Below are 57,671 nucleotides of genomic sequence, written 5' to 3'. Positions count from 1 at the left end.
TCCACTCCACGAGGCCGAGGTCCTGGTGGATGAAGGACATGCGGTGGGCGGCGTGGGTCCCGAGCGGGTGCCCGTCCACGGTGATCCGGCCCGAGTCGGCGTGGTGGACTCCGGCGAGGATCTTGATGAGGGTGGATTTCCCGGCTCCGTTGGGGCCGAGGAGCGCGAGGACGCTGCCCGCGTGGACGTCGAGGTCGACCCCGGCGAGTGCGAGGGTGCCGCCGAAGCGTTTCGTGAGGCCACGGACACGCACCAGCGGCTCCGCCCCGCCGGGCGGGGTCGGCTGCGCAGAGGTGTCGTGAGCGTCGTGCACGGACAGCTCCGGGGGTCGGCCTGGCGAGTTCTTCCGACTTCGACTTGCGCGAGCGATGCTAACTGCCCATTTCGCCTTATTCGCGCCTTTTACACCATTGGCGACATCTGGTGCCGTCGCCGACCCCGGCGGGGCGGAGGTCGGGCCGCCCCGACCGGTCGTGGATGCCGGGCCCTTCGCCTCAGGCGCTGTCGAGCCCGCATTCGGCCCAGATGACCTTGCCCTCCGCCGTGTAGCGCGTGCCCCAGCTCTGCGAGAGCTGGGCGACCAGGAACAGACCGCGTCCGCCCTCGTCGGTGGTGGCCGCCCGGCGCAGGTGCGGGGCGGTGCTGCTGGTGTCGGCGACCTCGCAGATCAGGGCACGGTCCCGGAGCAGCCGTACGCGGATGGGCCCGGCACCGTGCCGGATCGCGTTGGTGATCAGCTCGCTGAGCACCAGTTCGGCGGCGAACGCGGCGTCGTCCAGGCCCCAGTCGGCCAGTTGCCGCAGGGCCGCGGCGCGGACCTCGCTGACGCGGGCCGGGTCGGCGGGCAGCTCCCAGGTGGCGACGCGGCGCGGGTCGAAGGCGTGGGTGCGGGCGACGAGCAGGGCGATGTCGTCGCCGGGGTGGGGGGACGCGACGGTGTCCAGGACCATCCGACAGGTCTCTTCCGGGGTGTGCTCGGGGTGGGCGAGGGCCGCGCGCAGCTGGTCCAGGACCACGTCGACGTCGCGTTCGCGGTCCTCGATGAGGCCGTCGGTGTAGAGGACGAGGGTGCTGCCCTCGGGCAGATGGACGTCGACGGCTTCGAAGGGCAGTCCGCCGAGGCCGAGCGGGGGCCCGGCGGGCAGTTCGGGGAACGTCACGGTGCCGTCGGGACCTACCAGGGCGGGCGGCGGGTGGCCGGCGCGGGCCAGGCTGCACTGCTGCGAGGTCGGATCGTAGACGGCGTACAGGCAGGTCGCGCCGATGATGCCGCCGCCGTCGGAGACGGGGTCCTCCCGGTCCAGCCGTCCCACGAGGTTGTCCAGGTGGGTGAGGACCTCGTCGGGCGGGAAGTCGAGTTCGGCGAAGCTGCGGGCGGCCGTGCGGACGCGGCCCATCGTGGCGGCGGACAGCATGCCGTGGCCGACGACGTCACCGACGAAGAGGCCGATCCTGGTCCCGGAGAGCGGGATGACGTCGTACCAGTCGCCGCCGACGTCGGACTCGGCGGGCAGATACCGGTGGGCGACCTCCACGGAGTCCCGGTCGGGGAGCCCCTGCGGGAGGAGGCTGCGCTGCAGGGCCAGGACCATGGTGCGTTCGCGGGTGTAGCGCCGGGCGTTGTCGATGGACAGGGCGGCCCGGGTGGCGAGTTCCTGGGCCAGTGAGCGGTCGTCGTCGCCGAAGGGGGCGGGGTCCTGGGCACGGTAGAAAGAAGCGACGCCCAGGACGACGCCCCGGGCGACCAGGGGCACCACGATGAGGGAGTGGACGTGGCCGAGCAGCCGCTCGGTGTGTTCGGGGTCCTGCGCGAGCCAGCCCGCCGCCGCCCTCAGGTCCGGTTCCAGCACGGCCTCGCCGCTGGTCAGGCAGCGCAGCTGCGGCACGGCCGGGCCGTAGTCGACCTGCTTGCCGACCGGGCAGAAGGGGAGGTCGTCGCGGATGCCGTGGACCACCGCCCGCCGTAGATCACTGCGCGGGTCGGCGGCCTCCTCGCCCCGCAGCACGGGCTCGGCCAGGTCGATGGTGACGAAGTCGGCGACGCGCGGGACCGCCGTCTCGGCGAGTTCCTGGGCGGTGCGGCGCACGTCCAGCGTGGTGCCGATCCGGGCGCTGGCCTCGGACAGCAGCTCCAGCCGACGGCGCGCGGCCAGGGCGTAGCCACCGACGTGGGGCTCCCCCACCATCAGCAGACCGCGCTCCGACGCCGGGGGACCGGAACGGTCGCCGGGCAGGCCGTCGGCGGAAGGCGAGGGGACGGAGGTGTGCGGGGCCACGGGGTGTGCGGCAGGCCGTCGGCGGCAGGAGGTGGGCCCTCCGCGGTGAGCGGGGTGCCGGGGCGAGGGCTTCCGCGGGGGTGTCGGGGTGCGGCCCTCGGGTGTGCCGTCGATGCCCGTCGTGGCGGCGCCGGCGGGGGGTGGGACCTCGCGCAGCTGACCGGGGCCCGTGACGACGGTGAGTGCGCCGGAGGCCACGGCGAGCGGGACGTCACGGACGCGGAGGACGATCGAGGGGTCGACGGGCGCGAGCTGAGTGAGGGGGCTCGCGGGCCCGGTGGTGAGGCTCGGCACCGGCTCGACCCCGCGTGGGGAGGAGAGGGCCTCCGACGGGGAGGAGGCGTGCAGGACTGCCTCGACGGCGATGCCCTCCACCCCGGAGGTGCTGGTCATCGGGCGACTGACGAGCGTGACACGGCGGCCGTCCGTGAGGGAGACCTCGACGGCCGCCCGCTGCGCGCGCGAGATCAGCTCGGCGGCCTTCTCCAGGAGGGCCGCCCGGTCGACGGGGCGCAGCCCGAGGGCCAGTTCGTCGACGCCGACGACGCGGTGCGGGTCCGCGTCGGCCTCGACCCCCGCGTCCAGATACGCCCGCAGCAGGGAGCGTTCACGTGCGGAGCTCTGCCCGAGGAGCCGCCGCTCGATGGCGGCGGCCGCCTTGCGGATCACGGTGGTGAGCGCCGGGTTCTCGAAGTCGCGCGGATATCCGAAGCACAGGACGCCCTCGATCCGGCCGCTGAGCGGGTCGCGCACGGGAAGCGCTCGGCAGGCGCTGCCCTGGGAGCGATCGGCGAAGTGCTCGGCGCCGTAGACCCGGATGAGCCGCCGTTCCGCGAGGGCCAGCCCGATGCCGTTGGTGCCGGCGAACCGCTCGGCGAACACGAACCCCGGCACGGTCTGGATGTCCGGGAGCCCTCGGGCCAGGGACGCCTCGCCGAAGCGGCGTAGCAGCACCGTGCCGTCCGCGTCGGCGACGGAGATGTTCATGGCGCTGCCGGCGAACGTGGACTCCAGCCGGTCGAGGACGGGCGCGGCGGCACGGGCGACCGGGTCCTCGCGGTCGAAGTCGTCACGGAAGGGGAGGTCGGAGCGTTCCGGGGAGAGCCCCAGGGACCGGCAGCGCCGCCAGGAGTCGAGGATCGTGGCGCGCACACCCGACTCCAGCGGCTCCCCCTGCAGAAACCGCTCACGGAAAAGGGTGGGGCCCGTGCCGTCTGTCGCACGCCCTGTGGGTATCGGCTCGCCGTCGGACCGCACCACGCTGGCCTCACTCGCGCCCTGGACAATCCGCTTATCGGAAATATCTGGCATTGACGAGGATACGGGCATCAGCAACACGAGTCACGGTCCACCGACCTCGTCACGCTCGGTGATCGTCCCGGGCGTCACAGCACGGCGACCGGGTTGACCGGGGAACCCGTGCCGCCCGGGACGTTCAGCGGGGCCACGACGAGCAGGAACTCGTACCGTCCCGCCTCGGCGGTCGCGGCTGCGAGCGCCTCCAGGTCCAGGTTGTCCAGCAGCGGCACCCCCATCGCGGCCACCGCCAGGGCGTGCACCGGCGAGTGCACGCCCGCCACGGGCGACGGCCTGACATCGCTGTCCCCATCCCCGCCGAGCAGCGCGATGCCCCGTTCGGCCAGCAGGGGTACGGCGTCCACATGGAACCCCGCGCTCGCCGCACCGGGGTCCCAGGCGCCGAGCTCCGCGCGCCGACGCACGTGCCCGGAGCGCAGCAGCACCGCGTCCCCCTCGCCGATCGTCACGCCGAGCGCCTCCTCGGCGGCGAGGACGTCCCCGGCGCGCACCGCGTGCCCCGGCTCCAGCCAGGGGACGCCGAGCACGGCGGGGAGGTCCAGGAGGACCCCTCTGGTGACGAGGGGGCCGAGCGCCGACACCGCGCCGAAGCGGGCGCCCGCGGCGTCGACGTGCTCGCGGGCCGGCCTGCCGTCGTAGAGGAGTCCCGCGTAGGCGATGTGGCTCAGGGCGTCGAGATGGGTGACCGCCTTGCCGTGGTAGTCGGCAGCGACGAAGTCCTTGTGGGTCGTGGGCTCCGGGCCCTCCACGTCGCCGAGGTCGGTCATGTGGTGCAGGGCGGGCCTGAGGTTGTCCGGGCCCGACCGGGTGTTCCAGGGCAGTGCCATCGGGACGACCACGCCGGACCGCACTCCCGCCACGGCCCGCCGCACATGGTCCTCGGTCACCCGGTTCCACGCGCCACGGTCGGCCCGGTCCCAGCGACCCCAGGTACGGACCGCCGCGAAGAGTGCGTCGAAGTCCTCGCGGGAGACGGCGGGATGCGCGCTCATACGTCCACGTCCTCACGGCTCGGGGCGACACCGGACAGGGAGGGCGAGGACACGGCGCCCCGAAAGCACCCTATGGCGGTTTCGCGCGATCCGCGTCAGCTTCCTCCGCCCACCCCGGTGTCCACCCAGCCGAGCGGGCGCGGCTCGGCGTCGTCCGTCGCCGGGGCCACGGACTCCCCGCCCGCCGCGTTGAACACGGTCAACGCCTCGACCAGCGCCGCCCGTTGCGTCGGGGCGAGGCGCTCGACGACCGTGGCGAGTTCGGTGCGCCGTCGGGCCGTGACCTCCTCGACGGCACGCCGGCCCTCGTCGGTGAGCCGGAGCAGGGTCTCGCGGCGGTTGTCGGGGTTGGTCTGCCGGTCGGCGAGCCCGGCGGCGATCAGCCGGTCCACCATGCGCATCGCGGTGGACGGGGCGACCTGGAGCTGATCGGCGAGGACGACGAGCTTCGTGGCGCCCCGCACCGACAGCACCACCAGCATCCGGAACTGCGGCAGCGTCACCCGCTCCCCGACGGCGGTGAGCGACCGGGCGGAGATCGCGGCCAACAGCCGCGACGCGGTGAGCACCGCGCGCGTCACCTCGTCGACGTCGTCCACGCCACCCGCCGGGACATCGCGTTCGGCCCGGCGCTATTGAATGCTTGATTCAGCAGCTCTAGCCTCTTTCGATGGCTTCAATCACCTCTTTCCTCCCACGCCCCCGGCGTCTCCCCTGGGCGCTGTTGCTGGCCCTGAGCCTGAGCCTCCCGTCGTTCCCGGCGGACGCCGCCCCACCGTCCGCACCGTCCACGCCGTCCACGCCGTCTTCCGCGAAGCGCCCGTCGGTGCCCGAGGTGTGGCCGACGCCCCGTCACATCGAGGGCGACGGACGTCGACTCGCCGTTCCCGACCGGGTGGTGGCGGTGGTCGGGCCCCGCACCGACCCCTCCGCGCAGCGGACCGTCGAGACCGCGCTGCGGGCCGCCGGGGCCGACCGGATCGTCACCGTGCCGGCCGGGCAACGTCCGCCCTCCGCAGGGCTCACCGTCTACGTCGGCGGGCCCGACGAGAACCCGGCGACCGCGGGCGCGCTGCGCCGGCTCGGCGTCGGATCCCCGGCCGGGCTGCCCGCCGAGGGATACGTCCTGGCCTCCGGACGCGGCTCCGGCCGTACCCTGCTCGCCCTCTCCGGCGCCGACACCACCGGCACGTTCTACGCCGCCCAGACCCTCCGCCAACTTCTCACCGGCCGGCACCTGCCCGAGGTGACCGTCCGGGACTGGCCGACAGCCGCACTGCGCGGTGTCGTCGAGGGTTTCTACGGCACCCCCTGGTCCCACGCCGAACGGCTGAGCCAACTCGACTTCTACGGCCGCACCAAGCAGAACGTGTACGTCTACTCCCCCAAGGACGACCCGTATCTGCGGGAGCGGTGGCGCGACGAGTACCCGGCCGACCGACTCGCCCAGGTGCGCGAACTCGTCGATCGGGCCGCCGCCAACCACGTCCGCTTCACCTACGCCCTCTCGCCCGGCCTGTCGGTCTGCTACTCCTCGGACGGTGACATCACCGCCCTGGTCCGCAAGTTCGCCTCGCTGTACGACATCGGGGTGCGGTCCTTCGCGATCCCGCTGGACGACATCAGCTACACCAAGTGGAACTGCGCGGCGGACGAGGAACGTTTCGGCAGCGGGGGCGGCGCCGCCGGCGAGGCTCAGGCGCATCTGCTGAACCGGGTGTGGGAGGAGTTCTCCGCCGGGCGCACCGGACTCCACCCGCTGGAGATGGTCCCCACCGAGTACTCGGACCTCGCGGACACCCCGTACAAGAAGGCGCTGCGCGAGCGGTTGGACGCGGACGTGGTCGTGGAGTGGACCGGTGTCGGGGTGATCGCGCCGACGATCACCGCCGCGCAGCTGCGGCAGGCCCGTGCGGTCTACGGCCATCCGATCCTGGTCTGGGACAACTACCCGGTCAACGACTACGTCACCAGCCGCCTCCTGCTCGGCCCCTACACGGGCCGGGAGGCCGGGGTGGCGGGTGAGTCCGTCGGCGTCACCGCCAACCCGATGGTGCAGGCGGAGGCGAGCAAGCTCGCGCTGTTCACGTCGGCGGCCTATCTCTGGAACGCGGAGGCGTACGACCCCCGGGCCGCCTTCCTCGCCTCCGTGCGGGACCTGGCGGGGCCGGGCGCGGCGCCGTGGCTACGGATCTTCGCCGAGAACAGCCACTCCTCCCAGCTCGACGCCACCGAGGCCCCCACACTGGCCAGACTGCTCGCCGCGTTCCAGAAGGCGTACGAGGAGGGCAGGGGCCTCGACGAGGCGGCGGCCGCGCTGCGGTCGTACTTCACGGACATGGCCGCCACGCCCGCGAAGCTGCGCGCCCGTCTCGCCAACCCCGGCTTCCTGAAGGAGACTTCGCCCTGGCTGGACAAGCTCGGCTCCTACGGCACCGCCGGACTGACGGCCGTGGACCTGTTGCTGGCCGGTGAGCGGGGTGACGCGGACGCGGTGTCGAGATACTGGAACCGGCTGCGGAGCGAGCGCAAGGCGCTGGACGCGATACCGCAGCAGGTGTCGCCAGGGGTGATGGACCAGTTCCTGTACCAGGCGATGCTCCGGCACGCGCCGGACCCCGGCGTCGACGCCTCCTTCGCGCCGGGCTCGCTCTCCTTGAAGCCGGGGGCCTCCGGGTCGGTGGCCCTCCGTTTCTCCTCCGCGGCCGAGGCGCGGACGGTGACCTGGAAACTCGACGTACCGGACGGGGTGACGGCCACGCCCGCCGAGGGGACCGTGACCGTCCCGGCCGGGGGCGGTGCCTCGGCCGAGGTCACCCTCACCGGGGTCACCGAGGGCGTGCACTCCGTCGTCGTGTCCGGCTCGGGCGTCCTCGACCGGGCGATCCCGGTACGGGTCACCGACGGGGACGGGGCGTCGAGAGCTCTGACGGCCAACTTCAGCGGGGCCTCGGTCAGTTCCATCGACCTCTCGTCCGGGAAGAGCACGGACATCGCCGTGGGCGCGAACCCCGGTGAGGTGGTCGTGAGCGCCGACGGCCGGACCGCCTACGCCGCGAACCAGGGCTCGAACTCGGTCAGCGTCATCGACGTGGCGCGCGGCGAGGTCACCGCCACCGTGCGGGTGGGCCGTGTCCCCGCCGGGCTCGCGCTGACGCCGGACGGCGGCACCCTGTGGGTCGCCAACTACACCGACGGCACGGTGCAGCCGGTGGACACGGGCACGCTCCGGGCGGGCGCGACCGTCACGGTCGGGTCGGGACCGGAGAACATGGCGATCACCCCGGACGGACGGACGCTGTACGTGGCGAACATCCACGACAACACGGTCTCGCCGGTCGACCTGGGCACCGGGAGGGCCGGGGCGGCGATCCCGGTCGGTCCCCGCCCCTTCAACGTCGTGGCCGCGCCGGACGGGAAGACGGTGTACGTGTCCAACTCCGGTGGGTCGACGGTCACTCCGATCGACACCGCGAGCAACGACACCGAGCCGACGCTGCTCGTCTCCGGTCAGGCGTACGGGCTCGGGCTGTCACCGGACGGCCGGACGCTGTGGGTGAGCCCCAGCACCGGGGACCACGTCACACCGGTCGACACCGTGACGGGCGCACCTGGCAGGCGGATCACCGTCGGGAGGTCCGCGTTCGACGTCGGCCTGGACTGGGACGGCGGCACGGCCTACGTCACCACGGCCGACGGGAACAGGCTGGTGCCGGTCGACACCGCGACCGGCACCGCGGGGGCGCCGCTGACGACCGGCGCCTATCCACTGGCGGTCGCGCTGACGCCCGTGCCGGTGCCCTAGGCGTCCGCGAGTGATCAGCTGGCGGTGCGCCGGATGCGGCCGGCGTACCGCTGCTCCAGTCCCAGGTTGCTCTCGAAGCCGCCGGGCACGTTGGCGGAGACGTAGACCGGGGGGCGGTCGCCGGAGGCGAGGAGTTGGGCGGCGACCTCGGCGACGGTCATCTGGACGAGCATGACGCCGGTGAGGGTGGAGAGGGCGCAGATCGCACCGCCGCCCGGGAGTTCCAGCAGGGCGTCGCCGCGCGGGGCCGCGTTGTCGAGGACGACGTCGGCGAGGTCGGCGAGCTTCTTGCCGCTGGGGTGGGTGGCGGGCACGGAGTGGGTGTGGGCGAGGGAGGTGAGAGCGAGCAGGCGGTGGCCTCGCTCCTTGGCATGCAGGGCCATCTCGACGATGACGTTGTTGACGCCGGAGTTGGAGATGACGACGAAGAGGTCCTGCGGGCGTGGGGCCGCCAGTTCGTAGAGGCGGACCGCTATGCCGGGCTCGCGTTCGAGCAGCGGGTCGTCGAGGCCGCTGGGGTGGTCGCCGCCGAAGAGCACGAGGTCGGCCATCTGGATCCGGTTGGTGGGCACGAAGCCGCCGGCGCGGCCGGCGAGTTCGAGGACCATGGCCTGGGAGTGGCCGGTGCCGAAGGCATGGACGACGCCGTCCTCGCGGACGCAGTCGGCGATCAGCGTGGCGGCGGCGCTCACGTCGGCGCGCGCGGACTCGGTGAGACGGTGCAGGACGGCCAGGCCCTCGCGCGCGAAGCGGTCGGCGCTCACCGGCTCGGTCACGGACTCGTTGGCGGACTCGACGGACACCTGAGACTCCCCACTGGTGGATTGAACCACCCCATACACACCTATCAGTGAATCACTGAATCACAGGCGCGGCATCCGGTGCAATGGCGCAGTTCACCCCCGAGTGCGGCCGCGAAGGCCGGTCCTGGTATTCAGTCGATGCGCCAACGGGTGGCTGATACCTTCTCTGCATGCCCTCGACCGATGTCACCGCCCTGATCCGCACCGAGCTGCCCCGGCTGGCCGGCTCCCTGCGGAAGGTCGGCGAGCTGATCCTGGAGGATCCGGCCGCCGTCACCCACTGCTCGGCCGCGGAGCTGGGCCGGCGCACCGGCACCTCCCAGGCAACCGTGACCCGGTTCTGCCGGGCCATCGGCCTCGACTCCTATCAGCATCTGCTGATCGAGCTGGCCCAGGAGCGGGGCCGGGGCGAGTCCTCGGAGTGGGGCAGCGCCGAGATCGGCCCGGACATCTCCCCCGACGACAGCCTGGAGCGGGTCGTCCAGGTCGTCGGCACCGCCGATCTGCGGGCGATCCAGCAGACCATCGACCGGATCGACCTGGACTCCGTGGAGCGGGCCGCGCAGGCCGTGGCCCGCGCGCGGCGCACGGACGTGTACGGCGTCGGCGGCAGCGGCGCGGTCGCGCAGGAGACGGAGACCCGGCTGTTCCGCATCGGCTGCGCGGTGCGCGGCTGGACCGAGGTGCACGCGGCGACCACGTCGGCCGCCCTGCTGACCCCGGCGGACGTGGCGATCGGCATCTCCCACTCGGGCGCCACCCGGGAGGTGATCGAGCCGTTCGAGCTGGCCAGGGAGCGCGGTGCCACCACCATCGCCCTGACCGCCGATCCCCGCTCGCCGCTGGCCCGCGCCGCCGACATCCGGCTGATCGCGTCGTCGTCGGAGACCAGCTTCCGCACCGGCAGCATCGGCGCCCGCCACTCCGTGCTGATGCTCATCGACTGCCTCTACGTCCGCGTCGGCCAGCTCTCCTACCAGCGGGCGAGCGCCTCCCTGGCGCTGACCGACCACATCGCGGGCGCACACGCGGTGAAGTCCCGGCGCAGCCGCTGACCGGGGCACGGCGTGGCCGGGGCGGCGAGCGATTTTGCCTGGTTGAATCAACCAATATTCCGATGCATGGTTGATTGAACCACCCCACGCTGCCAGGATGGGGCTCCCCCGAGCACTCGTAGGAGCCCCATGCGCGTCATCTCTGTCGAGTCGACCGAGCTCTTCGTCGGGACGGAGGACCAGCCGCAGCAGGTGGTCGCCGTGGTCGTCGAGCACGACGCGGGCCGGCCGGCCCGGCTGAGCGTGGAAGGCCCTGGTGTACGCACGGCCGGGCAGTCCGTCGTCACCGTCGGCGAGGACGGCACCGTACGCGCCGAGATCCCCGTGGCCACGGACGGTCTCGCCGCCGGCGACCACCGGGAGATCACCGTCACGGCCGCCGACGGGGACCTGGTGGCCCGGCGGACCGCCGGCTTCACGGTCGCCGAGCCCGGCTGGACCATGTTCATGGTCAGCCACTTCCACTACGACCCCGTCTGGTGGAACACCCAGGCCGCCTACACCGAGACCTGGGACGTCGCCGACGACCCGGCCGTCACCGGCCTGCCCGCGCGGACCTTCGACTCGCGCGGCCAGTCCGGCATGAGTCTCGTCCGCGCCCACTGCGATCTGGCCCGGCGCGATCCGGCGTACACCTTCGTGCTCGCCGAGGTCGACTACCTCAAGCCGTACTGGGACGCCTTCCCCGAGGAGCGGGCCTTCCTCCGGCAGCTGATCCGCGCCGGCCGTGTCGAGATCATGGGCGGCACCTACAACGAGCCCAACACCAACCTCACCGGCGCCGAGGCGACCGTGCGCAACGCGCTGTACGGCGACGGCTTCCAGCGCGGGATCATGGGGGCCTCGCCGGAGACCGCCTGGCAGCTGGACGCCTTCGGGCACGACCCGCAGTTCCCGGGGCTGATGGCGGACGCGGGGGTCACGTCGAGTTCCTGGGCGCGCGGGCCCTTCCACCAGTGGGGGCCGACCCTGTCGGTGTTCGGGGAGGAGCCGCGCGATCCGCGGCGGATGCAGTTCCCGGCGGAGTTCAGCTGGATCGCCCCCTCCGGACGCGGCCTGCTGACCGCGTACATGGTCAACCACTACGGCGCCGGCTGGGCCATCGACAACGCGCCGACGCTCCCCGAGGCCGAGGCCGCCGCGCTCAAGCTCTTCCGGGGCCTGAAGAAGGTCGCGCTCACCCGGAACGTCCTGCTGCCGGTCGGCGGCGACTACGCGCCGCCCTGCCGCTGGGTGATGGGCATCCACCGGGACTGGAACGAGCGGTACGTCTGGCCCCGGTTCGTCAGCGGCGTCCCCCGGGACTTCTTCGCCGCCGTCCGCGCCGAGCTGGAGCGGGAGGGGCGCACGGCCTCCCCGCAGACCCGGGACATGAACCCGGTCTACACCGGCAAGGACGTCTCCTACATCGACACCAAGCAGGCCCAGCGGTACGGCGAGGCGCTCCTCGCCGACGCCGAGGCCTGGGCGACCCTCGCCTCCCTCACCACCGGGCACCCCTACCCGGACGCGGCCCTCGACAAGGCGTGGCGGCAGTTGATCTACGGCGCCCACCACGACGCCATCACCGGCTCCGAGTCGGACCAGGTGTACATCGATCTGCTCACCGGCTGGCGGGAGTTGTACGACCTGGCGCGGGAGGTGCACGCCGACGCCACCCAGGCGCTCGCCGACCGGGTCGCGCCGCTGCCGGGCGACGGGGCGGACCTGGTCGTCCTCAACTCCGCGACCTGGCGGCGCAGGGACGTGCTGACCGTTTCCGACCCGGGCCGGATCCCGCTGGACCACACCGGCCTGCCGCTGCCCGCCGTGTCCGAGGACGGCGAACTGAGCGTCGTCGTGCCGGACGTGCCCGGCATGGGCCTCAAGGCGCTCTCGCTGGCGGACGGTTCGGTGCCCGGCTGGACGTCCGGCGACGGGACGACGATCCGCAACGAGTTCTACGAGGTGACCGTCGACCCCGCACGGGGCGGCGGCGTCAGCAGCCTGCGCGCGCTCGCCGGAGCCGGGGGCGGCCGGGAGCTGCTGCGGCCCGGAGACATCGGCAACGAGCTGGTGGTGCAGGAGGAGTACCCGAGGCACCCGCGCTTCGGCGAGGGCCCCTGGCACCTCACCCCGACCGGCACCACGGCCGCCCGGAGCCGGGACGTGACCGCTGACATCGATGTCGAGCACTCGCCGGCCGGTTCCCGCATCACCGTCCGCGCCGACCTGGGCCTCTTCCGGTACACCCAGCGGCTCACCCTCTGGGCGGGCGTCGACCGGCTGGACGTGACGACGACCGTCGACGGCTACGACGGTGCCGACCGGCTGATCCGGGTGCGCTGGCCCTCGGACGTGCGCGGCGGGCTGCCGGTGCACGAGGTCGCGGACGCGGTCGTCGGACGCGGCTTCGGGTTCGTCGAGGTGGACAGCGAGCGGTTCCCGTGGACGCTCGACAACCCGGCCAACACCTGGTTCGGGCTCGGCTCCACGGCCCGCGTCGCCGTCCACGACGACACCGGCGCCCTGCTCGGCCACCGGTCCATCGGCGTCGCCGAACTGGTCTTCGGCGACTGGGACGCCGCCGGTGAACTGGGCTCGCCGCTCGCCGCGGCCCTGGTCCGCACCGGTGTCACGGCCACCTCGACGATCGCGGGCGGCCCCCGCTACGGCGATCTGGAGGTCGACTCCAACCTGCCGGACATCCGGATCGCCGTCGGCGGCCCCGAGCGCAACGCCCTGGTCGCCGAAGTCCTCGGCTGGGACCCGGCGGCGGCCCGCGAACTGCGCCGCCGGCTCGCCGAGGACGGTCTGGCGGCGGTGTGGGTGGCGCCCCGCGCCTCCCTGCGCGAGGAGTGGGTGCCCGGCGCCGACCTGCGGGACCTGGAACGGCTGCCGCTGCTCGTGGTGGCGGGCGCCCACCCCGAGGACGACGCGAAGGCCGTGGACGCGCTGATCGCCGACCTCGACGACGCGACCGTACGGGCCACCGCGGCCGGGGGCGGCGAGGCGCTGCCCCCGGGCGACGCGTGGGACGGGCGGGGCTTCGCGATCCTGAACCGGGGCACCCCGGGCTGTGTCGTCACCTCCGCCGGCGACCTCCACATGTCACTGATGCGCTCCTGCACCGGCTGGCCCTCCGGCATCTGGGTCGACCCGCCCCGCCGCACCGCGCCCGACGGCTCCGGCTTCCAGCTCCAGCGCTGGTCCCACACCTTCGGGTACGCGGTCGTCGCGGGCGAGGGCGACTGGCGCGAGCTGGGCTGGCCGCGTGCGGGCCACGCCTTCAACCATCCGCTCACGGGGCGGTTGCGCACGCCCGAACATCCGCTCACGGCACGGCTGCGGGAGCCCGCCCAGACGACGGCCGGTCTGCCGAGGACCGTGACCCTGCTGGCGCTGGAGCCCGAGGGCCGGGTCGTCCTGGACGCGTTGAAGCCGGCCGGGTCGCCGCTGGCCCGGGGCGGCACCACGCCCGTGGACCCAGCGCGCGAGGTCGTCGTACGGGCGCACGAGGTGGACGGGCGGCCGGTGCGGGCGCGGGTGACAGGGCCTGCGGCGTGGGCCGGAGGCCGACGGGCGGACGTCCTGGAGCGGCCCGGTGAGGCGCTGGCCCCCGGCCCGGACGGGGCGTTGGAGCTGGACCTCACCGGGTTCCAGGTGGCCACCGTGCTGGCCTCGCCGATGGCCACCGCGCCGCCCGTACGGGCCTGCGGGACCACCTCCGGCGTTCCCGGCGACGGGAGCCCCGCCGAGCAGCTTCCGTCCTCCTGCGCGCTCCCCGACGAAGGTGCCGGTGTCGCCGCGCACGAGCCCGCCCAGCCCGTGCACACCCGGTACTGGCTGCACAACTCCGGTCCGGCGCCCCGGGGCAACATGCCCGTGGCCCTCTACCTCTCGCCGGCCGCGCTGACCGCCGACGGCCCGGTCACGGCGACGGTGCGGATCTCCTCCGAGCTCACCGACGCGCCGGCATCGGGCACGGTCGCCCTGGAGGTGCCGCCCGGCTGGAGCGCCGAGCCCGCCGAACTGCCGTACGCCCTCGGCGCGGGCGGCTTCTCGCTCACCGAGGTCACCGTGACACCCCCGCCGGGGGCGGTGCCCGGCCGTTACGCGCTGGCGGCGCGGCTCACCCACGGCGGGCAGACGTTCGAGGACGTGGTCGCCCTGGACGTGCCCGGCGCGGCGGTCCGGGGCGAGCCGGACGGGCGGACCGGGCCGAGTCTGGTGATGGAGCTGGGCGTCGACCGGGTCGAGGTGCGCCGGGGCGAGCGGGCGCGTGTGCCGGTGCGCCTGCGGAACACCACCCGGGGGCCGGTGGGCGGAGCGCTCTGGGCGGTGTCCTCGTGGGGAACGTGGGCCGGCGTGGCACCGGGCCTCCAGGGCTTCGCCCTGGCCCCCGGGGAGAGCACGGAGTACGCGATCGAGATCGACGGCTCGGCGGTGCCCGTGGGGTCGTACTGGCTGATGGCGAAGGCCGGTTGGCACGGCTGCGTGGCCTACTCGGAAGCGGTCGCCCTGGAGGTGGGACCGTGAACGGACGGACGGCGGACGGCGTGCCCGCCGCGCTCGTCGGTGGTGAGCCGGTCGCCCGGGAGCGGGTGGACGTCGTGCTGGCGGTGGTGCCCGCGCGGGACCGGGAGGTCCGGCCGGAGGGGCAGGCGCGGGCGGAGCGACAGCGGCGGCGGTGGGCCACGCAGGTGGTCGTCGCCGACGAGTTGGCCCGGCGGGCGTGCGCCGCGCGCGGGCTCGCGCCACCGCCCCGCGAGGCACCGGCCCGCCCGCTGGCGGTGTCCGGCACCGAGGTCGCCGCCCTGGGCAGCATCATCGCGGTGACGCTCGCCCACTCCCCCGCCGCGCGCACCCTGCTGGCGGCGCTGGAGGCCGAGCAGAGGGTGCCGGAGGAGGCCGTACGGGACTACTACGACCGCAATCCGGACCGCTTCCTCACCCCGGAGGCGCTGCGGCGTGGCGTCGACCCGTACGGCGGGGCGGAGCCGGGCGACTTCCTGCCGTACGACGCGGTTCACGAGGACGTCGCGGCGGAGCTGCGGCGGGCCCTGGGCCGGCAGGCCTTCTTCGACTGGCTGGACCGGGCGCGGGCCGACGTGGAGTACACGCCGGGGCACGAGCACCCGGGCGACCCCTCGCACCCCGACCACGAGCACCGGCACTGAACACATCCACCGGCGCCGTACCCGTCGGAAACGCCCTGGAACCGAAAAGCAACACGGCCAGGCATTGACCTCCGATGAATTCTGGTCCACCTTTTCATCAATCACGGTCCAAGTTGGTGATTTGAACCAGCAACCCGACCCAGCGGCCCGACCCAGCAGCTGACTGATCGCAGGAGGCGACATGCGCGCGAGAAGACTGACCGGATGTGTGGTGGGTGTCATCGCCCTCACCCTGACCGCCGCGGGGTGCGGCCTGTCGGGCGGGGGATCCGACAGCGGGGACGCCACCGCCGGCGGCTGCAAGGTCGACCAGGGCAATGTCGGGTCCGGGAAGCTGACCGGAGACGTCAAGGGCACGATCACCTTCCAGACGACGAATCTGAAGAAGGACTTCGGCGGCTACTTCAACGGCGTCATCAAGGCCTTCGAGCAGGCCCACCCGGACACCACCGTGAAGTGGGTCGACGACCCGGGCGACGCCACCTTCACCCAGCGCCTGGTCGCGGACGCGCAGGGCTGCACCCTGCCGGACGTAGTGAACATCAACGTCAACACGGCGATCGCGCTCACCAAGACCGGCTATCTGCTCGACCTGGACAAGAAGGCCCCGGACGCCGGCGAGCCGTTCGTGCCCAACCTGTGGAAGTCGAGCATGTACGCCGACGCGTCCGGCACCAAGGTGCACAGCGTGCTCCCCTGGTACTCCGGCGGCATCGTGCAGACCTTCAACACCGATCTGATGAAGAAGGCGGGCCTCGATCCGGCCAAACCTCCGACGACCGTGCTCGGTCTGTTCGAGGACGCGCAGAAGATAGCCGAGGTCTCGGACGGCAAGTACTACGCCTTCCTCGCCAACCCGCAGCTGCGCATCCCCGCCGACTGGCAGCAGATGGACATCAAGGTCCTCTCCTCCGACGGCAAGAAGTTCACCTTCGCCGACGACCCGAAGACCGCGCAGTGGGTGGAGGCGATGACGAAGCTCTACAAGGCCGGCGGCATGCCGAGGGACTCGCTCTCCTCCACCCAGGACCCGGCCAACGTCTACGGCCAGGGCAAGCTGGTCTACGGCCCGACGAACCCCAACTTCCTGCGCTTCATCCAGCAGAACAACCCGAGCGTCTACAAGAAGACGGGTGTCGCCCGCTTCATGCTGGACGACCTCGGCCACACCGTCGGCGCCCCGCAGTACATCGGTGTCGCGTCCACCAGCAAGAACGCGGCGACCGCGCTGTCCTTCGCGCGGTTCCTGACCGACGCGAAGAACCAGCTGGAGTGGGCGAAGGACCCGAACGTCGTCATCTTCCCCTCCACCACGGCCTCCCTGGACGACCCGTTCTTCCAGTCGGTCAAGGGCGACGACCCGTTCGCCGAGGCCCGCAAGATCGTCGCGAGCGACCGCAAGACCTCCACGGCCGACGAGATCGCCCTGACCCCCGGTGAGCTGAACGCCATCACGGCCCAGATCCAGCTGGCCATGCAGGGCAAGAAGAGCGCCCAGGACGCCCTGGACGAGGCCCAGAAGAAGGCCAATGCGCTGATCGAGCAGGGCAGCTGAGTATGACCACCCTCTCTCCCCCCACCGAAGGAACGGGGGTCGCGGTCTCCTCCCGCGACCCCCGCGCCGGGGAACCGACCGGCCGGCGCCGCCTGTTGCGGGCCCTCAAACCGGGTCCCAGCGCCGACGCGGGCGGCGCCGCGCTGTACCGCCGCTGGTGGCTGCCGTGGCTGTGGATGTCCCCCGCGATCATCGGCATCAGCGTCTTCGGCCTCTACCCGTTCCTGAACACGCTCCTGCTGTCGTTCACCGACGCCAAACCGCTCGGCGGCGCCGCCTCGTTCGTGGGCCTGGACAACTACACCCGGATGCTGGGCGACTCCGACTTCTGGCTCGCCACCCGCAACAGCGTGCTGTACGCGCTGATCGTGGTCCCGCTGATGGTGCTGCTGCCGCTGATGCTGGCCGTGCTGGTGGAGAAGAACCTGCCCGGCATCGGCTTCTTCCGCTCCGCGTTCTACACCCCGGTCCTCGCCTCCAGCGTGGTCGTGGGCCTCAGCTGGCAGTGGCTGCTCAGCGACCAGGGCCTGGTCAACACCTGGCTGCAGAAGGCCCACATCATCCGGTCGGCGATCCCGTTCCTGTCGGACTCCTGGCTGATCCTGCTGTGCGCGATGGGGCTCACCCTGTGGAAGGGCCTCGGCTGGTACATGATCTTCTACCTGGCCGCACTGGGGAACGTGCCCAAGGAACTGCACGAGGCCGCCGCGGTGGACGGCGCGGGCGCGGTCCGCCGTTTCTGGCACGTCACCGTGCCGGGCGTGCGCACCTCGATGATGCTGGTCGGCACCCTCACCGGTATCGGCTCGCTGCGTGTGTTCACGGAGATCTACATGCTCGGCGGCGCGACCGGCGGCCCCGGCGGCGCCGACCGCACCCTCCCCTTCTACATCCGGGACGTCGCCCTCGACCCGCTCACCGGCAACGCCGGCTACGGCTCGGCGGTCAGCGTCGCCCTCTTCGTACTCACCCTGGGCCTCACGCTGCTCGCACAGCGACTGACGAAGGAGGACGAGTCGTGACCACCGCCGTGAAGGAGCCGCGGACGGCCACGGCCACGGCCCCCGTCGGGAAGCGGCGGCTGATGCCGCGCTGGAGGGACTACGGCCGCCCCCGCGAACTCGTCGTCCGCTACCTGCTGTTGCTGTTCGTCCTCGGCATCACCGTGGGCCCGCTGCTGTGGCAGCTGCTCTCGTCGCTGAAAGGCGTCGGCGAGGACGTGTTCGGCGAGAACGCCTCCCTCCTCCCGCACGATCCGACGCTGCGCGCCTACCGCGAGGTGTTCGCGCAGGTCCCGGTCTGGACGTACATCCGCAACAGCCTGGTGGTCGTGGCCCTGTCCGTCACCAGCCAGCTGGTCTTCTCCACGCTCGCCGGCTACATGCTCTCCAAGCCGAGCTGGAAGGGCCGCAAGCTGGTCTGGGTGCTGCTGATGGCGTCCATGATGTTCCCCTTCGAGTCGATCATGGTGTCGCTGTTCCTGAGCATCCGTGACCTCGGTCTGGTCGACAACCTGGCGGGCGTCTGGCTGCCCGGCTTCGTCGCCGCCATCAACGTCCTGATCATGCGGGCCGCGTTCCTCGCCGTGCCGCGCGAGGTGGAGGACGCTGCGATGCTGGACGGGGCGGGCGAGTGGAAGCGGTTCCGGTACCTCTATCTGCCGTCCGCGTGGGGCGCGATCCTGGTCGTCACCATCAACACCTTCATCAGCGCCTGGGACGACTTCCTGTGGCCACTGATCGTGCTGCGCACCGAGGACCACTTCACCCTGACACTCGGCCTGTCCCGCCTCACGTCCTCCTCCTTCGGCTACGACCAGCGGATGGTGATGGCGGGCTCGGTGATCTCCGTGATCCCGGTGCTGGTGCTGTTCGTCATCACCCAGCGGTGGTTCTACAAGGGCGTGTCCTCCGGGGCCGTCAAGCTCTGAGGTCCACCACGACGGGTGCCACGTCCAGCGCCTCCCGCGCGGACCGCGCGACCCGGAGCTCCACGGAGTCGGTCCCGGCGGGCACCTCGAACGCCAGGGAGACGGTACGGCTCTCGCCCGGCGCCAGGCCGACACCCTCGAACGCGCACAGTTCGAGGGTGCGCGGCCAGGTGCGGGTGATCAGCCTGCGCAGATACACCTGGACGACCGAACGCCCGTACCGGTTGCCGGTGTTGGTGACGTCCACCTCGACCGTGCGCCCGGACACCCGGGGCGCACCGTGGTCGAAGGTCGTGTACGACAGCCCGTGCCCGAAGGAGTACGCCGGCTCGGCGCTCCCGTCGACGTATCCGCCGTACTCGGTGTCCTTGTGGTTGTAGTGGACGGGGAGCCGGGCGGCCGAGCGGGGGACGGAGACCGGGAGCCGGCCTGCGGGCTCGGCGAGACCCAGGAGCACCTCGGCGACCGCCTCGCCGCCCCACGGGCCCGGGTACCAGGCGGTGAGCAGAGCCGCGGCCGGGGTGTCGGGCAGCACGTGCGGGCGGCCCTGCATCAGGACGACCGCGCTGGGCGTGCCCGTCGCCACGACGGCGTCCAGCAGGGCCTCCTGCGCCGCGCCGAGCCGTAGACCCGCGAGGTCGACGCCCTCGCCGCAGGTCATCTCCGACACCACGGTCCGCGCGGCACCGTTGGCGTCGAACTCCGTGTCGGGGGTGCGGGCGCTGCTGCCGCCCAGCACGAGCACGGCCAGGTCGGCCGCGGCGGCCTCGGCGATCGCGTCCGGGATTCCGGAACGGTCGGCGCCGGTCAGGGCCGCGCCCTCGGTGTGACGGACGTCGGTGCCGGGCGGGGCCAGGCGGCGCAGGGCGTCGAGGACGCTCGTGCCGGTGCCGGGACGCTGCGGGGCGGTGTAGTCGCCGAGGTGGTGACCGGTGGTGGCGGCGTGCGGGCCGAGCACGGCGATCCGGCGTGCCGAGGGGCCGACGGGCAGGGTGCCTTCCGGGTTGCGCAGGAGGGTGACGCAGGCGCGGGCGAGGTCGGTGCTGCGGGCGCGGCCGGTGTGCTCGGGGATCGACGCGCGGCGGGTGTAGGGGTTCTCGAACAGGCCGAGGCGGAACTTCAGGCGCAGCACGCGGGCGACGGCGGTGTCCAGGGCGGCCTCGTCGACCAGACCGCGCTCCACGGCCTCCTCCAGGTGCGTGAAGCCCTCGTCCCAGAGGCTGAGATCGACGCCCGCCTCCAGGGCGAGGGCGCCGGCGGAGACCTTGTCGCCGGTGATGCGGGCGAGGCGGTCGACGGCGAGGCCGTCGGCCATGACCAGGCCGTCGAAGCCCCAGTGTTCGCGGAGCAGCCCGGTGAGGAGGGCGCGGTTTCCGCAACAGGGCAGGCCGTCGACCTCGTTGTAGGCGGCCATGACGGCGGCGGCGCCCGCGCGGACCCCGGCACGGGCGGCCGGGAGGTGGATCTCGTGCAGTTCGCGGGGGCCGAGTTCGGACTCGGCGGAGTTCCTGCCGCCGACGGTGGCACCTTGGCCTGCGAAGTGCTTGAGGACGACGGGGGCACGGTCGGCGGCGAAGCGCTCCGGGACGCGCGCCGGGCTGGGCGCCGCGTGCGGGCCCGGGGGCGGTTGAGCGCCGGGGGTCTGCTGAGCGCCGGGGGCCGCCTGTGCACCCGGCGGTCCCTGCATGCCTCTGACCAGGGCCTCGGTCAGGCGGGCCGCGAGGTGGGGGTCCTCGGTGAAGCATTCCTCGGTGCGGCCCCAGCGCGGGTCCCTGGCGATGTCGAGCGCGGAGACGAGGGCCACGTGGCCGCCACGGGCGCGGAGTTCGGCGGCGGCGTGCGCGGCGGCCCGCTCGTGGAGGTCGGGGTCCCAGGTGGCGCCGACGGCCAGGTTGACGGGCAGGACCGTGCCGTCGAGGGCCATGTGGCCGTGCGGGACCTCCTCGACGAAGAGGGCGGGGATCCCGAGCCGGCTGCGCTCCAGGACATGCCGCTGGACCAGGTCGGCGAGGTCGGCGCTGTCCGCGGCACCGGGCCCGTCGCCGTGGCCGACGCCGGACCAGGCGTCGGCCCGCATCAGACCGTAGAGCGCGCCGAGCCCCGCGAAGCGCTCGGTCTCGGCGGACAGGGCCTCGGTGAGTTCGAAGTCCCCGGTCGGGGTGCGGCGGTACGCGTCCCAGCCGTACATCCGCTGGTTGAGCTGCCCGACCCTCTCGCGCCGGGTCATCCGGGAGAGGAGGTCGGCGACCCTCGCCTCGACGGGGGCGGACGGGTCGCGGTAAGGCGGCCGCGCGGGGGCGGCGGCCGAGGCGAGCGGCTGATCCTGTGCGGGCATGGGGTGGTCCTTGTCGGCGAGGGGCTTGGGGCCGAAGGAGGTGTGCGGCCCGGGGTGGGAACCCCGTGCGGGCCAGGGCGGGTGCCCGTCCGGTCAGTCGCTCCGGCCGTGGGCGAGGCGGGCGAGGGCGACGGCGCCGGGGAGCCGTCCGCGACCGGGGTGACGGTGAGTCCGAGGGGGCGAGGCGTTCGGTCAGCGGCGGCAGCAGAGGGCCGTCGGGGGCGAGCAGACCGCCGGTGGCGACGAGGGGCTCGCCGGGGCAGGGCGCCAGGGCGGCGACGGTGTCGGCCAGGCGGCTCGCGGCCTCCTGGAGGATCCCGACGGCCACGGCGTCCTTCTCCTCAGCGGTGCGCACCACCGCGGGCGCGTGGTCGGCGAGCCGGACGGGCGCTCGGTCCATGACGGTGGGCAGCAACCTGGCCCGGTAGGCGGTCCGCCGCTCGGCACTCCACACGGCGGCCCCGGTTCCCCCGTAGCCCTCCGGCGGAAGCATCTCCTCCGGCAGCCCCAGATCCCGGCCCAGGGCGAGGACGAGGGCGGTGGGCCGACCGCGGCCGTCGGCCGCGCGCAGGGCCGCCCGTACGGCCGCGCGGCCGATCCAGAAGCCGCCGCCGTCGTCCCCGAGGAGCCAGCCGTCGCCACCCGAGGTCGCGGTCGGCACCCGGCCTGTCATCCGGGCCGCGACCGCGCCCGTGCCGGCCACCAGGACCAGGCCGTCTGCGGGATGGCCGGGAGCCGCGGCGAACGTCGTCTCGATGTCGCTGTGGACGCCGACCGACGCGGCGGTGACACCGAGCCGGGCGAGCGCGGCCGACAGGGCGGCCCGGGCCCGCAGCCGGCCGGGCTCGTCGGCGCCCTGGCCCTGGTGGCCGGCCCCGGCGAACCCGCCCGCCACCGCCACCACCCGTCCGCGCAGTGCCTCCGGCACGGCCCGCGCGACGGCCTCGACGAGGTGGTCGGCGAGCAGCGGCCCGGGCACCGTCAACGAGTTGCCCGGCCCCGCCGCCCCTCCCGATCACCGCCCCACCGCCGAGCTCCGCCAGAACGGCACGCGTACGGGTACCGCCGGCGTCGATACCGACCACGTAGACGGGGGCGGGCGTGGCAGCGGGCGGGGCGGAGTGGTCGGTGGGGGTGGGGTGGCGCGGCGGCGCCTGGGGATCCGTGGACGGTCGGGGCGGGCGTGGCTGCCGGAGCCGCGTCGGCGGCGCGGGCCGTACCGGCAGTCGACCGCCCATCGGCAGCGGGTGCCGCATCCGTGGCCGGCCGCGCATGGGTGGTCAGCCGCGTATGGGTGGTCGGCCGCACATCGACCGCCGACCACCGATCTGGCGCCGATGATCCGTCGGGTACCGACCACGCGCCGGTGTCCGACCACGCGACGGGCGCCCACCGCTGATCCGCCACCGGTCCGGGGCCGGCCACCGACCGTGGCTCGCGTGCCGGGTGAGTCCCGGAGGCTTGGTCCCCGAAGGTCAGACTTCCGGAAGCTTGGTTCAAATCACTATTCATTGCTGTCCATGGTGGTTGATACATTCGCCGGAGACAAGGTCCATCTCTTGAGGAGGACGCCATCAGCACGCCACCCTCGCCCGCGCCCACACTCCGCTTCGGAGTGAACTACACCCCACGCAAGGGCTGGTTCCACGCCTGGCACGACTTCGACCCCGAGCTCGCGCGCGAGGACCTGGCCCAGATCGCCGGGCTGGGCCTGGACCACGTCCGGGTCTTCCACCTGTGGCCCCTGCTCCAGCCGAACCGCACCCTGGTCCGGGCCTCGGCCGTGGACCAGCTCGTCCGGCTGGTGGACCTGGCGGGCGAGTGCGGCCTCGACGTCCTCGTGGACGGCGTCCAGGGCCACCTGTCGAGCTTCGACTTCTACCCCGAGTGGACCCGCAGCTGGCACCACCGCGACGTCTTCACCGACCCCGAGGCGATCGAGGCCCAGGCACTGCTGCTGCGCACGCTCGGCCGCGCCCTCTCCGGCCACCCCCGCCTCATCGGCCTCCAGCTGGGCAACGAGCTCAACAACCTCGTCGAGCACAACCCGGTGACCGCGGCCGAGGTCGACCACTACCTCGACACCCTCCTCGGCGCCGCCCGGGACGGGCTCGGCGAGGCAGGGGGCCTGGTCACCCACTCGGCGTACGACGCCGCCTGGTACGGCGACGACCACCCGTTCACCCCCGAGGCCTCGGCCCGCAAGGGCGACCTCACCACGGTCCACCCCTGGGTCTTCTCCGCGGACTGCGCCCGGCGCTACGGCCCGCGCTCACCCGAGGTGCACCACCTCGCGGAGTACGGCACGGAGCTGGCCGCGGCCTACGCCACCGACCCGGCCCGCCCGGTCTGGGTCCAGGAGACCGGCGCCCCCGAGCCGCACATCCCGGCCGCCGACGCCCCCGACTTCGCCCGCGCGACCCTGCTGAACGCGGCGGGCTGCACCCACCTGTGGGGCGTCACCTGGTGGTGCTCCCACGACGTCGACCGCGCGTTGGCCGACTTCCCCGAACTGGAGTACACGCTCGGCCTGTTCGACTCCACCGGGCGTCCCAAACCGATCGCGGAGGCCCTGTCCACGACGGTGGCCGAGCTCCGCACCGCCTCCGCACCGCCCGCGCCCCGTACGATCGCCCTGGTCCTGGACTGCACCCCGTCCACCCGCTCCGTCTCCGGCCCGGGCGGCACGTTCTTCGACACCTGGATGCGTCTACGACAGGAGGGGGCCCGCCCGGCGGTGGTCCTTGCGGAGCATGCGGAGGACACCGGGTACCTGGCGGCACGGGGAATCACGGAGTTGATCGAGGGGAAGTGAGAGCGGCGGCCGGGCGCAGCGCCCGGCGCCGCCCACGGGACCGCCCACGCGGGCGGGATGGCAGGGCGGCCGAGGTAGGCATGCCGACGGGCCGGGGCCGAGCGTGCAAGCCCACAGGCGTAACCGTCGAGGGAACGGGGCGGCAGGCGTGCCGGACCCCGAGCCGACAGGAGAGCCGACGACCTGCGAACCGGCAAACCGACAAACCGGCGGGCCGACAGACCGGCGGGCAGGCGAGCCGGGGCAGGGCGGGGCGGGATGTCCGGACGCCGCACACCCGCTCACGCCCGCGCCGCGCGCACCCGCCCCGCCGCACCCCGCACCCCCGTCGGCCATCGATGCCCCGGAGGGACACCGCCCCTCAGAACGTCCGGCCCGTGATGATCTCGGCCGCCGCCCGCAGACTCACCCGTCCCCTGCCGTGCGCGGCCACCGCGTCATCCGCTTCCGGCAACCCGGTCGAGACCACGAGCGCGTCCGGCCGGGCGGTCAGCAACAGGTCGCGGAGGCGGACCTGCCAGGGGTACAGCTCGGCGTCGCACAGGGCGAGCACCAGCGGACGCGCCCCGGCGGCCCGCAGCGCCTCCCCCGCGACGGCCGCGAGATCGTCCGGCTCCCCGGCGACCGCCGCCCCCGTGGCGGTGGGGTCGAGCGCGCGGACCTCGGTCAGCAGATCCTCGCCGCCCCAGTTGAGGGCGGGGTGCGGAGGTGGGAAGCAGTCGACGACATGGGCGCCCGGCACCGGCCGGGGCAACGGGCCCCCGCTCCGTACGGCCCGCCGCGCCGTCGTCAGCCCGGCGTGCGCGTCCCACGCGGCCACGGCACCCGGCCGGTACGGCACCGCGTACCGCAGCGCGAGCCGTCGTACCCGCTCCGCGGCCTCGGTCACCCGCTCCTCCGCGAGGTCGCCCGCTCCGAGCGCGTCGAGCACGGCGTCCCGGCAGGCGAGGGTGACCTCCAGATCCGGCACGGCGACGATGACCTGGTCGGCTCCGGCCGCGAGCGCGAGACGGGCACCGGCCGCCTCGCCGTAGCGGTCGGCGATGGCCTTCATCTCCAGCGCGTCGCTGACGAGGACGCCGTCGAAGCCGAGTTCGCCACGCAGCAGGCCGGAGAGGATCCTCGGGCTGAGAGTGGCGGGCAGCTCCGGGTCGAGGGCCGGGAAGACCACATGGGCGCTCATCAGCATGGGCACGCCCGCGTGGACGGCGGCCCGGAAGGGCGCGAGGTCGAGTCGCTCGTACGGCCGCGGGTCCACCGCCAGTTCGTGGTGGCTGTCGGTGACGGTCCCGCCGTGGCCGGGGAAGTGCTTGGCGCAGGAGGCCACGCCGCGCGACTCGGTGGCCTCGATCCAGGCGCGCAGATGCCGGGAGACCAGCTCGGGGTCGCCGCCGAAGGCGCGGGTGCGCACGATCGGGTTCTCGGGCCGGCTCTGGACGTCGGCGACGGGGGCGTACGAGACGGTGATCCCGAGCGAGAGCAGGTGTCCGGCGAGGGCGTCGGCGCACGCGGCGGTCAGGCCGGCATCGTCGGCGGCACCGAGCGCCCATGAGCCGGGTACCTCGGGGGCGCCCGCGGCGACCAGGTGGCCGATGCCGCCGCCCTCGTTGTCGATGGCGATCAGCAGGTCCGGTCGCAACGTCCGCAGGGTGGCGGTGAGTTCGCGGACCTGGTCGGCGTCACGGATGTTGCGGGTGAACAGGATGACCCCGCCCAGGCCGCGGTCGATCAGCCGTTTCAGGGTGTCGGGGACGGTCGTCGTACCGTCGAAGCCCGCGACGAGGCAGCGGTGGGCTGCCTCGTCGAGGGCCGCGGGGAGAACCGGGCCGAGGGGCCCGGCGGCGGAGTGTGTCACCTCCGAAATCCTCTGGCTGATCAAGCCGAAAGTCAACAGTTCGATGGATGATTGATTCACCAAGGGCCGTCGAGGGCCCCGCCCAGGTCGGGTCAGGTCAGGTCGGTCACGTCCGGTCAGCTCAGGCTCAGGTCAGGTCAGGCGCTGCGGTGCGGTCGCGAGGGCGCTCTCGCGCGGGCGCGCACCCAGCCGAGCAGCACCACCGAGCACAGGGCCGCGAAAGCGCACCAGGTGGAGATGAACTCCAGCCGCCACAGGGCCCAGCAGACCACGGCTCCGACGCCCGCCAGGGCGCCGAGCACGACGAGCCGCCGGTCGCCGGAGAGGAGCAGGGAGCCGACGGTGGCGAGGAGGTAGCCGGCGACCAGGAGTGCCGGGTGGGCGAGGTCGATCGTGTAGCCCACGGTGCGGCCGCGGATCTCGGCGGTCACCGGGCCGGTGGCGAGGGCCCGGGCGAGCGGCACGGCGGTCGCGACGCCGACGGCGAGCGGGACGACAAGCCGGGGACGGGCCCGTGCCGGGGCCGCGCACCACACGCCCGCCGGCACCCACACGGCCAGCAGCGGCAGGGCGACGACGGCCCAGGCGACGGTCGCCGGCCCGCTGCCGCCGCCCGAGGACCAGACCACCGACTCCACGATCTGGTGGGCGCCGAGCAGCAACGGCAGCGCGGCGAGCGGCAGATCCCGCCGGTCGCGCGCCAGCACCACACCGGTCACCCCGACCGCGGCGACACCGGCACCCGCCATGAGGTCGGCCGTCGCACTCCAGCACATCCCGCCGCCTCCGGCTCGACCGTCACCCCGGTCGCCCACGCTACGTCGCCGACTGCGCCCGGCCAGGTGACGACACGGACCCGCCGCGCCCCACGCCTCTCGCCCCCGTACCCCTCCCCGAAGGCGTTCCGTGAGGTGTTCTTGATGGGTTTTCGCGCATTGAACGAGGGATTCGAGATCCTCAGACTGGCAGCAACACAAGGGCTGCGAAAGGAGCCGCGATGTCCCCCATCGCTGCGGTGTCACGGACCTGGCCGACCGAGGCGGACTGCGATCTCGACACGTTCCGGGCCGTCGTCGAGCGAGCCACCGACCCGGCCGACCACCCCTCGGCCGAGCGGGTCGAGCAGAACGTGCCGCTCTACGACAGCGACCGGCTCCGCGCCCTGACGGCCATTCCGCAAGGCCGCCGGGCCGTCCGGGCGGAGTTGGTCCGCACTCTCCTGGACGGCCCCGGAATCGTCGTGTTCAAGGGCGCGTTCCCCGACCCTGCCGTCGTGGACCGGGCGTCCGACGTCTTCCGCGAACTGATCGAGGAGGAGCGCGCCTCGGGTACGGCCCGGGGCGACCACTTCGCCAAGCCCGGCGCCAACGACCGGGTCTGGAGCGCCCTGGACAAGATGGCCGTACGCGCGCCGGACGTCTTCGCCGACTACTACGCCAACGACATGCTGGCCCTGCTCGCCGAGGCCTGGCTCGGCCCCGCCTACCAAGTCACCTCACAGGTGAATGTGGTCAACCCCGGTGGCGCCGCGCAGAGCCCGCACCGCGACTACCACCTCGGCTTCCTCTCCCAGCGGCAGGCCGCCGCCTACCCGGCGCACGTCCACCGGCTGTCCCCCGTCCTCACCCTGCAGGGCGCGGTCGCCCACTGCGACATGCCCGTGGAGTCGGGCCCCACCCTCTATCTGCCGCACTCGCAGAAGTACGAACCCGGCTACCTCGCCTGGCGACTGCCGGAGTTCGTCGCGTACTTCGACGCCCACCACGTCCAACTCCCCCTCGCCAAGGGGGACGCGGCCTTCTTCAACCCCGCCCTCTTCCACGCCGCCGGGCGCAACCGCTCCTCGGACATCCGGCGCATGGCGAACCTGCTGCAGATCTCCTCCGCGTTCGGCCGGGCCATGGAGACCGTGGACCGCGAGGCGATGGCGAACGCCGTGTTCCCCGTCCTGCTGCACCGCGTGTCCGAGGGCGCCACGGAGGAGTGGCTGCGCCGCGTCGTCGCCGCCACCGCCGAGGGTTACCCCTTCCCCACCGACCTGGACCGCGACCCGCCCGTCGACGGCCTGGCCCCGCCCTCCCAGGCCGACCTGCTCCGGCAGGCCGTCGACGAGGCGTGGGATCCGGATCGGCTGCGCCGTGCACTGGAGGCGGCCGGCCGGCGCCGGAGGCACCGGACCGTCCGGTGACACCGCTTCGCCAGGCGGGTGCGCGCCGTCGCCGACCGGCTGTGGGCGCGGCTCGCGGCCGCGGACGAGGACACCTACCGTGCCGTGGTCGCGGCCCTGGCCGACCTGCGGAGCAGCGCCCGCCGACGGGGCGTCGTGTCCTGCCTCGTCCCCAGCGAGACAACACCCACCTGGCGGGACTACCACTGCGCTGGTGACGCGACCTGAGGCGGGTACGGCGGGACTGCCGAGTGCGGCCGGGCTGCGGGTGCGGCCGGGCTCAGGCCGACACGGCCCGGCCCGGTCGCAGCGCGTCGAGCAGGCCCGTGTGGTGCAGGGTCGCGACGGGCGCGAGCAGGTCGGGGTGGCGCAGGAGCGCGGCGGGCGGTCCGACCGTGTGCGGGGATCCGTCGAGGGCGTCCACGGCGGCGTGGGCCAGCTCGGCATCGGCCAGGAGGCAGGCCGCCCAGCTGGCCACGACCTCGTCGACCCAGGTCCGCCAGGCGTACTCGTCGGGGGCCGGGGTCTCGTCGTGGCCCGTGATCCAGTCGAGCCGGGCGGAGCCGCCCGGTCCGGCCATGCCGACGAGGGCCGCGTCCATCGGTGTGGGATAGCGGAGCCAGGCGGCGACGGTGACGGCCTGCCGGGCCTGTGCCTCGCAGAGCGCGCCGTCCAGCGCGCCGCCGCCCGCCGGGTAGGCGCGCGTCAGCCACTGGGTGGTCGCCGCTATGAGAGGGGAGAGATCTGCGAGCACGCCGGGCCATCCGTGGGTACTGGGGAACGCGTGGCACAACGTAGTCGTGCGCCGGTCGCCCTGAAATGGCGCAGGCCACGGAATGGACGTGTCCTGGGCCACACCTGTGCGCCGCGCTGACTCACCGGACGTCAATACGACGCATTCGGGACGGTGAGGGTTTCACTGACCTCCACAGGTCCGGACCGGGACGAACGCCGGGACGCGCAGGCAAGGAGCGACGGAAATGGCACACGGCGGTGACGTGATCGAGGAACTGAAGGCGGACCACCGGGAGGTGGCGGAACTCTTCGGCAAAATCGAGGAATTGCCTTCCGGGGACCCGAAGCGCAAGGAATTCGCCGACCTGGTCACCATCGAGTTGGTACGACATGCCGTCGCGGAGGAGGCCTATCTCTACCCGGCGGTCCGCGAGCACCTGAGCAACGGGGACGCGGTCGCCGACCGGGAGTTGGCGGATCACACCGCCGCCGAGCGCACCATGAAGGACCTGGAGCGGCGCGCCGCCGACGACCCTGAGTTCGACCGGCTGATCACGCAGTTGATGGCCGAGGTCCGTCACCACGTGCGGGACGAGGAGAGCAATCTCTTCCCGCAGTTGGCGAAGGCCTGTTCCGCCTCGGTACTGAACGACCTCGGGGACAAGGTCCGCCGCGCCAAGAAGCTGGCGCCGACCCGCCCCCACCCGGCGGCCCCGGTCAAGCCGCCGGCCAACAGGATCCTGGCGCCGGGGCTCGGCCTCGTCGACCGGATGCGCGACGCGTTGAGCGGCCGCGGCAAGGAGTCCTGAGGGACTTCTGGGAGGCATAGCGTTGCCCGCCATGAGGCTTCTGATCATCGGCGGCAGCGGTTTCCTGGGCGGCGAGTTGGCGCGCCGGGCCGTGGCGGCGGGACACGAGACGTCCGCGACCTACGCCGCCCACCCGCCGGACGTCCGGCAGGACGTCCCGCCGGACGTCTCCTGGTACGCCCTCGACCTCCGGGACCCCGCGCGGCCGGCCGAGGTGATGACGCGGGTTGCTCCCTCGGTCGTCGTCAACGCGTCGAGCGGCGGCCCGGACTGGGAGGTCACCGCCGAGGGCGGGGTCCGGGTGGCGGCGGCCGTGGCCGGGCGGGGCTGCCGGCTGATCCATGTGTCGAGCGACGCCGTGTTCTCGGGTGACGCCGGCCACTACGACGAGACGTGTCTCCCGGATCCCGTCACCCCGTACGGTGCCGCGAAGGCGGCGGCGGAGACCGGCGTCCGGCTGCTGGCGCCGGACGCCGTCGTGGTGCGGACCTCGCTGATCATCGGGGACGGGCGCTCGTTGTCCGTGCACGAACGGCATGTGCACGATCTCGTGGCGGGTGCCCGCGACGGTGTGCTCTTCACCGATGTGGTGCGCTGTCCGGTGCAGGTGGCCGACCTGGCCGCAGCGCTCCTGGAACTGGCCGCGTCCGAGGTGGTCGGCGTGCGGCACGTCGCCGGGCCGGACGCCCTCACCCGGCACGAGCTGGGCGTCCTCGTCGCCCGCCGCGACGGCCTGGAGCCGGCGCGGCTGCCCGCCGGACGCCAGGTCGACGGCGCCCGGCGGGGAGCCCTCGACGTCCGGCTGGACAGTCGGGTCACCCGCCGGAGTCTGCGCACCCGGCTGCGCGGCGCCCGTGAGTTCCTCGCGGAGCCGCCGCCCTGACGGACGGCGGCCGGTCGGTCGGTCAGGTGTCAGCGTGCGGTGCGGGCGAGGTCGGCCATGACCTCGACGGTGCGGTCGAGTTCGGCCTCGGTGTTGTAGTAGTGCGGGGAAAGCCGGACCAGGGGGTGCACGCCCCGGTGTTCGGTGTCGAACTGGGTGTGCTCCGGGAAGGTGGTGGTGACGTTGATCCCGTGCCGGGCGAGACCGGCGGCGACCTCGGTCTCGGCCAGGCCGTCGACCTTGGCGGTCACGATGGCGCAGCGGTCTTCGCCGAGGTCGTGGGTGGTGACACCGGGGAGGGCGTCGAGGCGGTCGCGCAGGTACGCGCCCAGGGCCAGGGCGCGTTCACCGATCCGGTCCAGGCCCAGGTCGAGGGCCTGGCGCACGGCCGTGTCGAGGCCCAGGACACTGGCGTAGCCGGTCTCCCAGGTCTCGAAGCGGCGGGCGCCGGGCTGCCAGGTGAAGCCGCGTCCGCCGTCCCAGGTCGCCGAGTGGATCTCGATGACGTTCGGGTCGAGGTACTCCAGCGCCTCGGTGCGCACCCAGAGGAAGCCCGTGCCGCGCGGGCCGCGCAGGAACTTGCGGCCGGTGGCGCTGAGCATGTCGCAGCCGATGGCCTCGACGTCCACCGGGAACTGGCCCACGGACTGGGTGGCGTCGAGGAGGTACGGGACCCCGGCGGCGCGGGTGATCCGGCCGATCTCGGCCGCCGGGTTGATCAGGCCGCCGCTGGTGGGGATGTGGCTGATGCCGACCAGTCGGGTGCGTTCGTCGATCAGGTCGGCGAGGGCGGCGGTGTCGAGCTGTCCGGACGGATCGTCGGGGACGACGACGATCTCCGCGCCGGTGCGCCGGGCGACCTGGAGGTAGGCGAGCACATTGCTGCCGTACTCGGCCCGGCCGGTGAGGATGCGGTCGCCCGGCTTGAAGGTGAGCGCGTAGAACGCGGCGTTCCAGGCGTGGGTGGAGTTGTCGAACAGAGCGATCTCGTCGGGGCGTCCGCCGATGAGGCGGGCGAGGTCGGTGTAGATGGCGTCGATGCGGTCCTGCTCCTGCCGTGCCGCCTCGTAGCCGCCGATGGTCGCCTCCAGTTCCAGGTGGGCGGTGACGGTGTCCAGGGTCTGCCGGGAGACCAGGGCGGCTCCGGCGTTGTTGAGATGGATCCGGTGGGCGGTGCCGGGGGTGTCCCGGCGCAGTGCGTCGATGTCCATGCCCTCACCCTTCCCACGGGTCGGCGCTCGGTGAACTGGGCGCCGGGCCTGACACCGGGGTACGCCGGTGAGGGGAGGCCGGGTTCCCGGCATCGTTGCACCCTCAAGTGCAGCGTTTTCACGGCCGTACGCCCGGAACACCCGAGTCGCGCCCGACCCTTGTCACCCACGGACGAACCCGGGCCCCGAAGGACTCATCTTCCGCAAACAGAACGGGGATCGGTCCGGTCGCCCCCTCCTCCGCTGCCATATTGGCCGAAGCACAGGGTGCCATTCCGTCCGAGCGCAGCGACGGCCGCGAAGCCGGCGGGGGGCCTCTCCGCCAGGGGCGCCGGCCACGCTTCGACGGAAGCCCCTCCCCGACGGCCGCGGCCGCGGCGAGCAGCAGGGCGGGCGTGAGTGTGCAAACCGTGTGTGACGACGACCTCATGTGGTTCCTCCCGGGACGAGGGGGACGTTTCCGGGTCAGGCGAATTCGCGTGAATCCATGCACACAAGGGCTAGAAAGCGCTTTCAGTTTCCTGAATGCTAAGCACGTGTTTTGGGCATGTCAACGAGATCGCGTTCGCCTCTGTGTTGTGGAAGGAGTGTCGTGACCCCACGACATCGCATCGCCCGGGCCCTGGCAGCCACGGTCCCCCTGATCCTCGGCGCGAGCCTCATGGCCGCGCCCCCGGCGAGCGCGGACACGTCGGCGACGGCGGCCGATGCGGCGCCGGGCGCGGTCACCGTGCGGATCGACCCGTCGTACCGGCAGCAGGAGTTCGAGGGCTGGGGCACCAGCCTCGTCTGGTTCGCCAACGCCACGGGGAACTACCCGGAGCCCATCCGAAGACGGCTCGTCGACATGCTGTTCGGCGAGGACGGCCTCGGTCTCACCATCGCGCGCTACAACATCGGCGGAGGCAACGCCCCGGACGTCCGCAAGGACTACATGAAGGCCGGCGCGACCATGGACGGTTTCTGGAAGGCGCCCGAGGGCACCACCCGGCAGGACATGGAGTGGTGGGACCCGGACAACCCCGACCACTGGGACTGGGACGCCGACTCGGGCCAGCGCTGGTGGGTCGACCAGATCAAGGACAAGGTCGACATCTGGGAGGCGTTCAGCAACTCGCCGCCCTGGTTCCAGACCGTCAGCGGCTATGTCTCCGGCGGCTTCGACGCGAGCACGGACCAGATCCGGGCCGACCGCGTCGACGAGTTCGCCACGTATCTCGTGCGCGTCACCGAGGAGTTGGAGAAGCGGCACGGCATCGACTTCGACACCATCGCGCCGCTGAACGAGCCCAACACCAACTACTGGGGCACCCAGATCGGCGCGAACGGCCAGCCCACCGGAGGCCGCCAGGAGGGCGCGCACGCCGGCCCCGCGCTCCAGCAGAAGGTCGTCCTCGCGCTCGACAAGGCGCTCCAGGCAGCGTCGACCGACGCCGAGATCTCCGCGATGGACGAGACCAACCCCACGATCTTCACCCAGAACTGGAACGCGTACGACGCCTCCGCGCGGGAGGCGGTCCCCCAGCTGAACGTGCACACCTACGGCACCGGCATGCGCACCAGCGCCCGTGACATCGCCAAGGGCGCCGACAAGAAGCTCTGGATGAGCGAGGTCGAGGGCACCTGGGGCACCGGCACCGACTTCACGAGCATGGAACCGGGGCTCGGGATCGCGACCCGCATGGTCGACGACATGCGGGAACTGGAGCCCTCCGCCTGGGTGTTCTGGCAGCCGATCGAGGACTCGATCCCGCAGGCCGCCGCCGGCAAGAACTGGGGCAGCATCCATGTGCCGTTCAACTGCACGGCCACGGACACCCTGGAGACCTGCCCGGTCCGGGCCAATTCCAAGTTCCACACCATTCGCAACTTCACCCACCACATCCGCCCCGGCGACCGCTTCGTGAAGGTCGACGACCCCTCCAGCGTCGCCGCCGTCAGGAAGTCCGGCCGCGCGGCCTCCGTGGTCCACGTCAACAGCGGCACGACCGGGCGCTCGGTGACCCTGGACCTCTCGCGCTTCGGCAAGGTCTCCTCCCGCGCCACCGTCACCCCCGTCGTGACGAGCGCCGACGGGGCCCTCGTCGAGGGCACACCGGTCCGGGTGAAGGACCGTGCCGCCACCCTCGACGTGCCGGCCAGGTCCGTCACCACCTTCCTCGCCGACGGCGTCAGCGGGGTGACGAAGGACGCCGCCCTCGTCCAGCCCGACCACGTGTACCGGCTCCAGGGCGCCCAGAGCGGCAAGTCGCTGACCCCGTCGGAGGACGGCGCCGGCGTCGTCCTCCGCACCACCGACGCCGCGAGCGCCCGGCAGCTGTGGTCGGTGGAGAAGCTGACCCCCGGCCGCGACAACCGCGAGCGGTACGCCCTCACCAACGCCGGCACCGGCGGGCGGCTCGCGGTCCGTGACGACCAGGCCGTTCTGGAGGACCCGGCCGACGGCGAGGTCCCCGCGGCCGCCCAGTGGATCATGTCGACCACGGGCGACGGCAGTTGGACCTTCGTGAACGCCGCCACCGGCCGCCTCGTCGACGTCACCGGGCAGTCCTCGGCCGACGGCGCCAAGGTGTCGACGTACACCCCGACCTCCGCCGCCAACCAGCGCTGGACGGTGACCGACGAGACCGTGCTGCGCACCGAACGGGCCGAGGCGTTCACCGTCCCCGGGCTGCGGCCGAAGCTGCCGGAGACGGTGACCCCGGTGTACCGGGACGGCGCCCGCGGCAGCCTGCCCGTCGTGTGGGAGCTACCGTCGGACCGGAAGTGGCGCAAGCCCGGGACGGTGCGGGTGACGGGTGAGGCGACCGACGCCCTCGGCAGGACGCACCCCGCGCAGGTCCTCGTCACCGTCGACACGATCACCTCGACCCTGCCCGGCCGCGCCAAGACGTACGTGGACGGCGTCCCGGAACTGCCGTCCACGGTCGTCGGCGTCGGCCGGCACGGCGGCCGCACCACCCTCCCGGTGCGCTGGGACGCGGTACCCGAGGGGGCGTTCGACGAGGCGGGGGTGGTGACCTTGACGGGCAGCGCCGAGGTCGTCGGCGGCACCACCGCCGAGGCCACCGTACGCGTCCAGGTCACCGAGGCGACGCAGAGCAACATCGCGACCGACCCGAAGGTCTCCGTGGGCGCCACCTACACCGAGAGCGGCTACTCCGCCGAGCGGCTGCGCAACGGCACCACGGCGGAGAAGGCCTGGTCCAACTGGCGGTCGGGCACCAAGAATCCGTCCGACACCATCACCTTCGGCCTCCCGAAGGCCCGCGACCTCACCCGGGTCGTCGCGCACTTCCACCGGGACGGGACCAATGTCTCCTTCCCGGAGAGGCTGAAGGTGCAGGTCCAGGCCGCCGAGAACGGGCCGTGGACCGACGCGGGCGACCCCGTCGCGGTCGGCACCGAGGGCACCCCGGTGATCGACGTCCCGCTCGACGCGGGCCCGGTGACCGGTGTGCGCGTGGTCATGACCGCGCGTCAGGGCGGCTACATCACCATGGGTGAGATCGAGGTGTTCGCCAAGAGCCCCGGCGTCTCCTCGGACGCCGCCGCCACCGCCGTCGAGGTCGACGGCCGGCCGATCGGGGCCTTCGACCCCGACACCACCGCCTACCGGGTGGCCACCGACGCCCCGGCCCGGGCGAAGGTCACCGCGACGCCGCGCGATCCGTACGCGCCCCTCACGGTGGACCGCGTCGGCCGGACGACCGCCGTCGTCACGGTGACGAGCGAGGACGGCTCACGGACCCGGACCTACCGGATCACGCTCGTACGACGCTGACGTGACCGGCGGGGGCCGCGAGCAGGCCCCCGCCGGTCACCTCGCGAGGAACGGCCACCTGGCAGGAACCGACGCCTCGCAAGCACGGTCGCCCGACCGGGGCGAGGTCAACTGCTCGCGCAGCTCGCCCCGTCGAGCGTGAAGGCCGTCGGCGCGGTGTTGGTCGTGCCCTTGCTCCCGGTGAACCCGACCGTCACGGATCCCGCGGCCGGGATGGTGGAGGTGTAGGAGGCGGGCCTCACGCTCACCGCGCCTCCGCTCTGTGTGACGGTCCCGCCCCACATGTTGGTGATCTTCTGCCCGCCGGCGAAGGCGAAGGCCAGGGTCCAGCCGCTGACGGCGGTGGCGCCCGTGTTGCGGATGACGATCTCGCCCTGGAAGCCGCCCGGCCACTCGTTGGTGGCCCGGTAGGTCACGGAGCAGTTCCCGGCGGGGGCGCCGCCCTCGTCCGTGGTGACGTTCACGGTCGCCGAGCGCGCCGACCGGTTCCCGGCGGCGTCCCGGGCGTAGACGGCGAAGGTGTAGGCCGTGTCGGCGGTGAGGCCGGTGAGGGTGACGGAGTTGGTGGTGGAGGCCGCGAGCTTCGTCTCGGTGGAGCCGCTCACCCGGACGATGTCGTAGCCGGTGACGCCGACGTTGTCGGTGGCGGCGGTCCAGGAGAGCGTGGCGGAGGTCGCCGTCACCGCCGAGGCGGCCGGGGTGCCGGGGGTGCTCGGCGCCTGGGTGTCACCGGGGCTGCCGCCACCGAAGACCGTGGCCTCCTTCGCCGTCTGCGCGATGCCGTTGGCGCCGTTGAAGATGCGCCGGCCCCAGGCGCTGAGCCGCGTCGGGTCGAAGCCGATCGACAGGTCGAGGATCGGATCGGTGTTGCCGCTCCAGGACCAGGCCAGATAGCCGAGGTCGAGCTGCTCGGCGGCGGCCATCATGGTGTCCTCGTCGGGGTCGCCCCACTGGTCGGCGGGTCCGCCGAACTCACCGATGAGCAGGGGCAGTCCGGCGTTCACGAAGGCGCCCAGGTAGTCGGTGATCTCGGCGGCCGTGTCGAAGACGCTGTACATGTGGATGGAGAAGATCAGGTTGCCGGTGGTGTCGGCGTCGTACACGGACTGCGCGTTGGCGCGCATGACGCCCTGCCAGTCCTGGCCCCAGTTCGGCGCGTCCACCATGATCGTGTGCTGGAAGCCGGCGGCCCGCAGCTTCTGCACGGCGGCCTTGGTGGGCGTGGTCCAGCCCTCGGGGTTGGTGTTGCCCCAGGGCTCGTTGCCGATGTTGACGATGACGTAGTCCTCCTCGCCGGCGAGGACGTCCTTGAGGCCGATCCAGTAGTCGGCGGCGTGGTCGAGCGTGCCGGCGGCGGCCTCCTCGCCGTATCCGGTGGTGTCGTGCACCTCCAGGACACAGATGAGGCGGTTGGCCTTGCACTGGGCGACGACGTTCGCCACGTCGGCCGGGCTGTTCTTCGTCCAGCGGTGACCGTCGGAGAGGACGACGCGGACGGTGTTGGCGCCCAGCGCCTTGACGTCGGCCAGCGACTGCGTCTCGTTCGGGTACCAGGTGTGGGCGTGGTTGACGCCGCGCATCACGAAGTCGTTGCCGTTGGCCTCCAGCAGCCGGCCGTCGCTGATGTGCAGGCCGGTGGCCCGGACGTCGGGGGCCGGCTGCGCCAGGGCGACGGCCGGGGCGAGGACGCCGAGGAGGGTGAGCGCGACCAGGCCCGCGAGGCCGGCCAGGAGAGTGCCCAGGGGGTTCCTGCGCTGGGTACTGCTTGTCGGTCTTGTCGGTCTCACTGCGGCTCCAGGTGGGGGTGAGCGCCGAGAGTGTCGGACGGCGGGTGTGGGGGCGCTGGGGGTGTACGCGTTCAAATGGGTCTATGGGAGCGCTCCCATGAATCCATTTGAACGCGTACACGTCAAGTCATCGCGCGCGGACTGTGGCACAGAGGGCTCCACGGCCCCGCTACCGCCGTAACGACGCCGCGGCGGACGTGTGGCGCCGTCCGGCGAAGCGTCGCACTGATCGACGGCCCCGACAGAGAGGTCCCGCAGAGCAGTAGACGCCGGCTCGACGTCCCCGACGACGCCTCCCTGATCGGCTTCGACGACGTCACGTTCGCCGCCGACCGTTCCTCCACACTGACCACGGTCCGGGTGCCGTACGAGGATCCGGGGCTCACGGCGGTCCGGTTGACGCTGGAGCACGAGGAGCGCCCGGGCGGCGACCACCACGTGGCGCCGAGCGGCAGCTGGTGATCCGGCAGTCGGTACGCCCGCTTTCCCGAGCGTGGACGCCCGCAGCCCAGGGCGGAGGCCGGCGACCACCTCGGACAGCCCCCGACTCCGCACGGGAACTCCTGCACCGCCGCACGGCACTCCGCCACCCCGCCCGGCAATCCCCGCCCCCACACGGGAATTCGACGAAGCGCCACCCCCCTCGTAGGGCCGAGGGCGCCTCCAGGTCAACCGTCCCGGACTATTGACTCGGATCACCGCAGTGGCGATTCTCGTCACATCGCTTGTGCCAGCCATGACAAACGCGCCCCGGGCAGGCCGGAGGCGTCGTGAATGTTCACCGTGTCCCGGAACGGTCTGGCCGATCGACCGCGCACCCCCCGACCGAGGACGTGAGTATGACCAGGACTCCACGCGCCCATCGCAGCCGCAGACCCCTCATGGTGCTGGCGCTGTTCCTGACCACGATGGGCATGCTGCTCAGCCCGTCGTCGAGTTCGGCCGCCACCGGCGAATGGTGGCTGCCCACCTCACGGCCGTCGCCCGACTCCCAGATCAACGTGACGGGCGAGCCGTTCAAGGGCACCGATGCGGCGGGGGACGTGCGCGGGTTCGTCGACGCGCACAACCACCTTTTCTCCAACGAGGCGTTCGGCGGCCGGCTCATCTGCGGCAAGGTGTTCTCGACGTCCGGTATCGCGGACGCGCTGAAGGACTGTCCCGAGCACTACCCGGACGGCTCCCTCGCGATCTTCGACTACATCACCCACGGCGGCGACGGCAAGCACGACCCGGTCGGCTACCCGACGTTCAAGGACTGGCCGGCGTACGACTCGATGACCCACCAGGCCAACTACTACGCCTGGATCGAGCGCGCCTGGCGCGGCGGCCAGCGGGTGCTGGTCAACGACCTGGTCACCAACGGGATGATCTGCTCGGTCTACCCGTTCAAGGACCGCAGCTGCGACGAGATGACCTCGATCCGGCTCCAGGCGAAGCTGACGTACGACCTCCAGGCGTACATCGACGCGCAGTACGGCGGCACCGGCAAGGGCTGGTTCCGGATCGTCACCGACAGCGCGCAGGCCCGTGAGGTGATCAAGCAGGGCAAGCTCGCCGTCGTCCTGGGCGTGGAGACCTCCGAGCCGTTCGGCTGCAAGCAGATCCTCGACATCCCGCAGTGCAGCAAGGCCGACATCGACAAGGGCCTCGACGAGCTGTACGACCTGGGTGTGCGCAGCATGTTCCTGTGCCACAAGTTCGACAACGCGCTGTGCGGCGTCCGCTTCGACGAGCACGGGCTCGGTACGGCCATCAACGTCGGGCAGTTCCTGTCGACCGGGACGTTCTGGCAGACGGAGAAGTGCAAGGGCCCGCAGAAGGACAACCCCATCGGCGGGGCGTCGACGGAGGCCGAGGAGGACCTGCCGGCGGGCACCGAGGTGCCGGAGTACGACGAGAACGCGCAGTGCAACGTACGGGGGCTGACCGATCTCGGTGAGTACGCCGTGCAGGGCATGATGAAGCGCAAGATGATGCTCGAGATCGACCACATGAGCGTCAAGGCCACCGGCCAGGTGCTGGACATGTTCGAGGCCGCGTCCTACCCGGGCGTGCTGTCCTCGCACAGCTGGATGGACCTGAACTGGACGGAGCGGGTCTACTCCCTCGGCGGTTTCGTCGCCCAGTACATGCACGGGTCGGCGGAGTTCAGCGAGGAGGCGAAGCGCACCGACGCGCTGCGGGCCAAGTACGACGTGGGCTACGGCTTCGGCACCGACTTCAACGGCGTCGGTGAGCACCCCGCCCCGCGCGGCGCGAACACCTCCAACCCGGTGACGTACCCCTTCAGGAGCGTCGACGGCGGCTCGACGATCGACAGGCAGACCACGGGTCAGCGCACCTGGAACTACAACACCGACGGTGCCGCCCATGTGGGCATGGTCCCGGACTGGATCGAGGACATCCGGCTCGTCGGCGGCCAGGGCGTGGTGGACGACCTCTTCAAGGGCGCCGAGTCCTACCTGGGCACCTGGGGTGCCTCCGAGGCCCACCGGGCGGGCGTGAACCTCGCCAAGGGTGCGACGGCGACGGCCAGTTCGTCCGAGTCGAACCCCTTCACCAGCTACCAGCCCGGCCGGGCGGTGGACGGCGACGGCTCCACCCGCTGGGCGAGCGACTGGAGCGACGGCCAGTGGCTGCAGCTCGACCTCGGCTCCTCACGCGTGATCAAGAAGGTCACGCTGGACTGGGAGCGGGCCTACGGCAAGGCATACCGGATCGACGTCTCCACCGACGGCTCGACCTGGAAGACCGTATGGTCCACGACCTCCGGCGACGGCGGTCTGGACACGGCCGGGTTCGCCGCCGTGCCGGCCAGATATGTTCGAATGCTGGGGACCGACCGCGGCACCGACTGGGGCTACTCCCTCTACGAGGTGGGCGTCTACAGCGGCTGACCGCGCACCACGGGGGAAAGAGGAACGCACATGGCACGCCTGCCGTCGGCCGAGCGGCGCAGACAGCTCACCGAGGCCGCGATCCGCGCGATGACCCGGGACGGCGTCCCCAGGACGACGACCCGGTCCATCGCGGCCGAGGCGGGCGTGTCACTGAGCGTCTTCCACTACTGCTTCGAGTCGAAGCAGGAACTGATCGAGTCCGTGATCACCACCATCACCGGGCACTACGTCACCCTCGTACGGGAGGCGATCCGGCCCCGGGACACCCTCAGGGAGACCGTCCGGGCCGGTTTCCAGGCCTACTGGGACCATGTCTCCGCCCACCCGGGCGAGCACATGCTGACCTACGAACTCACCCAGTACGCCCTCCGCGAGCCCGGCTTCGAACACCTGGCCCGGCGCCAGTACGAGATGTACCAGGTCACCTACGCCGACCTCATCGAACAGTTGCGCAGGTCGATGGGGTTCGAACTGACCGTGCCCGTCCCGGTCCTGGCCCGTTACCTCGCCGCCATGACCGACGGCCTCACCCTGAACTTCCTGGTCCTGGGCGACGACGCGGCCTGGACGGACATCCTCGACACCATCACCGAGCACGTGGCCGGGATGGTGCGCGAGGAGGTCCGTCCCTAGGGCGTGTTTCGGAAGTCCCTTCGTCGCCCGAAGGGCGGCTCTGCGGCGTCCGGTGCGTGCTCTCGGCGCGCCGGACGAAAGGCCTCGTACTGGGTGTACTCGGCCTTTCGTCCGGTGCGGCGGTGGGGGTACCTCCCGGTCGAGCGCCAGCCGAGACCGGGGGAGCGTGCCGGGCGACGCAGAGCAGAAGGGACTTCCGAAACACGCCCTAGGAGCGCTCCTGCGCTCCTCCATGGCCCGTCCGGGGCGCCCGCGCCCACCGCTCAGCGGGCCGAGGCCGCGATCAGTCGGTCCAGGAGGGCGATCAGGACGTCGCGGCACGAGGTGCGTTCGCGGGCGTCGAAGAGGAGGACCGGGGTGTTCTCGGGGAGGGCCAGGGACTCGCGGATGTCGTCGGGCTCGTAGGGGTGCTCGCCGTAGAAGCCGTTGACGCCGACGACGAAGGGGATCTTGCGGCGTTCGAAGAAGTCGATCGCGGCGAAGCTGGACTCGGGGCGGCGTACGTCGATGAGGACGACCGCTCCGAGGGCACCGATCGCGAGGTCGTTCCACATGAACCAGAACCGCTGCTGTCCGGGCGTGCCGAAGAGATAGAGCACCAGGTCCTGGCCGATGCTGATCCGGCCGAAGTCGAGGGCCACCGTGGTGGCGTTCTTCTCGGGGATGCCGTCGAGGTCGTCGACCCCGAGCCCGGCGGTGGTGAGGGGTTCCTCGGTGCGCAGCGGGACGATCTCGCTGACCGACCCGACCATGGTCGTCTTTCCGACGCCGAAGCCGCCGGCGATGAGGATCTTCACCGTGTCGGGTGCGGCGGTGCCCTGTGCGGTGGGGTCAGAGCCGGCCAAGGCCGTCCCTCACTTTCTTCAGCAGGTCCAGGTCGGGGGCGCGGGCGATCAGGCGTGGCTGGCGGACGCTGATCCGGCCCGCCTCCAGCAGGTCGCAGAGCATGATGGCGACCACGCTGACCGGGAGGTCGAGCTTGCTGGCCAGCTCCGCCACCACGATCGGCTTCGCGCACAGCTTGACGATCCGCGCGTGCTCCGGCTGCGGCCGGGTGCCCCCGGCCGGCTGTGGGTCGACGGCCGTCACCATGGTGATGAGGGTGAAGTCGCCACGGGCGGGCCGGGTCCGGCCGCCCGTCAGGGTGAACGGGCGAACCAGCCGGCCCGCCGCGTCGCCTCCGTTCACCTCACTCGCCGCTGTCGGCCGCGACGACACCGGCGCGCGGGGCCGCGCTGAGGTGCTCGCCGATCTTCTTCACCAGCATGTTCATCTGGTACGCGACCACGCCGACGTCGGCGCCCTGCCGGGTCAGCACGGCGAGGTTGGCGCCGGGTCCGGCGTTGGTGAGGATCAGGAAGGCGTTGCCCATCTCGATGAGCAACTGGCGGACGGGGCCGCCGCGAAAGTCCATGCTGACGCCCTTGCTGAGGCTCATCAGGCCGGACGCGGTCGCCGCCAGCCGTTCGGCGTCGTCGCGCAGGAACGCGGTGGACTTGCTGACGACCAGCCCGTCCTCGGAGAGCACGACGGCGTGGTCGACCTCGGCGACCCGGTCCACCAGTCCGGTGAGCAGCTGGTCGAGCTGGCTGTGGGTGGCGGGAATGGGGCGTGTCATCTGTGTGTCCTTCAATGAGCGGTCTGCGGGGAGGGAGTCGTGGGGACGTCAGGTGCCGGAGGCGGGGACTCGGTCTCCTGGGTCTTCGGATGCGGTGTCCTCCCCTGCTGGAAGATCCGGTTCCGTCTCGTCGTCACGTGCCTGGAGCGTTCCGCGCTGGAACCCGGCGAGCGAGGAGGCGGCCCGCTCGGCGGTGAAGTCGTCGGCGGCGTCGTCGGGGCAGGGCCCTGCCTCCTCCTTCAGCTCCGCCGCCAGACTGGTCTGCGGTATCCGGCGGGGCAACGGCATCAGGCCGCCCTTCTTCCCGGCCCGGGGCTTGTCCGCCCGCGGCTTGCCCGTGGGGGCCGGCCGTGTCCCGTTCGCCTCCTCGACGACGGTGTCGGCGGCCCGCGCGTGCGTGGCGGATCGTTCCTCCGGCGTACCGTCGGTGTCCTGCCGTACGGATTCGGGACGGGACTCCGCCGTGGCGGCGGAGACGCGGGCCGCCACCAGCGAGGCACGGGACGGCGGTTCGACCGGGTCGGCGCCGTCCTCGTCGGGGGCGGGGGCCTCGCGCACCACGATCTCGTCCGGGATCAGCACGATCGCGGTGGTGCCGCCGTACGGCGAGGCGCGCAGGGTGACGGTGATGCCGTGCCGGTTGGCGAGCCGGGCGATGACGAACATGCCGAGCCGGAGGTCGTCGGCGAGCGCGACGACGTCGAACTGCGGGGGCACCGCCAGCTGGGCGTTGAACGCCGCGTAGTCCTCCTCGGACATGCCGAGCCCCCGGTCCTCCACTTCGAGCGCGAGGCCCTTGGCGACGATCGCGGCGCGGACGCCCACCGGGCTGGGCGTCGGCGAGTAGGAGGTGGCGTTGTCGATGAGTTCGGCGAGAAGGTGGATGACGTCGGCCACGGCGGGCGGGGCGATCCACACCTCGTCGTCGGTGTGCACCTCCACCCGCTGGTACTGGGCGACCTCGCCGACGGCGCTGCGCAGGATGTCGATCAGCGCGACCGGTTCGGTCCAGCTGCGGCCGGGGCGCTCGCCGCTGATGATGACCAGGTTCTCCTCGTAGCGGCGCAACTGGCTCGCGGTGGAGTCCAGTTCGTACAGGCCCTTGAGGATCTCCGGGTCCTGGTGCTGGCGCTCCAGCTTGTCGAGCTTGGTGAGCTGGAGGTTGACCAGGTTCTGGCTCTGCCGTGCGATGCCGAGGATGACGCGTTGGAAGCCGCGCCGGGTGTCGGCGAGTTCCACGGCGGTGTGCACGGCGGTGCGCTGGGCGGCGTTGAACGCCTTGGCGACCTGGCCGAGTTCGTCGGTGCCGTAGTCGAGCGGCGCCGCGGCCTCGTCCACGTCGACCTTCTCGCCCCGGTCGAGGCGGGCGACGACGTCGGGCAGCCGGTGCTCGGCGAGGCTCAGGGTGGCCGTGCGCAGGCCGGTGAGCCGCCGGGACAGGGAACGGGTGATGCGCCAGGACATCACGACGCACAGCAGCAGCGCGCCGAGCCCGCCGGCGCTCAGCGAACCGGCCGTGATCAGCAGCCCGCGCGCCTCCTCACCACTGCGGTCCAGCAGCGCCTGCGTCTGGCTGCGGATCAACTCCTCGTACTGGGCGGACAGCTTCGCCATCGAGGCGTTCCAGCCGGCCTGGGCGTCCGGCAGTTCGGTCTTCCGCGCGGCCCCGGTACCCGTGGTGCGGGACCCGAGAACCTGGTCCTCAACGGCCTGGAGCCGCTGCCAGTCCCGGCCCTGGACGATCCGCTCGACATGGATCTTCACCTCGCCGTCCAGCGAGGGGACGAGCTGGTTGTCGACGAGCCAGCGCCGGGCGCTGACCACCTGGGCGAAGCGCTCCCGGGTCGGCTCGTCGAACCGGCCCGAGGGCCAGTTGAGGGTGAGGATCGCGTCCTCCTGGGAGACCAGCTCCGCGGCCTGCGCGAGGGTGACGAGCGGACCGGCCTGCGAGGTGAGGTCGCCGTCGTCGACCTGGGAGAGCGCCTGGAAGGCGTGGATCTGGCCGTCGATGATCGAGCTGTAGTGGTCCAGGATCTGCTCGGGCGTGATGTCGGTGGGGTTGTCCACCTGGTCGCGGTAGTACTCCAGGCTGTTCGACGCGCCCATGACCGCGTACAGCTGATCGCCGATGCGGGCGGGGGCGTCCTCTATCTCGCGGGCGCGACGGTCGAGTTTGGCGACCGCCCGGTCGGTCTCCCGGCGCTGCTGTTCCAAGGCGGCCATGGAGCCGCCCGGGGCCCCCATATAGGCGGCCGACAGGGCGCGCTCGCGTTGCAGGGCGAGAGCCGCGTCGGTGCCCATCGCGCCGGTCGACTTGCTCAGTCCGGTCTGCGTCCGCAGCCGCAGGCCCTCCGAGAACATCTGGGTCGTCGTCACACCCCAGCTCACGGCCAGTGTGACGCTGGGGATCAGAGCCAGGAGGATCAGCGAGAGACGTATGGAGCCGAGACGGCGCCGGGCGCCGGTCCGTGGGGGCATCGTCGTCCTTGGGCGGTTGGCGGGGAGCGGAAGGGATCGGGAGCGGGGCGACAGGGTTCCGTAGTGATGGGCGGACACCTGTCAGTACGGCGCACTGGGGATGCGCAGGATGTTATCCGCACAAGTGAACGCACGTCGCAGGGGTGGCCGTAAGTTTGGGGTCGCCGTTACACGACCGTTCCGGATGCTTGGATTCCGGGCCGCGGTCGTGTCCGAACGAGAGGTTCCGTTTGCCGGTGTCAACGGGTGCCGTTCGCCGCGAACTCGGCGATGCCGGCGATGTTCTTCTTGGTGACGAACGCCGGGCCGGTGAGCACGGGCTCAACCCCGCCGCCGCTGGTGTTGCCGTTGGTCCGGTAGAGCCAGAGTCCGTCGACGGCGAGATAGCCCTGGAGGTAGGGCTGCTGGTCCACCGCGAACTGGACGTCGCCGTCCTTGACCGCCTCGACCAGGTCCTTGTTGAGGTCGAAGGTGGCGACCTCGGCCTTGCTGCCGGCATCGTCCACGGAGTCCACGGCGGCGAGCGCGAACTGTGCGCCGAGGGTCACGACCTCGTCGATGGTGGGGTCCTGACGGAGCCTCGCGGCGATGGAGTCGGTCACCGAGTCCATGTCGGTGCCGTCGACGTAGAGGTTCTCGATCTGCCCGGCGAAGGTCTTGCGCACACCTGCGCAGCGGGCCTCCACGGCGACGTTGCCACGCTCGTGGATGACGCACAGCGCGTGCTTCGCGGCGCGGGCGTCGAGTTCGTTGCCGAGGGCCCGGCCGGCGACACTCTCGTCCTGGCCGTAGAAGGCAAGCAGCCCCTGGGCCTGCCAGGCGTCGATACCGGAGTTGAGGCCCACCACGGGTATCCCGGCGGCGCGGGCCTCGGCGACCGCGCCGCGCATCGCCGCCGGCTTGGCGAGGGTCACCGCGATGCCGTCGACCTTGTCGGCGATCGCGTCCCGCACCAGCTTGGCCTGGCCGGCGGGGTCGGGGTCGCTGACGAAGGTCAGCTCGACACCGTCCTTGGCCGCCGCGACCTCCGCGCCCTTGCGGACCAGGTCCCAGAAGGCGTCCCCCTCGGCGCTGTGCGTGATCAGCGCGATCTTCATCCCTCCCGAGGCTCCCGACGCGCCCGTGTCCGAATCCGCCTGCGAGCCGCCGAACACCGAGCAGCCGGCGACGGTCAGACAGACGGCGGCGGCGAGCGCCGTGGCACGGAACGCCGTGCGGATTCCGTGGGGTGCGGGGGTGGGTTCATGGGGCGCGGCACCTCGCTGTGCGACCGGGGTGGGACGTCTGTGGAGAGCTGAGTAGCCGCCATCACCGCGATGACGTGCGATGACTGGCCGACTTTCGCTGGGCGGAGCCAATCGCGTGTGACGCCCGGTAGTCAAGTGAACAACGAAATCGATGTATTGCTGTGACAGCCCCATCCTGACCTGCGCACACGTGTCAACAGCCGGCGCGGTCGCGACCCGAGCGGATTGCACCGTTCCCTTCCCGACCCGAGGGTCGATTCTCGGCCACTGTCACCTCCGGTCGGAAGTTCCGTTCCTCCGACCGGAATTCGCGCCGCGCGACGGCAACCTCTCCCCGTGCGGCGGCGACTGCTCGGCTGACGACCACCCCACACACGGAACGGAAGCGACGCGTGAGCGACGACCACGGCAAGCCCGCCACCGCGGCGACCGACCGCAGCTGACGGACGCCCGGGCCGCCGCCCAGGAGGTGGCGGACCGGCTGGGCGGCTGGGTCCCGGGCGCCTGACCCGTCGGGTACGACGCCCTCGGTACGGGGCGGGACGCACCGCCCCGGTTTCTGTTATCCGCCCCGGGGTCGGTGCGTCTCCTGTTCGCAGCCGCTCGCGCGGGCCGGCGCGAGCGAGCCACGCCCCGTACCCGAGCCCCGAGGACCCCCACGTGACTGCAGAGATCAGCCGCCGGAGCACGCTGAAGATCGCCGGTATCGCCGCGGGTGCGGCGGGCCTGGGGGCCGGCACGGGCCTGGCGGCGACGCCCGCCTCGGCCGCGGGCGGCGGCTTCGCGCACCCCGGTCTGCTCCACACCACTGCGGATCTGGCCCGGATGGCGGCCAAGGTGAAGGCGGGCGCCCAGCCGTACACGGCGGGCTTCGCCCGGCTGACCGCCAACCGGCACGCGCAGAGCGGCTGGAGGGCCAACCCCCAGACGACCGTGGTCCGCGGCGGCACCGGCCAGAACTACGTGACCCTCTACAACGACATCCACGCCGCCTACCAGAACGGCCTGCGCCACCACGTCTCCGGCGAGGACGCCCACGCCGACACCGCCGTGGCGATCCTCAACGACTGGTCGGCGAAGCTCACCTCCCTGGCGGGCAACGCCGACCGCTTCCTGGCCGCCGGTCTGTACGGCTACCAGTTCGCCAACGCCGCCGAGCTCGTGCGCGACCACCCGGACTTCGCGCTCGACCGCTTCCAGGAGATGCTGAGCGAGGTCTTCGCCCCGCTCAGCGACGACTTCCTGGTCCGCCACAACGGCGCGGTGATCACCAACTACTGGCCCAACTGGGACCTCGCCAACATGGCCTGCGTCCTGGCCGGCGGCATCTTCTGCGACGACAAGGCCCAAGTGGCCCGTGCTGTCGACTACTTCAAGAACGGCGAGGGGCTCGGCGCCGTCAGGAAGGCCATCCCCGTCGTGCACGAGGACGGCCTCGCCGAGTGGCTGGAGGCCGGCCGCGACCAGGGCCACGCGCTGCTCGGCGTCGGCCTGATGGGCACCTTCTGCGAGATGGCCTGGAACCAGGGCATCGACCTGTACGGCTACGACGACAACCGCTTCCTCAAGGGCGCCCAGTACGTGGCCAAGTGGGCCAAGGGCGGGGAGGTGCCCTACACGGCCAACACCCGCGCCAAGGGCGCGGTCGACGGCTGGTCGGGGAGGGAGACCGCGTCCGACGCGGCCGGTGTCGACCCGAACATGACGCGCCCCATCTGGGCGATGATCGCCAACCACTACACCAAGCGGCGGAGGCTCGACGCCTCCTACCTCACCCGGATGGCGGCCAAGGCGGCCCCCGAGGGCGGTGGCGGCGACTACGGCCCCAACAGCGGGGGCTACGACCAACTGGGCTTCGGCACGCTGGCGTTCACCCGGGACCGGGCCACGGCCGCCGAGGCGAGCGCGCCCCCGTCGACGTCCACGGCCGCGGATTCCGGCGCAGGCTCCGGCTCCGGCTCCGGCGCGAAGAAGAGCGCGTCGTCCGCCTCCCCCTCCGCCGGCGCCCAGGGCGGCCGGGGCGAGGACCTCGCCGCGACAGGCACCTCCGACTTCCCGGCCTGGACGGCCGCGGGCGGCCTCGCGGCCCTCACGGGCGGCCTCCTCCTGCTGCGCCGCCGCACCCGCACCGGCTCCGGCGGCGGGCGGCAGAGCTGAGGGACACGCAACGTCCTCGCAACCTGGCGAGGCGTTCACTGCGCGCATGGATGTCGTCCCGCGCGTACAGCTGACCCCCGCGGCCGCCGATCTCGTCCGGCGGCTGCGGGCGGCCCACGGCCCGTTGATGTTCCACCAGTCGGGCGGCTGCTGCGACGGCAGCGCCCCCATGTGCTACCCCGACGGCGAGTTCCGTACGGGGAACTCGGACGTCCTCCTCGCGGAGCTGACCGTCGACGGGGTCGACGAGACGGTGGGGTTCTGGATGTCCCGCGGCCAGTACGAGGTGTGGAGTCACACCCGTCTCATCGTGGACGTGGTGCCGGGGCGGGGCAGCGGGTTCTCCCTGGAGGCACCCGAAGGGGTGCGTTTTCTCATCCGTTCCCGCGTCGTCGAGGCGGAGCCCCCGCCCGGCCGGTAGTCGTCTGGTGCACTTCCCCTGAGTCCTGGGACATGTGACGAGACATCAGGGGGCACCGTGACACGTCGTGCTCGACGGTTCAGAACGGTACTGACGGTTCTCTCGGCGTGGAGCGTGCTGGCCGGGGCAGCCCTCGTGGGGGCGGCACCGGCCGGCGGCGCGCCCAGGGCCGTCGCCCTGGCACCGGGCGTGCAGTACAGCCAGTTCGACATCCGGGCGGCCAAGGGCGTGACGCACGCCCATGTGCTGACGGTCGACCTGAGCAATCCCCAGGTGGGCGTCGGGCTGCTGTACCCGGGGAAGGTGGCCTCGCGCGCGACCGTGTCCCGGCTGGCCACCGCGGCGGGTGCCGTGGCCGGGGTCAACGGCGACTTCTTCAACATCACCGAGACCCGGCGCCCCGGCGTCGCCGCCACCGGGGCGCCGGTCGGCCCCGCGATCGCCGCCGGGCACGCGCTCAAGGCCGCCGTGCCGAAGGGCCAGCGCTTCGGTCCGGCCCTGCCGCCGGGCACCGGCACCACGGACGTGCTGGGCGTCACCGCCGACGGTACGGCCCGCCTCGACCGCATCGCCCTCGACGGTTCCGTCACCACCACCGGGGGCGACCTCCCGCTGCGCGGCCTCAACCAGTACGCCCTGCCGGTCGGCTCCGTGGGCGCGTTCACCACGGACTGGGGCAGCGTCTCCCGGATGCGCGCGGTCTGCGGCACCGACACCGACCGGGCCGCGCCGTGCAGCACCGACACGCACGAGGTGCTGGTCGAGGACGGCCGTGTGGTCGGTACGACGGGTACCCCCGGCAGCGGGGCGATCGCCGCCGGCACGACCGTCCTGGTCGGACGCGAGGCGGGCGCGCAGCAGCTGCGCAAGCTCGCCCCCGGTGACGCGGTGGAGGTACGGCACATCCTCGTCTCCTCGACGGGCACGCCGTACGCGTTCGCGCTCGGCGGCTACCCGGTCCTGCGGGGCGGCCTGCCGCTGCCCGGCCTCGACGCCACGACCTCGGCGGTCCGCACGGCCGCGGGCGTCGCCGACGGGGGCCGCCGCCTGCTGCTGCTCGCCCTGGACGGCGCGGCGGCCTACCGCACCGGGCTGACCATCGCGGAGGTCGCCGACACGATGCGGGGCCTGGGCGCGGTCGACGCGTTCAGCCTGGACGGCGGCGGCTCCTCCACGCTCGTGGCCCGCGCCCCGGGGACGACGACGGTCACCGTCCGCAACCACCCCAGCGACGGCGCCGAGCGGGCCGTCCCGAACGGCATCGGCGTGTTCACCAAGGCGTGAGCCTCACGGCTTCACGCTGCTCACGATGTCCGCCGTGGCCATGAGCCCGTTGTGGACGGTCGGCGCCAGACTCGTGCCGGCCAAGGAGAAGCCCAGCAACACGCAGACCGCCGCGTGCGAGAACTTCAGCGCGCCATTGCGCATGAAGACCACCGTCAGGATCGCGAGCAACACCACCACAGAGATGGAAACGGCCACCGTCAACCTCCTCCGCCACGCCCATTTCGCGGCATTCGGCCGCAAGTGTGGCGCAGCGGAGGGTTCGCCCGTGCGGCGGAGCCGTCCGCCGAACGAGTGGTGTCGACCGCGTCGGGGTTCGTCGCGCCTACGCCACCCCGCGTGCGTCCAGGAACGCCTCAAGACCCGCGAGGTCATCGGTGTTGAGGTGGTCGACACCCGCGGCCAGCAACTCACCCCACAGCGCGTCCCGCGCCGGCCCCGCCAGATCGGGCGTCGCCCAGAACCGCACCCGCTGACCGCGTCCGTGCGCCGTCGAGACGATCTGCCGGAGCCTTTCGCGTTCGGCTCTCGGGAAGGGACCCACGCCCTGCCAGGTGAAGTTGAGCAGCCAGTTGTCGGAGACCAGCGGGATGAAGGAGGCCGGCGCCGGCGTCGTGGACACGAGGTCGGCGAGCCGCCCGTCGTAGAAGGCGCGCCGCACCCTCTGCGCCTCCATGGGCACCCGGGCGGCCCGGTCCCCGGAGATCACGGCCGTGACCGCGCCCTGACGGACCCGCCCGTGCGCGTACGTGGTGAACAGGTGCCGGTAACGCCGCAGATGGCGGTCGAGTTCGAGGTACGTGGACGAGCCTTCGGTCTTGATGTCGATGAGGAGCTGCAGCGGCCTGCGGTGCCCCCGGTGGACCGAACCCCGGTTGGCGCGCACCCGTGCGGCGAGCGGCTCCAGGTACAGGGCTTCGAGGGTGCGGGCGGGGTCGAGGTCGGCGGGGTCGTGGGCGACGAGGAGTTGGTCGCCGACGAGGAAGATGTCGGCCTCGACGCTGCCGAAGCGGTGGTCGAGGGCGTCGAGGAGGGGCCGCGGGTGCTCGTAGTCGTTGTGCGCGTGGGCCCGCCACAACGGGCGTGGCCGGTGCTTCTGTTCGCCGGCCAGCGCGCTCGTGGCGGGCAGGGCGACGGCGCCCGTGAGGGCGGCGCCGAGGGTGGTGAGGGCTCTGCGGCGGGTGGTGAGGGCCATGCTCTGCCTCCCGGATGGGCCGGTTGCGGACCCAGCGAGTATGCGAGCCGGAAGGGGTCGATGAGCAGGCCTGTGAAGGGAGTTGGCCGGACCGCCGTCGTGCGTTCACCCGTGTTCACCGGGCCGCCGAGAGGCGCACGGAAGAGCCCGCCCCAGGTGGGGCGGGCTCTTCGCGCTCTTCTTCCGCTGTACGTCAGGGGGCTTGGAGGTCGACCAGTTCGGCCAGGGCCGCCCGGTGGGCACCCGCGGTGCCGTACGCGATCGAGTCGGCCTTCGCCCGCTTCAGGTACAGGTGGACCGGGTGTTCCCAGGTCATGCCGAGCCCGCCGTGCAGTTGCAGCGCCTCCTCGGCCGCGTGGACGGCCACGGGTGCCGCGAAGGCCTGGGCGACGGCCACGGCGAGGTCGGCGTCGTCGCCCGAGGTGGCGAGCTGGTCGGCCGCGTTCCGGGCGGTGGCCCGCAGGTTGACGACCTCCAGCCACAGCTGCGCGAGGCGGTGCTTGAGCGCCTGGAAGCCGCCGACGGGCCGGTTGAACTGCTTGCGTTCCTTGAGGTAGCGGACTGTCTCGGTCAACGTCCATTCGGCGAGGCCGAGTTGCTCGGAGGCGAGGAGTCCGGCCCCGGCCCGCAGGGCGCGGCGCACGGCGGGCTCGGCGTCCCCGAGGAGGCGGCCCGGCGCACCGTCGAGGGTCACCTCGGCCACCGGCCGGGTCAGGTCCAGCGACACCTGCGGGGTGACGGTCGCGGCGGTGGCGTCGACCGCGTAGAGGCCCCCGTCGTCGGCGGGCACCAGCAGCACGTCGGCGACGGCCGCGTCCGCGATGCCGGTCAGCCGCCCGTGCAGGGCACCGTCCTCGAACCGTACGACCTGGTAGGCGCTGCCGGCGGAGACGTTCAGGGCGACCGCCAGGGCGCCGATCCGCCGCCCCGACGCCAGTTCGCCGAGCAGGTCGCGGGCGTCGGCGGCGAGCAGCGCCTCGGTGGCGACGACGGCGCTGGTGAGGTACGGCACCGGGGCGACGGACCGCCCCAACTCCTCCAGGACGACGGCGGCTTCACGGTGGGTGGCGCCCTGTCCGCCGAGTTCCTCGGGGACGAGCAGCCCGGCGAGGCCCATGCCGTCGGCGAGCAGCTTCCACAGTTCACGGTCGTGCGGGGTGTCCGACTCGACGCGGGCGATGACGCCGGCCGCGTCGCAGTGGTCGCTCAGCAGGTCGCGGACGGCCGCCCGGAGTGCTTCTTCGTCCTCCGAGTACAGGAGGTCGGGCTGTGCGCTCGGTGTCGTCATCGGGACAGGTCCTTCCACGCGACGTCCTTGTCGGTGCGCGGTTCGCCGGGCAGCCCCAGGACGCGCTCGGCGACGATGTTCAGCAGGATCTCGGTGGTCCCGCCCTCGATGCTGTTGCCCTTGGAACGGAGGTAGCGGTAGCCGGCGTCCCGGCCGACGAAGTCGACCAGTTCGGGGCGGCGCATGGTCCAGTCGTCGTACAACAGGCCTTCCTCGCCCCGGAGTTCGACCTCCAGGCCGCTGATCTCCTGGTTGAGGCGGGCGAAGGCGAGTTTCATGCCGGCGCCCTCGGGTCCGGGCTGACCGGCGACGAGCTGCTGGCGCAGCCGTTCGGCCGTGAGGCGGGCGGCCTCGGACTCGACCCAGAGCTTGAGCAGCCGCTGGTGGAGGTCGTGGGTGCGCAGTTCGGGGCGTTCGCGCCAGGTCCTGGCCACCGGGCCGATCATGCCGCCCTCGCGGGGCAGCCGCATGCCGCCGATGGCGACGCGCTCGTTGTTGAGGGTGGTCTGCGCGACCTTCCAGCCGTCGCCGATCTCGCCGAGGCGGCGCGCGTCCGGGATGCGGACGTCGGTGATGAACACCTCGTTGAACTCGGCCTCGCCGGTGACCTGCCGCAGGGGCCTGACCTCGATGCCGGGGTCGGTCATGTCGCAGATGAAGTAGGTGATGCCCCGGTGCTTGGGCGCGTCCGGGTCGGTGCGGGCGATGAGGATGGCCCAGCGGGCGACGTGAGCGCTGGACGTCCACACCTTCTGCCCGTTGACCACCCAGTCGCCGTCGCCCTCACGGACGGCCCGGGTGCCGAGCGCGGCGAGGTCGGACCCGGCGCCGGGCTCGCTGAAGAGCTGGCACCAGACCTCCTCCCCGGTCCACAGCGGCCGCAGGTACTGCCGCTTCTGCTCCTCCGTGCCGTAGGCGAGGATCGTCGGCGCGGCCATGCCGAGGCCGATGCCGATACGGCGGGGGTCGTTGTCGGGGGCGCCCTCCGCCTCCAGGTCGGCGTCCACCACGGCCTGGAGGGAACGCGGGGCGCCGAGGCCGCCGAGGCCCTCGGGATAGTGCACCCAGGCGAGGCCGGCGTCGAAGCGGGCGCGCAGGAAGTCCAGGCGGTCGGTGGTGGCGGGCGGGTACGCGGCCAGCAACTCGGCGGTGCGGCGCCTGAGGTCACTTGCGTCGGTCATGCGGCGGCTCCGTTCTCCGGCGAGGGCACCACGACGACCCGGCCGGTGGTCACGCCGTCGGCGACGCGCTGCACGGCGGCCGCGGCCCCGTCGAGCGGTGCGCGCTCGCTCACCAGCGGCTTGACGACGCCCCGGGCCGCCAGCTCGGTGAGCTGCTCGTGGCAGTGCTGGACCAGCTTCGGGTTCTTGGTGTTGTACAGGCCCCAGTGCAGGCCGAGGATCGAGTAGTTCTTGACGAGGGCGTGGTTGAGGCCGGGGCTGGGGATCGTCCCGCTCGCGAAGCCGACGACCACGATGCGTCCCTCGAAGGCGACGACCTTGGTCGACTGCGTGTAGGCCTCGCCGCCCACGGGGTCGTAGATCACGTCCGCGCCCCGGCCTCCGGTGGCTTCCTTCACGGCGGAGACGACGTCCTCGCTCCGCCGGTCGATCACCACGTCGCAGCCCAGCTCGCGGGCCACGACGGCCTTGTCGGCGCCGCCCACGACACCGATGACCGTCGCGCCCGCGGCCTTGCCGAGCTGCACCGCCGCGCTGCCGACCCCTCCGGCGGCAGCGTGGACGAGCAGGGTCTCCCCCGCTTCGAGGCGGGCCCGACGGTGGAGGCCGAACCAGCCCGTCTGGTAGCCGATGTGCAGCGCCGCGGCCTCGGCGTCGTCGAGCGACTCGGGTGCGGGCAGCAGGGCGGCGGCGTCGGCGACCGCGTACTCGGCGAGGCCTCCGTACGGCAACGCCGGATTGGCGAGGACCCGGCGTCCGTCCCCCGTCTCCCCGCAGATCTCCACGCCCGGCGTGAACGGCAGCGGCGGCCGGACCTGGTAGTGCCCCCGGCACATCAGTACGTCGGGGAAGTTGATGTTCGCGGCGCGCACCTTCAGCAGGACCTGGCCGTCACCGGGCGTGGGCCGCTCCACGTCGTGGAGCCGCATCACCTCGCTCGGCTCGCCGTTCTCGTGCACTTGCCATGCCTGCATGCGGTGCCTCCACGGACTGCTCCGGACTGCTTCGTCGGCCCCCGGGGCCGACTGCCGGATGCATACTAAGCGGTCGCTTGCCCTCCGGGGAACAGTCCGGGCGCAGTAGCGTGCGTCACGACCGCGCGGGCCTGGCCCGGACGTGCATCCGCTCCCCCTGCGGCCCGAACAGACTGAGGAACTCCACCGGCTCCTCCCCCGCCGCGCCGAACCAGTGCGGGACCCGGGTGTCGAACTCGGCGGCCTCCCCGGCGACCATCACCACATCATGCTCGCCGAGCACGACCCGCAGCTTGCCGGACATCACATACAGCCACTCGTAGCCCTCATGGGTGCGCGGTTCCGGTTCCTGTCGCCCGTGGGGCTCGACACGCACCTTGAAGGCCTGGAGGCCGCCCGGCTGCCGGGTGAGCGGCCAGTACGTCCGCCCGTGCCGCTGGATCGGCTTGGACCGCACCCGCGGATCACCGACCGGCGGCTCCCCGATCAGCTCGTCCAGCGGCACCTGGTGGGCCCGCGCGATCGGCAGCAGCAGCTCCAGGCTGGGCTTGCGCAGCCCCGACTCCAGTCGGGACAACGTGCTCACCGAGATACCGGTCGCCTCCGACAGTCCCGCGAGCGTCGCCTCCCGCTCCTTGCGGATCCGCCGCAGCCGTGGCCCGACTCCGGCGAGCACCTCGTCCGTACCGCCCGCGCCCTCGTTCGTGTCACTCGTACCACTCATGCCTTCATTGCAGTTTCGGCAAAGACATTTGTCAATGTGGCAGTGCGCGCGCGACCGTCGGTCGTGGAGGTGGTCACCATGACCGAGCAGTACGACATGGCCGAGCAGTACGAAGTGATCGTCATCGGCGGCGGCGCGGCGGGGCTCTCCGCCGCCCTGGTCCTGGGGCGGGCCCGGCGCCGCACCCTGGTCGTCGACGCGGGCGAGCCCCGCAACGCGCCCGCCGCGCACATGCAGGGCTTCCTGTCGCGGGACGGGATGTCCCCGGCCCAGTTCCTGGCCGCCGGCCGGGAGGAGATCGCCCGCTACGGCGTGGCACTGGTCCGGGGCCGGGCGGCCGACGTGACGCGGGACGACGACGGCCGGAGCTTTACCGTGGCTCTCGCGGACGGCCGGACCGTGCGCGCCCGGCGCCTGGTCGTCGCCACGGGGCTGAAGGACGAACTCCCGGCCGTCCCCGGCGTCGCCGAACGCTTCGGCCGGGACGTCCTCCACTGCCCCTACTGCCACGGCTGGGAGGTCCGCGACCAGCCCTTCGGTGTCCTCGCGACGACCCCGCTGAGCGTCCACCAGGCCCTGATGGTCTCCCAGTGGTCCAAGGACGTGACCCTGTTCCTGCACACCGTCCCCGAATCCGACCTCTCCGACGACGACCTGCGCCGTCTCGCGGCAGCCGGGGTCCGGGTGGTCCCCGGCGAGGTCGCGGGCCTGGTCGTGGCGGACGACCGTCTCACCGGCGTCAGGCTCGCCGACGGCACGACCCACGCCCGCTCGGTGCTCTTCACCGCCCCCCGCCCGATCCCGCAGACGACCCTCCTGGAAAAACTGGGCGCCGAGCTGACCGAGACCCCCTTCGGCGCCTACCCGGTGGTCGACCCGACCGGCCGAACCACGATCCCCGAAGTCTGGGCGGCCGGCAACGCGATGGGCTTCTCGGAGCAGGTGATCAACGCGGCCTCTTCGGGCTACCGAGCGGGAGCCACGATCAACGGAGACCTACTGATGCAGGACCTTGACACGACCTGATCGATCGGCCCGAAGGGGCCGTAGGCCCTTCAGGGGCGCGGGGAACTGCGCGAGAAGCCCCACCGGACCCCGCACCCGCCGACGCACCCGAACCCCCACCCCATAGGCGCCCGGCGAAACTCCGTAGGACCATGACTCCATGCTCTTCGCCCGGCTCGCCCGCGTGTCGCAAGAGATCGCCGCCACCTCGGCCCGGTCCCGCAAGGCCGCCCTGCTCGCCGAACTCTTCCGGGACACGGACGCCGCGGACGTCCCGATCGTCATCCCCTACCTCGCGGGCCGGCTGCCCCAGGGCAGACTCGGCATCGGCTGGAAGGTCCTGGACCAGCAGATCCCGCCGGCGACCACCCCCACCCTCACGGTCCGCGAGGTGGACGCCCGGCTGACGGTCATCGGCGCGGTCGCCGGCACCGGTGCGCAGGCCGAACGAAGGCGCCTGGTCGGCGAGTTGCTGGCGGCGGCCACGGAGGAGGAGCAGCGCTACCTGTTCGGCCTGCTCACCGGTGAGGTCCGCCAGGGCGCCCTGGACGCCCTCGCCGTGGAGGGGCTGGCCGGCGCCACCGGGGCGCCCGCCGCCGACGTACGCCGGGCGGTGATGCTGGCCGGGTCGCTCCAGACCGTGGCCCAGGCACTGCTGGCGGAGGGCGCGTCGGCCCTGGACGGGTTCCGGCTCACCGTGGGGCGGCCCGTCCAGCCGATGCTGGCGCACAGCGCCTCCTCCGTCGCGGAGGCCGTGGCGAAGCTGGGCGGGTGCGCGGTCGAGGAGAAGCTCGACGGCATCCGCGTCCAGGTCCACCGCGACGGCGACCGCGTACGCCTCTACACCCGCACCCTGGACGACATCACCGACCGACTGCCCGAACTGACCGCCACCGCACTGGAGTTGCGAGGCGAGCGGTTCATCCTGGACGGAGAGGTGATCGCGTTCGACGAGAACGGCCGGCCGCGTTCCTTCCAGGAGACCGCCGCACGGGTCGGCTCCCGGCTGGACGTGGCGACGGTGGCCGAGCAGGTACCCGTATCACCGGTCTTCTTCGACGCGCTCTCCGTCGACGGACAAGACCTGCTGGACCTGCCCTTCACCGACCGCCACGCCGAGCTGGCCCGCCTCGTCCCCGAGCCGATGCGCGTCCGGCGCACCCTGGTGAACGGCCCCGGCGACCTCACCGAGGCGGAGGGCTTCCTCGCCGCCACGCTGGAACGCGGTCACGAGGGCGTCGTGCTGAAGGCGCTCGGCGCCCCCTACAGCGCGGGCCGGCGCGGTGCCTC

40 protein-coding genes and 4 pseudogenes (2 of these 44 only partly in view) are annotated in these 57,671 nt (G+C 72.5%); 21 read left to right on the top strand and 23 right to left on the bottom strand.

Going from position 1 to position 57,671, the window contains the following annotated elements:
* From E4N62_RS47150 to E4N62_RS47135, 4 genes and pseudogenes are all read right to left on the bottom strand, one after another.
* Positions 1–313: pseudogene (locus tag E4N62_RS47150) on the bottom strand (sugar ABC transporter ATP-binding protein) (it extends 1,248 nt beyond the left edge of the window).
* 181 nt (positions 314–494) lie between these two features.
* On the bottom strand, positions 495–3,536 hold the full coding sequence (locus E4N62_RS47145) for a SpoIIE family protein phosphatase (protein ID WP_230224624.1): 3,042 nt from the start codon (positions 3,534–3,536) through the stop codon (positions 495–497).
* 125 nt (positions 3,537–3,661) lie between these two features.
* Positions 3,662–4,585, bottom strand: a complete 924-nt coding sequence (locus E4N62_RS47140) for a cyclase family protein (protein WP_230224622.1) — start codon at positions 4,583–4,585, stop codon at positions 3,662–3,664.
* A gap of 95 nt (positions 4,586–4,680) precedes the next feature.
* Positions 4,681–5,184, bottom strand: a complete 504-nt coding sequence (locus E4N62_RS47135) for a MarR family winged helix-turn-helix transcriptional regulator (RefSeq protein WP_230224620.1) — start codon at positions 5,182–5,184, stop codon at positions 4,681–4,683.
* A gap of 71 nt (positions 5,185–5,255) precedes the next feature.
* Here E4N62_RS47135 and E4N62_RS47130 point away from each other — a divergent pair, with 71 nt between their 5' ends.
* A complete protein-coding gene (locus E4N62_RS47130; RefSeq protein WP_230224619.1) occupies positions 5,256–8,390 on the top strand; it encodes a beta-N-acetylglucosaminidase domain-containing protein in 3,135 nt (1,044 codons plus the stop codon).
* Positions 8,391–8,404: 14 nt separating this feature from the next.
* On the opposite strand, the gene E4N62_RS47125 is transcribed toward E4N62_RS47130, so the two are convergent.
* Complete coding sequence (locus E4N62_RS47125; protein WP_230224618.1) at positions 8,405–9,193, bottom strand: sugar isomerase domain-containing protein; 789 nt, start codon at positions 9,191–9,193, stop codon at positions 8,405–8,407.
* A 170-nt stretch (positions 9,194–9,363) separates the two neighbouring features.
* Between E4N62_RS47125 and E4N62_RS47120 the strand changes: the two genes are divergently transcribed.
* From E4N62_RS47120 to E4N62_RS47095, 6 genes are all read left to right on the top strand, one after another.
* The gene (locus E4N62_RS47120) at positions 9,364–10,248 is read left to right on the top strand and encodes a MurR/RpiR family transcriptional regulator (RefSeq protein WP_184896979.1); all 885 of its coding nucleotides are present in this window, start codon (positions 9,364–9,366) and stop codon (positions 10,246–10,248) included.
* A gap of 129 nt (positions 10,249–10,377) precedes the next feature.
* Entirely contained in the window at positions 10,378–14,766 is a 4,389-nt protein-coding gene (locus E4N62_RS47115) for an NEW3 domain-containing protein (RefSeq protein WP_230224617.1), read from the top strand.
* Positions 14,763–15,407, top strand: a complete 645-nt coding sequence (locus E4N62_RS47110; RefSeq protein ID WP_230224616.1) for a peptidyl-prolyl cis-trans isomerase — start codon at positions 14,763–14,765, stop codon at positions 15,405–15,407. Before E4N62_RS47115 ends, E4N62_RS47110 begins: the two co-directional genes overlap by 4 nt.
* A 181-nt stretch (positions 15,408–15,588) precedes the next feature.
* Positions 15,589–16,962: an extracellular solute-binding protein gene (locus tag E4N62_RS47105; protein WP_184896975.1), complete on the top strand. Its 1,374-nt coding sequence runs from the start codon at positions 15,589–15,591 to the stop codon at positions 16,960–16,962.
* A 2-nt stretch (positions 16,963–16,964) separates the two neighbouring features.
* Positions 16,965–17,984, top strand: coding sequence for a carbohydrate ABC transporter permease (locus tag E4N62_RS47100; RefSeq protein ID WP_230224615.1), 1,020 nt, complete (start codon positions 16,965–16,967; stop codon positions 17,982–17,984).
* Positions 17,981–18,892, top strand: a complete 912-nt coding sequence (locus E4N62_RS47095; RefSeq protein WP_374117276.1) for a carbohydrate ABC transporter permease — start codon at positions 17,981–17,983, stop codon at positions 18,890–18,892. Before E4N62_RS47100 ends, E4N62_RS47095 begins: the two co-directional genes overlap by 4 nt.
* On the opposite strand, the gene E4N62_RS47090 is transcribed toward E4N62_RS47095, so the two are convergent.
* Both E4N62_RS47090 and E4N62_RS50015 read right to left on the bottom strand, forming a co-directional pair.
* Entirely contained in the window at positions 18,882–21,227 is a 2,346-nt protein-coding gene (locus E4N62_RS47090; protein ID WP_230224614.1) for a glycoside hydrolase family 3 N-terminal domain-containing protein, read from the bottom strand. The genes E4N62_RS47095 and E4N62_RS47090 overlap by 11 nt on opposite strands.
* A 286-nt stretch (positions 21,228–21,513) precedes the next feature.
* Positions 21,514–22,122, bottom strand: a pseudogene (locus E4N62_RS50015) (BadF/BadG/BcrA/BcrD ATPase family protein); the annotation flags it as partial.
* A 639-nt stretch (positions 22,123–22,761) separates the two neighbouring features.
* Between E4N62_RS50015 and E4N62_RS47080 the strand changes: the two are divergent.
* Positions 22,762–24,042: a glycosyl hydrolase gene (locus tag E4N62_RS47080; protein ID WP_374117281.1), complete on the top strand. Its 1,281-nt coding sequence runs from the start codon at positions 22,762–22,764 to the stop codon at positions 24,040–24,042.
* Between the two features lie 361 nt (positions 24,043–24,403).
* On the opposite strand, the gene E4N62_RS47075 is transcribed toward E4N62_RS47080, so the two are convergent.
* Both E4N62_RS47075 and E4N62_RS47070 read right to left on the bottom strand, forming a co-directional pair.
* Positions 24,404–25,897 carry a glycoside hydrolase family 3 N-terminal domain-containing protein gene (locus E4N62_RS47075; RefSeq protein ID WP_230224613.1) on the bottom strand — a complete coding sequence of 498 codons (1,494 nt, stop codon included), beginning with the start codon at positions 25,895–25,897 and terminating at the stop codon, positions 24,404–24,406.
* Positions 25,898–26,034: 137 nt separating this feature from the next.
* Positions 26,035–26,673, bottom strand: a complete 639-nt coding sequence (locus E4N62_RS47070; RefSeq protein WP_230224611.1) for a DUF6629 family protein — start codon at positions 26,671–26,673, stop codon at positions 26,035–26,037.
* A 221-nt stretch (positions 26,674–26,894) separates the two neighbouring features.
* On the opposite strand from E4N62_RS47070, the gene E4N62_RS47065 reads away from it, so the two are divergent.
* Positions 26,895–28,085, top strand: coding sequence for a phytanoyl-CoA dioxygenase family protein (locus E4N62_RS47065; protein WP_230224610.1), 1,191 nt, complete (start codon positions 26,895–26,897; stop codon positions 28,083–28,085).
* 18 nt (positions 28,086–28,103) lie between these two features.
* Positions 28,104–28,292 carry a hypothetical protein gene (locus E4N62_RS47060; RefSeq protein WP_230224609.1) on the top strand — a complete coding sequence of 63 codons (189 nt, stop codon included), beginning with the start codon at positions 28,104–28,106 and terminating at the stop codon, positions 28,290–28,292.
* A 52-nt stretch (positions 28,293–28,344) separates the two neighbouring features.
* Here E4N62_RS47060 and E4N62_RS47055 read toward each other — a convergent pair whose 3' ends face one another.
* Positions 28,345–28,818: a hypothetical protein gene (locus E4N62_RS47055; RefSeq protein ID WP_230224608.1), complete on the bottom strand. Its 474-nt coding sequence runs from the start codon at positions 28,816–28,818 to the stop codon at positions 28,345–28,347.
* A gap of 226 nt (positions 28,819–29,044) precedes the next feature.
* On the opposite strand from E4N62_RS47055, the gene E4N62_RS47050 reads away from it, so the two are divergent.
* Both E4N62_RS47050 and E4N62_RS47045 read left to right on the top strand, forming a co-directional pair.
* Entirely contained in the window at positions 29,045–29,608 is a 564-nt protein-coding gene (locus tag E4N62_RS47050) for a hemerythrin domain-containing protein (protein ID WP_230224607.1), read from the top strand.
* Positions 29,609–29,639: 31 nt separating this feature from the next.
* The gene (locus tag E4N62_RS47045) at positions 29,640–30,491 is read left to right on the top strand and encodes a sugar nucleotide-binding protein (RefSeq protein WP_230224606.1); all 852 of its coding nucleotides are present in this window, start codon (positions 29,640–29,642) and stop codon (positions 30,489–30,491) included.
* 29 nt (positions 30,492–30,520) lie between these two features.
* On the opposite strand, the gene E4N62_RS47040 is transcribed toward E4N62_RS47045, so the two are convergent.
* Positions 30,521–31,702 (bottom strand): aminotransferase class V-fold PLP-dependent enzyme, encoded by a 1,182-nt coding sequence (locus E4N62_RS47040; protein ID WP_230224604.1) that lies wholly within the window; start codon positions 31,700–31,702, stop codon positions 30,521–30,523.
* Between the two features lie 592 nt (positions 31,703–32,294).
* Here E4N62_RS47040 and E4N62_RS47035 point away from each other — a divergent pair.
* Positions 32,295–35,486 (top strand): glycoside hydrolase, encoded by a 3,192-nt coding sequence (locus E4N62_RS47035; RefSeq protein ID WP_374117275.1) that lies wholly within the window; start codon positions 32,295–32,297, stop codon positions 35,484–35,486.
* A gap of 107 nt (positions 35,487–35,593) precedes the next feature.
* On the opposite strand, the gene E4N62_RS47030 is transcribed toward E4N62_RS47035, so the two are convergent.
* A complete protein-coding gene (locus tag E4N62_RS47030) occupies positions 35,594–37,273 on the bottom strand; it encodes a cellulase family glycosylhydrolase (RefSeq protein WP_230224603.1) in 1,680 nt (559 codons plus the stop codon).
* Positions 37,274–37,402: 129 nt separating this feature from the next.
* Here E4N62_RS47030 and E4N62_RS49150 point away from each other — a divergent pair.
* The 3 genes and pseudogenes from E4N62_RS49150 to E4N62_RS47015 form a co-directional block, all read left to right on the top strand.
* Positions 37,403–37,627 (top strand): annotated as a pseudogene (locus E4N62_RS49150) (hypothetical protein); the annotation flags it as partial.
* Between the two features lie 485 nt (positions 37,628–38,112).
* Complete coding sequence (locus tag E4N62_RS47020; protein ID WP_230224602.1) at positions 38,113–40,173, top strand: discoidin domain-containing protein; 2,061 nt, start codon at positions 38,113–38,115, stop codon at positions 40,171–40,173.
* Between the two features lie 30 nt (positions 40,174–40,203).
* Positions 40,204–40,809: a TetR/AcrR family transcriptional regulator gene (locus E4N62_RS47015; protein ID WP_230224601.1), complete on the top strand. Its 606-nt coding sequence runs from the start codon at positions 40,204–40,206 to the stop codon at positions 40,807–40,809.
* Positions 40,810–41,072: 263 nt separating this feature from the next.
* Here E4N62_RS47015 and E4N62_RS47010 read toward each other — a convergent pair whose 3' ends face one another.
* The 5 genes from E4N62_RS47010 to E4N62_RS46990 form a co-directional block, all read right to left on the bottom strand.
* Positions 41,073–41,654: an ATP/GTP-binding protein gene (locus E4N62_RS47010; protein WP_184896929.1), complete on the bottom strand. Its 582-nt coding sequence runs from the start codon at positions 41,652–41,654 to the stop codon at positions 41,073–41,075.
* Positions 41,641–41,997: a DUF742 domain-containing protein gene (locus E4N62_RS47005; RefSeq protein ID WP_230224600.1), complete on the bottom strand. Its 357-nt coding sequence runs from the start codon at positions 41,995–41,997 to the stop codon at positions 41,641–41,643. Before E4N62_RS47005 ends, E4N62_RS47010 begins: the two co-directional genes overlap by 14 nt.
* Before the next feature lies 1 nt (position 41,998).
* On the bottom strand, positions 41,999–42,427 hold the full coding sequence (locus tag E4N62_RS47000; protein ID WP_020114533.1) for a roadblock/LC7 domain-containing protein: 429 nt from the start codon (positions 42,425–42,427) through the stop codon (positions 41,999–42,001).
* 48 nt (positions 42,428–42,475) lie between these two features.
* On the bottom strand, positions 42,476–44,905 hold the full coding sequence (locus tag E4N62_RS46995; RefSeq protein WP_230224599.1) for a nitrate- and nitrite sensing domain-containing protein: 2,430 nt from the start codon (positions 44,903–44,905) through the stop codon (positions 42,476–42,478).
* A gap of 239 nt (positions 44,906–45,144) precedes the next feature.
* On the bottom strand, positions 45,145–46,002 hold the full coding sequence (locus tag E4N62_RS46990) for a substrate-binding domain-containing protein (RefSeq protein WP_230224598.1): 858 nt from the start codon (positions 46,000–46,002) through the stop codon (positions 45,145–45,147).
* Positions 46,003–46,812: 810 nt separating this feature from the next.
* On the opposite strand from E4N62_RS46990, the gene E4N62_RS46985 reads away from it, so the two are divergent.
* The 3 genes from E4N62_RS46985 to E4N62_RS46975 are packed head-to-tail and all read left to right on the top strand — an operon-like array spanning position 46,813 to position 50,014.
* Positions 46,813–48,309: an alginate lyase family protein gene (locus E4N62_RS46985; protein WP_230224597.1), complete on the top strand. Its 1,497-nt coding sequence runs from the start codon at positions 46,813–46,815 to the stop codon at positions 48,307–48,309.
* Between the two features lie 46 nt (positions 48,310–48,355).
* A complete protein-coding gene (locus E4N62_RS46980; RefSeq protein WP_230224596.1) occupies positions 48,356–48,730 on the top strand; it encodes a DUF779 domain-containing protein in 375 nt (124 codons plus the stop codon).
* A 57-nt stretch (positions 48,731–48,787) separates the two neighbouring features.
* Positions 48,788–50,014 carry a phosphodiester glycosidase family protein gene (locus tag E4N62_RS46975; protein WP_374117274.1) on the top strand — a complete coding sequence of 409 codons (1,227 nt, stop codon included), beginning with the start codon at positions 48,788–48,790 and terminating at the stop codon, positions 50,012–50,014.
* Between the two features lie 3 nt (positions 50,015–50,017).
* Here E4N62_RS46975 and E4N62_RS46970 read toward each other — a convergent pair whose 3' ends face one another.
* The 6 genes from E4N62_RS46970 to E4N62_RS46945 all read right to left on the bottom strand — a co-directional run bounded on the left by E4N62_RS46970 (position 50,018) and on the right by E4N62_RS46945 (position 55,376).
* Positions 50,018–50,212 (bottom strand): hypothetical protein, encoded by a 195-nt coding sequence (locus E4N62_RS46970; protein ID WP_230224595.1) that lies wholly within the window; start codon positions 50,210–50,212, stop codon positions 50,018–50,020.
* 127 nt (positions 50,213–50,339) lie between these two features.
* Positions 50,340–51,209 (bottom strand): phosphatidylinositol-specific phospholipase C/glycerophosphodiester phosphodiesterase family protein, encoded by an 870-nt coding sequence (locus tag E4N62_RS46965; protein ID WP_230224594.1) that lies wholly within the window; start codon positions 51,207–51,209, stop codon positions 50,340–50,342.
* 193 nt (positions 51,210–51,402) lie between these two features.
* Positions 51,403–52,497 carry an acyl-CoA dehydrogenase family protein gene (locus E4N62_RS46960; RefSeq protein ID WP_230224593.1) on the bottom strand — a complete coding sequence of 365 codons (1,095 nt, stop codon included), beginning with the start codon at positions 52,495–52,497 and terminating at the stop codon, positions 51,403–51,405.
* A complete protein-coding gene (locus E4N62_RS46955) occupies positions 52,494–53,678 on the bottom strand; it encodes an acyl-CoA dehydrogenase family protein (RefSeq protein WP_230224592.1) in 1,185 nt (394 codons plus the stop codon). Before E4N62_RS46955 ends, E4N62_RS46960 begins: the two co-directional genes overlap by 4 nt.
* The gene (locus tag E4N62_RS46950) at positions 53,675–54,652 is read right to left on the bottom strand and encodes an NADPH:quinone oxidoreductase family protein (RefSeq protein WP_230224591.1); all 978 of its coding nucleotides are present in this window, start codon (positions 54,650–54,652) and stop codon (positions 53,675–53,677) included. The genes E4N62_RS46955 and E4N62_RS46950 overlap by 4 nt, the downstream gene beginning before the upstream one ends.
* Before the next feature lie 115 nt (positions 54,653–54,767).
* A complete protein-coding gene (locus tag E4N62_RS46945) occupies positions 54,768–55,376 on the bottom strand; it encodes a helix-turn-helix domain-containing protein (protein WP_230224589.1) in 609 nt (202 codons plus the stop codon).
* Positions 55,377–55,472: 96 nt separating this feature from the next.
* Between E4N62_RS46945 and E4N62_RS46940 the strand changes: the two genes are divergently transcribed.
* Both E4N62_RS46940 and E4N62_RS46935 read left to right on the top strand, forming a co-directional pair.
* Entirely contained in the window at positions 55,473–56,402 is a 930-nt protein-coding gene (locus E4N62_RS46940; RefSeq protein WP_374117280.1) for an NAD(P)/FAD-dependent oxidoreductase, read from the top strand.
* Between the two features lie 139 nt (positions 56,403–56,541).
* Positions 56,542–57,671 (top strand): annotated as a pseudogene (locus E4N62_RS46935) (ATP-dependent DNA ligase); its annotated part runs 145 nt beyond the window's last position; the annotation flags it as partial.

The organism is Streptomyces sp. MNU76 (assembly GCF_020982545.1).
Lineage (GTDB): Bacteria > Actinomycetota > Actinomycetes > Streptomycetales > Streptomycetaceae > Streptomyces.
This window is presented reverse-complemented; position numbering and strand designations above follow the sequence as displayed.

Excerpts from the sequence above, each read along its gene's own strand:
- E4N62_RS47140 (WP_230224622.1), bottom strand. The coding sequence starts at position 4,585 with ATGAGCGCGCATCCCGCCGTCTCCCGCGAGGACTTCGACGCACTCTTC.
- E4N62_RS47130 (WP_230224619.1), top strand. The coding sequence starts at position 5,256 with ATGGCTTCAATCACCTCTTTCCTCCCACGCCCCCGGCGTCTCCCCTGG.
- E4N62_RS47120 (WP_184896979.1), top strand. The coding sequence starts at position 9,364 with ATGCCCTCGACCGATGTCACCGCCCTGATCCGCACCGAGCTGCCCCGG.
- E4N62_RS47115 (WP_230224617.1), top strand. The coding sequence starts at position 10,378 with ATGCGCGTCATCTCTGTCGAGTCGACCGAGCTCTTCGTCGGGACGGAG.
- E4N62_RS47105 (WP_184896975.1), top strand. The coding sequence starts at position 15,589 with ATGCGCGCGAGAAGACTGACCGGATGTGTGGTGGGTGTCATCGCCCTC.
- E4N62_RS47100 (WP_230224615.1), top strand. The coding sequence starts at position 16,965 with ATGACCACCCTCTCTCCCCCCACCGAAGGAACGGGGGTCGCGGTCTCC.
- E4N62_RS47090 (WP_230224614.1), bottom strand. The coding sequence starts at position 21,227 with ATGCCCGCACAGGATCAGCCGCTCGCCTCGGCCGCCGCCCCCGCGCGG.
- E4N62_RS47070 (WP_230224611.1), bottom strand. The coding sequence starts at position 26,673 with ATGTGCTGGAGTGCGACGGCCGACCTCATGGCGGGTGCCGGTGTCGCC.
- E4N62_RS47065 (WP_230224610.1), top strand. The coding sequence starts at position 26,895 with ATGTCCCCCATCGCTGCGGTGTCACGGACCTGGCCGACCGAGGCGGAC.
- E4N62_RS47050 (WP_230224607.1), top strand. The coding sequence starts at position 29,045 with ATGGCACACGGCGGTGACGTGATCGAGGAACTGAAGGCGGACCACCGG.
- E4N62_RS47045 (WP_230224606.1), top strand. The coding sequence starts at position 29,640 with ATGAGGCTTCTGATCATCGGCGGCAGCGGTTTCCTGGGCGGCGAGTTG.
- E4N62_RS47040 (WP_230224604.1), bottom strand. The coding sequence starts at position 31,702 with ATGGACATCGACGCACTGCGCCGGGACACCCCCGGCACCGCCCACCGG.
- E4N62_RS47020 (WP_230224602.1), top strand. The coding sequence starts at position 38,113 with ATGACCAGGACTCCACGCGCCCATCGCAGCCGCAGACCCCTCATGGTG.
- E4N62_RS47015 (WP_230224601.1), top strand. The coding sequence starts at position 40,204 with ATGGCACGCCTGCCGTCGGCCGAGCGGCGCAGACAGCTCACCGAGGCC.
- E4N62_RS47000 (WP_020114533.1), bottom strand. The coding sequence starts at position 42,427 with ATGACACGCCCCATTCCCGCCACCCACAGCCAGCTCGACCAGCTGCTC.
- E4N62_RS46995 (WP_230224599.1), bottom strand. The coding sequence starts at position 44,905 with ATGCCCCCACGGACCGGCGCCCGGCGCCGTCTCGGCTCCATACGTCTC.
- E4N62_RS46990 (WP_230224598.1), bottom strand. The coding sequence starts at position 46,002 with ATGAAGATCGCGCTGATCACGCACAGCGCCGAGGGGGACGCCTTCTGG.
- E4N62_RS46980 (WP_230224596.1), top strand. The coding sequence starts at position 48,356 with ATGGATGTCGTCCCGCGCGTACAGCTGACCCCCGCGGCCGCCGATCTC.
- E4N62_RS46965 (WP_230224594.1), bottom strand. The coding sequence starts at position 51,209 with ATGGCCCTCACCACCCGCCGCAGAGCCCTCACCACCCTCGGCGCCGCC.
- E4N62_RS46960 (WP_230224593.1), bottom strand. The coding sequence starts at position 52,497 with ATGACGACACCGAGCGCACAGCCCGACCTCCTGTACTCGGAGGACGAA.
- E4N62_RS46955 (WP_230224592.1), bottom strand. The coding sequence starts at position 53,678 with ATGACCGACGCAAGTGACCTCAGGCGCCGCACCGCCGAGTTGCTGGCC.
- E4N62_RS46950 (WP_230224591.1), bottom strand. The coding sequence starts at position 54,652 with ATGCAGGCATGGCAAGTGCACGAGAACGGCGAGCCGAGCGAGGTGATG.
- E4N62_RS46945 (WP_230224589.1), bottom strand. The coding sequence starts at position 55,376 with ATGAGTGGTACGAGTGACACGAACGAGGGCGCGGGCGGTACGGACGAG.
- E4N62_RS46940 (WP_374117280.1), top strand. The coding sequence starts at position 55,473 with ATGGCCGAGCAGTACGAAGTGATCGTCATCGGCGGCGGCGCGGCGGGG.